Here is a 57,671-nt window from a genome sequence, read left to right as displayed (position 1 = left end):
TACAAGCCAGATAAAGTCATGAGGCTGCTTCTGCTTACTGCGTTGCGATTTGGCAGAACGTAGTTGCTCAAGCCTCCGCTTTTGTTGAGGCCATTGTGCTAAAATATGTTCTTCCTCACTTGTTAATGACTCACGCATTAGCTGTTGCTTCTGTTTGGCTATTGCATCTAATTCTAGGTGTACTTGCTCTAGTGAACGTAGATGAAATTTTAGCTCTTCCTCCGCCTCCTCTAATTTACTTAATTGAAGCTGAAATTGTTGCTCCTGTTGGAGTGAAACTGTTTCGTTCAAAAGATTTTCTTGTGCTTCTTTCTCTGTTACACCTAGTAAACGAAACTGTGCTTCAATTTCTTGTTCGAGCAAAAATAGATCATCCTGTAAATTTTGCTCTTTCACCATTAGCTGATGCCACGTTGCCTCTTTTTGCATAAGGTAAGCCATTTCATTGACCTTTTGCTCATCCACTGTTGCAAGTATTTTCTCCTGCAATATTTGATGCTGCTCCTTTAATTGCATCAGTTGCTGACTTTCATGTAACAGACGATCCTTTACCTGCTCATACCGTCTGATACCCTCTGATGGAAACTGAACATGTTGAAAATTGGTCATTGTCTGTTGCAATGTCTGTTGCTGCTTGAGGAGAGGGAGTGCTTGCTTTTGAATAGTTAATTGCTGCCATTGTTGCTGTTGCCGTTTTTGCGTACCAAATAGCTGTTCTAAATTTTGCTCAAGTAATTGTAATTGCTGTAATTTATCCTCAAAGGTTTGAATCTTCACCTGTTCCTGTTTAATTGTCCGCTCAAGCTGCTTTAGTTGTTCAATCTTTTGATTAATCAATGGCACTTTACCTGTCTTTTTAAACAGCTCACTAGCCTCTTTATCCATTTTCTTTTCAAGTGCGGATAAATACTGAATACCTGTTGTACCTGAGGCAAGTAGCAAATGGGTTAGCTCCTCTTCAGACATTTTTTCAATACCTTGTAGTTCATGCAGCGAAAAAGAAAAAATGGCTTCAAAGGATGCCCTAGAATATCCATATAAAAGCTTTACTAACAACTCCTCATGCCCCGTCGTTCCATCCTCTAGGTAGACAGTAACATCACCAGCAGCCTTTCCTTTCACACGTTCAACTGTACATTGACCATAAATAGGGTGTAAAAGTGTCAGCTGACCTCCATATTTCGTTGAAATTTTCGGCTCATATTTGCGCTGTATCTGCTGCCTTGTTGGGAAACCAAAAAGCATTTGTAGTATAAACTGCTGTATCGTCGTTTTTCCTGCTTCATTTAATCCATAAAAAATAGTGACACCATCATTTAACGAAATGGAGATATTTTCATGCTTACCAAAGCCATAAATTTGGATTTTCTGTATTGTCAGCATGTAATCACGCCCTTTGAATTTCTTCTGCTAATAATGTCTGTGCACGATGGGTTAAGTTCTCAATATCCTTTTCACTAAGTGGCTCTATCAGCCTCGCACCACCAGCATATTGGTACAAATCTTTTAGAATATCCTTCCATTCATTACTGTCCCATTGTTCCATTAAGCTCACAACGGATTGAGTTGTTGCTGTATGCTCATAAAATCTCGCTGCCTTTTGCAACACCATTTTTTGTACCCAACACATTGGGTCAATACCTTCCTCAGCCTCTCGAATAGTCTCTAACCACGCATCTACTGTTGCATGTTCAAATAAAGCTTCCGTTTGTTCGTCAATATTTTGCAAATGAAGCTCTACTACCGATGCGCCATACTTCTTCCTATTAGCTGTAATAGCTTCTGCACATCTCTTCAATAATTCATTGGCGTGTACCACATTCGTACAATCCACCTCAATGGTGCTATAAACAACAGCAGAGGTAGAGATAAAATCAAGCTCAGTCGATGTTTTGGATAGCGTCACATCATAAAAGCCTTTCATTCCTTGTTCTTTACGATGTCGACTTTGAATATTGCCTGGATAAACAATTGGAGGGTTTTGATGTAAAAGCTGTCGTTTATGAATATGGCCAAGCGCCCAATAATGATAGTTCTTTTCAAGTAACTGTTGTTTTGTAAAAGGGGCATACACATCATGTGTTGTATTGCCTGCCTCACTGCCATGAAGCATACCAATATGAATGGCATGCTGATCATGTGCAGTTGGATAGCTTTCAATAACAGATTCCTTTAAATGACGTTCAGGATAGCTAAAACCATATATATTCACTTGTTGACCCCGTATTTTTAATTGAACTACACTCGTTTCAGCTGGTAATTCATAGACATTACTTGGTAAAGAAAAGCGTGTCCATGTACCATTTAAATGATCATGATTTCCGTAGCTCACAATGACAGGGATATTGTGTTGAAAAAGCTTCTCCATTGCATCTTGAAATCTTCGTTGTGCTTGCAAGCTACGATTTTCACCATCATAAATATCCCCAACAATTAGTAAAAAATCAGGTTTTTCCTGAATCGCTTTAAGGATAATTTTATCAAACGCTTCAAAAGTGCTTGACCGTATTTTCTTTAAAATGGGTTCGGGTAGACCAAATAAGCCCTTAAATGGACTATCTAAATGTAAATCTGCCATATGGAAAAAACGAATTGCTGACATCCAATCACCTCAAATAGTAGATAATTCTCTCTTTAGTACAAAACCAAAGTAATAATATGTTGTTTATTCAAAACCGAATATTTGTTCTATTTTATCATAACTCATGTTTGATGAAAAATGCTATTACGGAAAAAAACAACATTGCCTTACTTTTTCCACAATTTTCGTAATTTATCAAAAAATTCACTAGTTTTACCGTGAAGTTTATAAATCTTCTATGTATAATAGAAATATATTCAAGTAAAAGGGTGGGGTCTGTATGGAGAATTATCGTTTTACAGCTTTTGAAAAAACAGGGGAAACATTGTTTGATGAAACTTGGACTTTTGAAAATGATGAGGCTGCTAAACTAAATGGACAACAACAAATTGAGGAAAAAGGTGTTGCCGATAAAACTCATCGTCTTGTAAACGCTTCAGGTAAATTAATTTTATTCCATGTTTAGTGGCTAATAAAAGGCACGTAGTCAATGGTTTGCTACGCGCCTTTTATTATTTTTATTTGCCTACAAAGACAGGCGTTCTTTTCTCTACAAATGCATGAATGCCCTCGACATGATCTGTTGTTTTACGCATTGCAGACTGGCCCTCAGCCTCTAATGCTAAGATATTTTCTAGCTGTGGCATATTTTGTGCATGTAGAATTTTTTTCGTTGTAATCATGGAAGAAATCGGGGATGCAAGCATTTTCCCCACCACTTGATCTGCCATTGCAAATACAGTGCCCTCTGGTGCAATATAATCAATTAACCCTGCATCTAATGCTTCTTTTGCTGTTAATACCTTTCCCTCCCATATCATTTGTTTCGCTTTAACAGTACCTACACGCTCCTTCATGAAGAAATGACCGCCCCCATCTGGAATCAGTCCAATTCCAATGAAATTCATAGCAAGTTTACTATTTTCACAGGCTACAATAATATCTGCCCCTAGTGTTAGACTAAATCCTAAACCTGCTGATGCACCATGAACCGCTGCAATCACAATCATTGGTAGCTGATAATATGCCTTCACGATACGTGTCAGATAAACCATTGCCTCATCAATATTCAGTGGTTTGCTTTCATCTAGCATTGCTTTTATATCACCACCCGCAGAAAAGACCTTTCCTTCTCCACGAATAACAAGCACCTGAATATCTTTTTCCTGCTGTAGAGCCTCAAAGCATTCTGCAAGTTCACGCATCATGACATCATCCATTGCATTCATCGCCTGTGGACGATTCAATGTTAAGGTTGCTCGACGCTCTAATTTTTCTAATGTAATCGTTGAAAATTCCATCTCTATAACCCCCAAATATGAATAGTCATTCACTATGTATAATTCGTGTTTTTTTTGAAAACTCCTTCTCTCTAAGCAAAATTGCTCCTGTTATGCTATATTAAAGGACGAATATCGAGATAAAGGTGGTAATGTATTTTGACACAAAAAGACTATCGTGTATTACTTTATTATAAATATATTACGATTGAAGATCCTGAAGCGTTCGCAGAAGAACATTTAGCATTGTGTAAAGAGATAGGGCTTCTTGGTCGTATTTTAGTAGGTTACGAAGGTATTAACGGAACTGTATCAGGTACCATTGAGCAAACAGATGCTTACATGAATCATATGAAGGCAGATGCTCGTTTTAGCGATATGATGTGGAAAATTGATGAGACTGAAGGGCATACCTTTAGAAAAATGCATGTACGTCCTCGTCGAGAAATTGTTCACCTCGGTTTAGAACAGGATATCAATCCGTTAGAAATCACAGGTGATTATTTAACACCTAAAGAATTTATGGAACAGATGCAAGATGACAACACCGTGGTTATCGATGCCCGTAATGACTATGAATATGATCTCGGTCATTTCCGAGGGGCTGTTCGACCAGATATTGAAAACTTCCGTGACCTACCTGCTTGGATGGAGGCGCATAAAGAAGATTTTGCAGATAAAAAAATCTTAACTTATTGTACAGGTGGTATTCGCTGCGAAAAATTCTCTGGTTGGCTAAAACGCGAGGGCTATGGTAAGAGCGTAGGTCAATTACACGGCGGTATTGCTACATATGCGAAGGATCCTGAGGTAAAAGGTCAATTATGGGATGGTCAAATGTTTGTTTTTGACCGCCGTCGAAGTGTACCGATTAATCAGGTGGAACATGTTATTGTTGGGAAGGATTATTTCACCGGGGAGCCTTCTGAACGATACACAAACTGTGCAAACCCAGCGTGTCATAAGTTAATGCTTTGTGAAGAAAAACATGAGGCATTTTACATGCGAAGCTGTTCAGATGATTGTCGCCGTGCAGAACGCAACTTTTTCGTGGAGGAAAACGGTTGGACAAAGGAACAGGTTGAAGAACAAATTGCTAAAATTGCAGAGGTCCAACAATCAAATTGTTAATCCATTCCATAATTTAATCAAGGTGCGCATTGCTGTTGGATTTCTGCTCAAAACTTCAGCATAGTGATCTTCTCCAACATTATCATTCCATTTAAAAAGAGCATCGTTCATCAAAACGATGCTCTTCATTCATTTATGCACTTTATCCTTGCCCTAAATAACGCCCTACCTGGCGTCCACTAAATAAACAACCTCCAACAAATGTCCCTTCTAAAGCGCGGTAGCCATGGACGCCACCGCCACCGAAACCACTTACTTCACCAGCAGCAAATAACCCAGGAATTGGCTGACCGTCCATGCCCAAAACAGCGCCATTTAAATTTGTTTGTAAGCCACCTAAAGTTTTCCTTGTTAGAATGTTTAAGCGAACAGCAATTAAAGGCCAATTTTTGGTATCTAAAATTTTATGTGGCTTGGCAACACGCACCCATTTATCCCCAATATAATTTCTTGCTCCATGAATAGCGTTTACTTGCAAATCCTTTGTAAACTTATTGTCCATTTCCCGATCTCTTGCCAAGATTTGCTCTTTAATCTTCATGAAATCAAGTAGCTCATTTCCAGCAAGTTTATTCATTCCATCTACAAGTTCCTTTAGATCATGTGCAATCACAAAATCCTCTCCGTGATTTTTAAAAGCTTGGATAGGAGCAGGTGGGCCTGGTAAAATGCGTTTTAGAACATCGCCAATGCTTTTGTTTGTTAAATCTGGGTTTTGCTCCGAGCCAGATAAAGCAAATTCTTTCTCAATAATTTTCTCCGTTAAAATAAACCAGGAATAGTCATAACCTGTTTTTTGAATCGCCTCTAACGTACTGAGTGTATCAAACCCTGGAAAGTTGGGTGCATGAAAACGATTCCCCTCTGCGTCAAACCACAGGGAGGAGGGACCAGGCAATATCCGAATTCCATGGTTGGGCCATATTGGATCCCAATTTCTTAAACCCTCTGTGTAATGCCACATGCGATCACGGTTTACAATGCGTCCCCCAGCATGTTCCGTGATCTCTAGCATTCTTCCGTCAACGTAAGCTGGTACACCACATACCATATTTTTGGGAGGGGTTCCTAATCGAGCAGGCCAATTTTTTCTCACTAAATCAAAATTTGCCCCAATACCACCACTTGCCACAATCACAGCTTTAGCTTCGTAGGAAAATTCACCGATTCCTAATCTCGAACTTTTTTCACCTCGATTAATAAAGGTTTCAGCTAGCACCGTTCCGCTAATTCCTATAATCTTCCCTTCTTGCTGCACAAATTCATCCACACGATGTCTTGGCTTGAAGTCAATGAATCCTTCTTTCATAGCCTGTTTTACTTTATCTACAAATGGCTTTACAATGCCAGGGCCTGTTCCCCAGACAATATGAAATCTAGGTACTGAATTGCCATGCCCTCCTGCCAATGAGCCTCCCCGCTCTGCCCATCCAACAACAGGGAAAAACTTTATACCTTTTGACTTTAACCAGTCGTATTTTTCACCTGCAGCAAAATCGACATATGCTCTTGCCCATTTATACGCCCAGGAATCCTCATCTTCTAAACGATCAAAGCCTGCAGTTCCTTGCCAATCCTGCCATGCAAGCTCCTTACTATCTTTAATTCCAAGCCTTCTTTGCTCTGGAGAATTTACTAAAAATATTCCTCCAAAAGACCAATATGCCTGTCCTCCGATTGAATTTTCAGGCTCTTGATCTACTAAAAGAACTTTTTTCTTTGCATCGATTAATTCACAAGCTGCGACTAATCCTGCAAGACCAGCACCGACTATTGCAACATCGTACTTCATTCTTACACCCCCAAATCAATCATCCTTAACTAACATTCTTCTCTCACAGTCTGTTTACCTTCTACTTTTTATATTTTTGTCTAAAATGTGACAAACAAAAACGTTCGCTTTCTTAGAACAAATCCATGGATAATTAGCATAAACCCTCTATTTTATTCCATTTAATTCCCATATAATTTTCAATGCTAAAACTACACAGAAACCTGATACTATCGGACTTTTCAAATATCGTTAGCGCTTTCATTGTATTCCCCAAAAAGACGAACAATAAAACAGTATTATATAAATAATATTCGTTTTTAGTTATTTTTCAGACTTTTGAAGTCAGTATTTTTAAAGTTTTTAAGAAATATCGTTGACAAAGGTGAACAATAGGGATTATGATGTTAACAAATTTAATCACAAAAAATATAACGACGGAGACACACTAGTCGCAAGAAAATCCAAAGAGAGCTGATGGTTGGTGCAAATCAGTGATTTCTACGATAATAGTTCCACTCCTGAATAGATAGGCTGAACAACTTAAAAGTAAGCTTATCCGTCTCATGCACGTTACGCATATAGCTAAGACTGCCAGAATAAATTTTCCAGCAGTGATTAAGGGTGGTACCGCGAACCAAAGTTTATACAGCCTTTCGCCCCTTACAACACACTAACTGTGTTTGTAAGGCGTGGAAGGCTTTTTATATTGTCTTCGATTTAGAAAGGAGATTGTTTGTATGCTGTAAGATGTTCGAATTTTACAAATTTCAGACTATCGTAGATAAAGCCATAGCCAATAATGATAAAAAAGGAGCTAATTATAATGACTACTGCAACAAAAACAAGAACTATTAACGTATTTATCGCTGATCCACTAAGTGAGGATGGTATTTTCCCATTACGCCAGGAACAAGATTTAGATTTAAACATTATTGTAGACACAGGTTTAGCACCAGAAGAATTAATCGCTAAAATTGCTGATGTAGATGTATTACTTGTTCGTTCTCAAACAACGGTAACACGTGAAGTAATTGAAGCAGCAAAAAGCTTAAAATTAATTGGTCGTGCTGGTGTTGGTGTCGATAATATTGACCTTGCTGCTGCTACAGAACACGGCATTATCGTGGTAAACGCACCAGATGGTAATACTAACTCAGCTGCCGAACATACAATTGCGATGATGACTTCACTTGCCCGTCATATTCCACAAGCTTTTAATACATTAAAAAATGGCAAATGGGATCGCAAATCTTTTGTTGGCGTGGAGCTAAAAAATAAAACTTTAGGCGTTGTAGGTTTTGGTCGAATTGGTGTTGAAGTAGCTTATCGTGCTAAGGGTCAACGTATGAATGTTATGGCATACGATCCTTTCCTAACAGATGAACGTGCCAAAGAATTAGGTGTAACAAAAGCAACGGTTGAAGAAATCTGTGTAGCTGCAGATTTCATTACAGTTCATACACCACTTCTACCTGAAACTCGCAACCTTATTAATAAAGATAAATTTGCGATGATGAAAGATGGCGTACGTATTATTAACTGTGCACGTGGCGGTATCATCAATGAAGACGATTTATATGATGCAATTGTAGCAGGTAAAGTGGCTGGAGCAGCTCTTGATGTATTTGTTTCTGAACCAGCAACAGATCATAAGCTACTGACTTTACCACAAGTTATCGCAACGCCTCACTTAGGAGCATCTACAATCGAGGCACAAGAATCTGTAGCGGTTGACGTATCAAATGACATCATTAAATTTTACAAAACAGGTACTGTAACAAATCCAGTAAACATGCCATCTATACCTAAAGAGCTTCTTGCACAAGTTGAGCCTTTCTTTGAATTAGCTGAAAAACTTGGTTCATTCCTATCACAAGTGACAACAGAGCCAGTCAAAGAAATCAATCTATCTTATGCTGGAGAAGTAGCAAACTATGATGTTCGTCCATTAACTTCAAATGCGTTAAAAGGTTTACTGTCTAAAAATCACGGTAATCATGTCAATGATGTGAATGCTCGTTACTTATCTGAACGTATCGGTATGAAAATTAATGAGCACAAAACAACAACAGCAAAAGGCTTTACAAGCTTAGTTACTATTGAAATTATTACTGCTAACGAAACACATACTGTAGCGGGTACACTATTAAACGGTTTAGGTGCACGTATTGTAAAAGTAGAGGACTATGTTGTTGACGTCATTCCACAAGGCCACCTTCTTTACATTAAAAATACTGACAAACCAGGTGCAATTGGCCGTGTAGCAACAAAGCTTGCAGAAAAAGAAATCAATATCGCAACAATGCAGGTTGGTCGTGCACAGGTTGGTGGTACAGCGGTTATGATGTTAACGGTTGATAATGTTGTAACAGAAGAAGATTTAGTTTTTGTGGCACAGCTTGAAAACATTGATGAGGTAAAAGCCATTAACCTATAATTAATAATAGCAAGAAGCAGGGAGTCTCTACTCTCTGCTTTTTATTTTGGGAAAATGATACTTTTCTATGAGTTCTTCGTCATTAAAGAAAAGGAGGTGTTCAGCTTGAACATAGAAGAAATATTTTACTTACATAATCACACCATTTTTAAATACTTATATTACTTACTAAATGATGAAAAATTAGCGGAGGATTATACACAGGAAACCTTTGTCCGTTATTTGAACCATCACCAAACAATAAAAGAAGGAGCCGATCTCGCTTGGTTGCGGTGCACTGCACGCAACCTTGCCTATGATCATTATCGTCGGAAAAGGATTATTCAGTTTGTCCCTTTTTTACAACAGCATGAAGAACAAGCGTCACCTTCTCCTCATCAATGGCTGATGCAACGAGAAGATGCCAAGATACTGTATCTTGCAATTCGAAAACTAAAAATTACCTATCGTGATGTGATCATTCTGCGCAAAATAGAGGGGCTTTCCATCGAAGAAACCTGCGCTATTCTTGGCTGGAATGAGGGGAAAGTAAAAAACACATTAAAACGAGCACTCATCGCATTAAAAAAACAGTTAGGAGGTGAGATGGATGAAGAATGATAAGAAGACATGGCAACACTTAGATGATTTAATGTTATCTGATCAGCAGCAAAAAAAATTATTACGCAATATGACAGAGCCCTCAGTAATTAGTAAACAAACTACTGGAAATGGATGGAAAATTCCTTCTGTGTCAGTGCTATTTATAGTAGTTCTTTCTTTATTAATTTTAACTTTTGTTCAACGTCCGACTGATTCTCCTATGACAATGGATTCCTCCAAAGCCATCCAACGTGTCTACTTAAAGGAGAATCTGAACAAGGATACCTTTATAGCAAAGGATTCTTGCCTTTATGTTCCTCAGCAATGCTATGCTCATTCAAAGGCTATCACACAGCTACAACAGAATTGGGACAACGCTTCTCCTATAACAATATCCGCTAGTCAATGGAAAAGTGGTACTATCTATGATATTTTGATTCTCTATAATGACCGTACACAAGAGAAATGGAAGGTACTCAATAACAAGATTTTCTTCAATGTTGAAACCCAGCAAGCCTTTCTGATTGAAGAATCAATTGACTCTCTACGCTATTTTTATGATGAGAAGCGGTCGACGAAACTTATTTTAGGGAACATTTTCATCCTACTTATGCATTTCATCCTATGGATTGCTAAAAAAAGAATGCCTTATACAGAACGTCGCTTTTTCGCTGCGACAGTTGAGCATGCTATTGCCAATGCCATCATGCTCGTGTTGTTTGGAGGTATTTCATTTGGTATCTATCTTGTCCACCATACAATTCATGCAACAATTATTTATGGCCTTTTCTCACTCTACTCCTTTATGCAAATCTATTATCGTAAAAAGGCTGGTGAACCTAAGGGTTACTTAATTGCTAGCGCTCTTGTTCAGCTTTGTATAGCGATAGCTTTTACATGTTTATACCTTGGACTGAATGTCTATTTTTAATAAAAAAATGTACTGACTCCATGAAGGGTCAGTACATTTTTATACTATAGCTTATTTACAAGCTCCAACAACGCTGTCAAAGAATCCACCTCATAGGTAGGTGTCACAGCCCCGTTGGCGATATTGCTTTCACGATTAATCCATACATTGCGCATTCCCACACGAGATGATCCTAAAATATCAGTATTAAGATTGTCGCCAACCATAATTGCCTCGTCCGCTGTAATACCTGCTTTCTCCATCACAAACTCAAAAATAGATGCGTCCGGCTTACCTTTACCAAAGTCACCTGAAATAATAATATGATCAAAATATGGGGCAATTTCTGGTGTGATTTCTAGCTTTAAATTTTGCAAACTTGGTGCGCCATTTGTAAGCAATACAAGCTGATATTTTCCTTTTAATTCATCTAACACTGCAAAAGTATCTTCGTATAAAAATGGCGCTACTTTACGCTCGGCTACAAAGCGCTCTCCTAGCTCCTCTCCAAACGCTGTATCTTCAATACCAAGAGCAGCTAACCCTTTTGTCCAAGCCGCTGCACGATAGCTAGGAACAATTTCCTTCATTTTTTGGAAGGAGTCTGTCGAGTCGTCAAACGTTCCCCAAAGTCCTTCAAATGGATTGATACCAATTAATACCGTATAATCATATGTTTCATAACCCTCATATAAAGCACGTGCCTCTCGGCGAACAGCTTCCTCTAGCTCAGTAGGATTCACATTATGTACTGTTGCTGCATAGTCACATGTTTTTTCAAATGCAGTTTTGACTGATTTTTTATCCCATAGTAGTGTATCATCTAAATCAAAAATAATTGTATTTATCGACATTTTTGTCCGCTCCTAGCTCCCGATTAATACTACTATTTTAGCATATTTTCAAAATATTTAGGATAACAATTTAAGTACAATTCCTGTATCTAAAAACAAGCTGTACGTCAAATCTTCACAGCTTGTCATGTATTAATTATTTTTATTTCGTAAACGATTCATTAAACTCTGAAGGTCTGCTCTTTTTTGCTGTGTTTCTTCTTTTAAAATTTCAATATGGTAAATACCATCTTTTTCTTCTATCTGAACACGATCACCTACTTGCACAGGCTTGTTCATGGCTGACTGTGAAATAATGAGTTGTTCCTCTTCTGCTGGAAACTTTAAGAAAACCGCATAGCCATCTTCAATACGGTCCAATGTGTATTTACTCAAGCTCACTTACAAGTTCCCCTTTCTCATTCCGTAATTGCGCAGCATCTCCAGCATTTAACCAAATTTGTTTAGTTGTCCATTTCAAATAATTTTGCCCTTCCCGTGCATTGGTTCCACTAGTAATATAAATCGTTTTCCCTGGCTGTAAAGAAAGATTAGGGAAGTTATAAACTTGATGCCCTTCAATTGAAATAAGCTGCCAATCTTTTAAAGATACTGCATGTTGTCCACTATTTTTAATTCCTACAATTTCAGTAACTAGATCCTTACTAACGATTTCAATAGCTGTTGTCGGTTCTTCTTTAGATAGTATATTACCAGTTTCTACACTAAAAGTTTCCTTACCGTTCACCGTATAGTTTACCCCATCTGTGGACACCGTAATCGTTCCTAAATCCGCGGTGGCATAGATTTTACTACCAATAGCCTGCAAACGGTCCACAATTTCTGCATGTGGATGTCCATACTTATTATCCTCTCCATAACTTAATATCGTGACCTCTGGTTTTACAGCCTGAATGAACTCCTCTGAGCTACTTGTGTTAGAGCCATGATGTCCAGCTTTTAAAACTGTTGCTTTCACATCATACTGCAACATTTCCTTTTCTAATGCCACTCCCGCATCTCCTGTCAATAAAAAAGAGACATTCCCATAAGTCATTTTTAAGACAATGGAGGCATCGTTATTGTCTGTAGCCTGATCATTGGCATTTAAAACTTCCACATTTACATTCTTATCCAATTCGATATCATCACCGATTTTTGGCACATGATAAGGAATATTTTTTTCATCGATACGTGTCAGCATCTCTTCAAAGGTTTGCGATGTATGTACTTTTCCCGAATCATAAAATTGCTCAATCGTCATGTTATCTAATACAGGAATAAGCCCTCCAATATGATCAGCATCTGGGTGTGTTGCTACTACAATATCAAGCTTATTTATCCCAAGTTCTTTTAAATAAGAGACAATCTGTTGCCCTGCGCCCTTCACTCCCCCATCTATAAGCATCGTTTTACCACTTGGTGATTCGATCAGTATAGAATCCCCCTGTCCTACATCAATAAAATGAACCTGCATTTCATGACCAGCTGTTACAGGAATTTTCTCTGTCTTGACTGCCTCGGTACAGCCGGCTAATAAAAAAAGACAAAGGAGTAATACCATTATTATTTTTTTCATCTACTAACTTCCTTTCTATTTTCCTATTATACAAAAAAGAGAGCTAGCCATGGGCTGCTCTCCTTTTACTTTAAACAAATATCCACCATAAAATCATCGTAATAATAATAGTCACAAGCCCTTGAAGTAATGTGGCCACCGTTTGGGCTTTATAGGCTTGTGTTACTTCCATACCACTATACTGCGTAATCACCCAAAAGAAGCTATCATTCACATGGCTAACTGTCATTGCTCCTGCACCTATTGCCATCACCACTAATGCTAATGGTACCGCTCCATCAATTCCCAATGTCACAAGCATTGGGGCTACTAAAGTAGATGTAATCACAAGAGCTGTTGTGGAAGAACCTTGAGCCGTTTTCAACGCTGCTGCTACTATAAACGGCACAAGAAGGAATAATGTACCTGAGGCAAACATACCTAAATCCATTTCTTGAAGCATTTCTCCAACACCAGCATTTTTTATAACAGTTCCAAACGAACCACCAGCCCCTGTTATAAGTAAAATTGGTGCGGCTTCTTTTAGACTTTCGCCAATCCAACCTGTTAATGTCGTTTCATTGATTTCAGGTAATAATAAAAAGGCTGCTGCTACACCTAAAAATAAGGCCACTGTTGGAGAACCTAAGAATTTAAAGAAGGTATTGAAAGTCGATTCCGTATCACCAACTAATGCTGCTATAGAACCCAAACCAATTAACACAATCGGCAGAACGATTGGTAAAAATGCTTTAAATGTTGAGGGCATTTTACCAAAGGATTTAATGACTTCCTCATAATCTAATGCCTCTACCTCATCTTCAGGAACGCGAATTTTTGTCGCAACTTTTACTGACCATAGATAACCTACGAATGTCGCTGGTATCGCGACTAATAAACCAATGACAATGACTGTTCCTAAATAATCTGCTGCGCCAATATTTCCTGCTGCTGCAATAGGACCTGGAGTTGGTGGTACTAATACATGCGTCGCAAATAAGCCAGTTGCTAAAGCTACTGCCATAGATGCAATCGTAACATTTGCTCGCTTTGCTAATGATTTTTGCAAGCTGGATAAAATAATAAAGCCAGAATCACAAAATACTGGTATGGATACGATATAGCCAATTAAAGACATCGCTAATTGTGGACGTTTAGGTCCTACAATTCTTAACACTACTTCTGCCATTCGATAAGCAGCACCTGATTTTTCTAATATTAAGCCTATAATAGTACCGGCAATAATGACTAAACCAATACTTGTCATTAAGCCTCCAAATCCAGTATTAATGCTTTCCACTACTGTCAACAATGGCATACCTGAAGCAATTCCAACGAAGAAAGCACTGATTAATAAAGCTAAAAACGGATGAAGCTTTAACTTAGCTGTTCCTAAGACAACAAATAATACCCCTATTAATATAATAATGAACAACATCTAGACATCCCCCTTTTGTAAGTAACGCTCTATCATTCTTTTAGTTTTTAACCGAATAAAGTGTGCAGGTTCTTGCATTGCCTGCTGCACATCAATCTCCTCATCTACCAATGACTCAACAACTGTAAAATACGCTTGTAATGCTGCATTTGCCTTGGTATCAATTCCTCCAGACAGCAGCATCGCCTCTACATTCGCTTGCTTTGCAGCTTTGGCTACACCTAATGGTGCCTTACCATGTAATGTTTGAAGATCAGATTTTCCTTCACCCGTTATCACTAACTGTGCTTCTGCTAAATGAGCCTGAAGTTGTACAGCGTCCAGCACAAGGTCAATTCCTGCATGGAAGGTTCCTTTTAAAAAAGCGATTAATGCGCCCCCCATTCCCCCAGCGGCTCCAGCACCTTTATAGTCATGTAATCGTATAGCAAATTGAGCTTCAACAATATCTGCAAAATGCTTTAAACAACGATCAAATTCAGCGACCTGGTGTTTTTGAACACCCTTTTGTGGACCAAAGATGGCAGTGGCTCCTCGTTCACCAATAAGCGGATTATCCACATCACAGGCAATCGTAAATGTTGATTCTGCTAATCTAGTGTCTAGTAGACTCATATCTATGACATCTAATTGCATAAGGTTAGAAACACCAGCCTCAAGTTCCACCCCTTCCGCTGATAATAACCGCACACCTAATGCTTGTAACATACCAGTACCCGCATCATTTGTAGCACTCCCACCAATGCCAATAATAAATTTTCTAAAACCTTGATCAAGTGCGGCTTTAATTAATTGTCCTGTGCCATAAGATGTAGCAAGTTCAGGATTTTTCTCACTTTCTTGTAACAGCATAATACCAGATGCTTGAGCCATCTCTATTACACAGGTTACTTGATCGCCCAGTACACCATATTGAGCCTGGATAGCTCTTCCCAATGGATCAAGCACAGTTGCTGAGCAATATCGGCCATCTGTAGAGGCAATAAGTGAGTGCAGTGTACCTTCACCACCATCTGCCACTGGTAGTATAATTGTTTCAATTGAATGATCCACATCTAAGATTCCTTTTTGCATTGCCTTTGCTACTTCAACTGCTGACAGAGTACCCTTGTAGGAATCTGGACTAATGATAACTTTCATGATATACCTCCACTTATGTCGTCCATTGACATTTACGTAAATTTTCATATCCCTAAGTTAAGCGCTTACAATTTATTATAATGACAATAAATTCAGAAAACATTATAATAGGTGTACAATTTATCTGTCATATAACAGGCTGTTTTTTATGCGAGGTGTATAAACATGTTGACAAAAAAGTTAGCAGAAGACATCGTCCATCAAACGATGTTGCGCTTGCGTCACAATATTAATGTTATCAGCCCAAGTGGAGTCATTTTAGCTTCTGGGGATAAAATGAGGGTGGAAAATATTCATGAAGGTGCACTATACGTAGCACAGTCAAAAGAGACTCTAATTATAAATGAGGAAAATATAGCACTTTATCCAAACACAAAACCAGGCATCAATATGCCAATTATGTATCAAGATGAGGTTGTAGGTGTTATAGGTATTACAGGAGATTCAGAGGATATGCTTGAAATTGCTAATCTCGTTCAACTCACAACAGAGATTATGGCCCATCAAGCGATTGTTGAATCTAAAAGCGAATGGCAACGAAAGAATAACGATTACATATTTGAAGCACTCGTTCATGGAAGTAAGCTAGACGGAACCTTAACTGAACGGATTCAGAAATTACCATTTGCTCTTTCGGGCCCTTTTCAGGTGATTTTAGTGAGCTTAAATGAAGCATCCTACGCAGAAAATACAATACCCTTCTTTTTTGAGGATCTATTTTACAAACAGCCTATTCTTGCTGGTCATAGCCAATTACAGGAATACTATATCCTACTAACAAGTTGTATGGAGCAAAATTGCCGTCCTATTATAAAAGCACTGCGTAAGCAGAAGCAGAAACTTCCCTCCCTTCAAATTGGGGTAGGGCCTGTGGTTCAGCATTTATCTCAGCTTCCCTATAGCTACCAAGGTGCCAGAACAGCTCTAAAATTTGCTGCAATCAATAATGAATTGACTTTTTTTGAAGATGTCGAGTTATATTCCCTTTTTAAACCTCTTGAATCGGAGGAGGTACAAGCATTTTACCGTCGTGTACTCAAAAATTTAGACGCTAAACAATTGGAAACATTACAATCGTTTTTTGATTGTAATTTACAGCTAAAGCATTGTGCTCAGCAATTGAATATTCATCGACATACACTTACTTATCGTTTAAATAAAATAAGGGAATTAACAGGCTATGATCCGCAATACTTTGAGGATGCTGTTCTGCTAAAAATGGCCTGTACATTACGAACACTACAAACAATGAAGGCAATCTGAACAGATCAGATTGCCTTTATCATTAAGCCTTATATAATTCATTTAAAAATTCTATTTTCTTCCCAATAGCCTCTTCAAAGGTCATAATATAGGCAGCAGGATCTTTAGGATTATGGAATTGTGTAATTCTCCCTGTTTCGGGATGAACAAATTTTGAGGATGCCCCACAGCCAATTCCTAAGATTGTCTGCACTTCTTCCATAATAACGATATTATAAATACTTTCTTCTCCCGCTTTACTATAGCCGACATTTTCTAAATTACCTAAAATATTTTTCTGACGATATAAATAGTATGGAACATAATCATTTTCTTTTGTCCAAATTTGTGCCATTGCCATCATTTCAGCTACCGTATCACGGTCGGCTACTTTGTATTTATCCTTATTACGCGTCATCTCTGAAGCACGTTTAAATGATAGCGTATGAACAGTTAAAGACTCTGGCTGCATTTTTGCCGATTCCTCTAATGAATGTTGGAATTCTTCAATCCCTTCATTCGGTAGCCCAATTATAAGATCCATATTGATATTGTTCATACCTGATTCTCTTGCAAGCCAAAACTTATCAATGGTTTCCTGGACTGTGTGATGACGACCAATTGCTTTTAATGTTTCATCAGTATAAGATTGTGGATTTACACTAATACGATCAATACCCCATTTTTTTAGTACTTCTAATTTTTCTGGTGTGATGGTATCAGGTCTTCCTGCTTCCACTGTCACCTCTCGAATTGTTTCAGGGTTAGGGAATGATTCATACATCGTTTGATATAAGGCATCCATTTCATCGGCCTCAATTGAAGTCGGGGTACCACCACCCCAATAAATGGAGGTGATTTTCATATCATTGTCCTTCAGCCATTTGCCCATTTCGCGCAATTCAATATGCAAGCCATCTAAAAAAGTCGTAACACGCCCTTGCTTACGATTACTACCAATCGCATAGGCTGGGAAAGTGCAATATGCACATTTGGTAGGGCAGAATGGAATACCAATATAAACACTGATTTCTTGTCCAATGGCATCAAGATCAGGAATGGTCACTAGTTGTCGGTCCACAATTTCCTTTAATAGTCCAACTTTTTCCTTTGATAAGCGGAAATCTCGAATTAATAGATCAGCAATTTCTTGCTCACTTTTACCTTCTTTTCTAAATTTATGATACAGCTTTGTTGGGCGTACACCCGTTAAAATCCCCCATTGCTGATGCACTCCAGTATGCTGTTCAAGAACATCTAAAAATACATGTGACAATGCACGTTTTATGCGAATATTTAGCTCACGATCTGTTGCTGGGGACTCATATTGAATACTGTACTCATTCGTGTATTGCTTACCATCTACAATCAAGTTTGCTTTTGTAGAAATGGAAAAATCTTTTCCAGTCTGATAGTCAAATGAAGCAGACATATCTGCTCCCATTGGTTCAACCTTCAGCTTGGAATCCTCAAAAAATAAATTCGCAATATGATTTAATACGCGAATCCAATCTTCAGGATATTTTTGATCTATATGAATAATTTTCATTTCGTTTCGCTCTCTTCTTTTATATATTGCAGATTTAAGTTTAACAAATTTCTATGACTATAAGCAAAATAACAATTAGAATCTATAAAATAACAGAATATTCTGTTTAAATATAGACAAACTATTTTTTTGTCATTATAATTTTCAGAAAAGGTGGTGTCGAGAATGTTTATTTTAAAAAATGACAATTATACATCTGTTTCGAGCTTTATTCATCAAGTAGAAGTAGCATTCCACCATTTTGATTTAGAGCGCTGTGACGAAAAAACATTATATGTCACGGTAAAACTTAAATACGGCACACATAAAGTACTTTGTGACTTTATTTATATTATTGATCAACAAGAAATCTATGGCGCTATTTCAATTAACAAGCATTATGAAAAGACAAGGGTATTTATTCAACAGCATTTTCAGCAATTTTTATTGTATTCAGATGAAATGGTATTAGCTAAAAACTTCATGAGTACAATATCCTTTAAACAATGTCTCCAACAATTCGCGAAAAAGTATCCAGCCTTTATTTCCTCAAAGAACCATTACGCTCTAGCAATGGCTGAGTAACCACAAATAAAAATAGTATGCCAAGCATTGTTGGCATACTATTTTCTTAATTATTTTAAATATTCATCCACAAATTCAACAGGTACATATGTCTTTGTATCTTTTAAGGTCGGTGCGACTGTTAGTGTACGTAATGCCTTATTATAGCCAAATGTTTTTTCACCGCGAGTAATTGTGTAAGACATATTCCCTTTTGAAAGGATTGCCCCCTTGCCTGTAGAATCCACTTTGAAGCCAAGCTTTTCAGCGATCACACGTAATGGCACCATTTTTGTACCAGCTACTTCATAAGAATCTGATGCGATAATATTATCAATTTCTTCATTTATTGGATTCTTAGTAGTTGAGGAATCATCGTCCAGTACAATTACTTTAGATGGTGTTGTTTGAGCTGGGATACTTTTAGTAGAGGCCGTATAGAAAACAATTAGATGCTTCTCTGCTAAATCTTTAGCGTCCACCTTTTCACCTTTTTCATTGAATAGCTCTGTTTCTTTCCCAATATTTAATTTTAAAATATCATACGTATTAGTTAAATCTTCAAAGAAATAATCCACTTCTACAAAACCAACTTCTTCTGTTTCAACGATGACAACCTCTGGATTGAATTGTGGTGGATAAATATATTTTTGCGGTTTGTTAGCAAAGGTATAAGCTAATACTTTATCACCCTTTTGTAGCTCCACTTTCTTCCCAGTATTGTCGAACACGAGAGTATCTTTAGTAATTTCTAATACATTTGTTTGCTCGCCTTCTTTTACTGTGTAATATGTAATATTTTCCCCAATACGAACATCTTCCACAGTACCACGAGTATCATTAAAAATGTGTACGGGATCAATTTGTATTTGTGGTACCTCCGCTTCTGTGGATTGCTGCTCATTTGCTGAAGCTACCGGTACAAGGGCACTTCCAAATAATAATGCAGACATAGCTGCAGGTGCTATTTTTTTCATGTTCATAAAATCTCTCCTTATTGTTTGGATTCATAGTAGTAGTAGTTTTAAAATGGAAAAAGTTTCAGTGCAAACCGAGGATTTTATGAGAAAGAGGTGGCAGTATCTACTGCCACCTCTTATTCCTATTCTTTAACAATCTCGCTCAAACCAGTAATATCGATGCCATTTAAAGCTTGAGTAGCAAGGCGATCTGCTTCCGAATTATCCTTACGTGAAACAAGCTGGTATTCGGCTTGAATGTGAAGTTGCTCCAGCTTAGCATCAATTTTATCTGCCCAGCTTGCTAGTTCTTTTTCCGATGCTGGCCATTCCCCATTCAGTTGATTGATGACCACTTGTGAATCTCCTATAATACGCACAGGCAAATGGTGGACATTTAAAAGTTCTAGTTCTACTAAGGCTAAATAAAGCGCTGCATACTCTGCCTCGTTATTTGATTTCAATTCAGACGAAAAGGCATTCCTTCTCAATCGTAAAGGTTTACCATTTTGTTCGTAATAAATGGCGCAGCCTAGTCCTGCTTGCCTTGTCCCACGATCAAAACCTCCATCAAAATAGAGCGTAATATTATGAGGCTCTGTATCAATTTCCTTTAAATATGCTTTTAGCTCTTTAAGTGACCAATTTGTATCTTGCCGATCAATACAATGTAGCGATTTTACCCTTCCCGTTCTTTCCATGTCCTCTGCAAGTAAAAGTGCTTGAGCTGCAGGCATTTCAGCTGAACGTAAAACTGTTGTTGCTCCTTTTGGTGTTTTATAGGTCCATTCAATGATGACATGCATATTCATAACCTCCCATACTCTTTAACTGGTACATAAAGCAAAAACGTGTACCGACCAATAGCGGATACACGTTTTCCTCTCACTTGTTATATGTGCAATTCCTAGAAAATTTATTCCTTTTTAAATTGCGATTATCACCTTTTATTGAATTCCTTCATATAAACCTTGGATAGGTTTTATTAAAATGCGATTTACTTCTTCGATTACTTTACTTACCTTCATTTCTGCCTCAAGCATCGTTGAAATTTTTTCATTTTGCTGTGCAAGCTGTGCCGCTTTTTGTGCATAGACAAGCTCATCCTCCAAAATATCCTCACCAGCTAATTGCTTTTTCTGTAATTCGATTTGAATTTTACGGAAGTTTTTAAAGACATTTAATGCCTCTTCATCATTTTTAACAACTTCAACAGCAGCTTTTAACGCTTCAAATTCTGGAATCTTACGGAAAGTTGCTTCTAGCGCATTAATGTCATTATAAATATTAATCATTCATACAATCCCCTTTTAAATAAAGTAAACAATCAAGCCTTGCACAATCCCAATCAATCCACCAAGCACTGCACCTAATACAGTAATCATTTTAAACTCACGTTTTGAAATACCTAATACAAGCTCCTCTAATTTCTCTACTGGGAATGAGTCAACCTGCTCTCGCACAACCTCTTGTAAGTTTAAACGTTTTAGTACATCCTCAAGTTTTTCCTCTGCCTTCACAAAAGCTTTTTCTATAGCTTGTGGAATCACGGTATACTTCGCCCAGTCATTTCCTTCTGGCCAATAATAAGAAATCGGTTGATTTAAACGTTCAGAGATTGCTAATTGTTCTTTCACGTACACTTGTAATTTCGATAAAATGGGGTCAAATTGAACATCTTGCAAAAAGTCCATAGCGGGTCGATCTTTAAGTTTTTCCCATTCCTGTGAAAATATTTTTGTTAGTAATGTTGTTGTTCCTGGTGCTTGTAAAAACTTCACAAGCTCACGTTGAACTTTCCCAACTAATGAAGAGGAATCACCTAAGAACATATTGATCATGCCGCCTAGAGACCCTTTTGATGATAAAAAGTCATCAATCATTGCCTTAATCGTCATTTCACCTTCTGGTGATAAAAAATAATCCTCGCCTTTTTCTAAAATGTGCTGAACTGCTACTGGAATTTTAGCATCAATTGTATTTTGGATATCATCTGATAGCAGCGTACGAATTGATTTTGTTGATAGTGTATTCTTTACCGACGAAAATTGTCCCTCAACAATTGCTTCAACCTTCTGTTCAATGGTAGTAGGTAGATGAGCAAACCCAGCTAAGTTTAGCCAATCCTGAATTGTTTTGTCGTTTGTAAAGATTGTTTCTTCAACTTTTGTTTGCACAAAGTGTTCTACTTTGTCTTGAATATCCTTAGAGAAAAACTTTTTTCTAAATGTTTCAGGCGTTAGTAAATAATTAACTACTGTAAGACCCAACTGTTTAGCTAATTCATCACGTCGTTTGGGTATAAGGCCTGGTGTAAACGGTACACGCCAATTTTTAATATATATCGCTTTATATGGACGAAAAAGCATTTTAATGGCTAAGTGATTTGTAACGCCCCCAATTGCAGCCCCAATGATAGCCATAAAAAGTAATGTCACTATAAAATTATCCATTAGTATCCTCTCATTTCAATTGTATTCAAGATTGGCGTATTTTGTCGCCTTCTGCACTCATTATAGCAGAGCAATGATTTTCAACGAAAGAAATACCCCTTTAGAATTTCAATCTCATCCTATTTACTTCTATGAAAAGTGAATAGTTGCAAAAATACCTTTATACTTGAATAATATGACTACATACTATAAGAAGCGAGGTTTGATGATGATTCAACATTTCAGTTTTAAACCACTATTTGAAAACACGCAACTACCTGGGTGGTCTATTTCGTTTTTTTATCAACGAGAACGATACCAAGCGGAATATTTAAAGGACGGTACGATTGAGTGGATAGGAGCCATTCCATCAGACGAGGAGGTTGTTAAAAAAATGATACATGAACTTATGCTGTTTCATGTATACGATTGAATTTGATAGTCAATTTTTCGTTGTGATCCCGTATAAAAATACCTATATTTACTATTAATAGCACGCCATTTAAGCTAATTATGTTGAATCCTGTTGAAATTTGTATATTTTTCTTATACATTTATGATATCAGCTTAATAGTAAATGTTTTTTATGCAGGGGGCCATTTCAATGAGTAAAGTCACACTTTCGGATGACTTAAATAGCTATAATTCAAAAGCGTTAATTCGTGTAAAAGTAAAAGAATTTTTTTCGGAATTTTCCGCCAAAATATTCGAATTAGTGGATGAAGCGGGTGCTGTTAATAGTAAGAAATTCGAGGAACTTTCTGGCTATAAAAGCGACTTTTACAATGAGTATTGCAGTCAACTAAAGGGCTTCTTTGATTCTTCTACTAGCTCTTTTGGCAAGAAATCGATTAAAACGTTCTATTTAACGTATAATAATAAGAACTATGTTTTAACACAGCAAGGCATAACGGAAAAAGCACCTGTATCTATCGCTCCGTTTACAGGTGAAATACCTTTAAAGGAAACGGTTCATGATGTTGAAAAAGCGTGTTTAAAATTACGCTTCCAGCAAGAATAAATAGGTCAAACATTTAGAAAGGGGGAGTCTCAAATGACGATTGAGACTCCCCCTTACTATAAAAAATAATTCATTTAAAAAAATCCGCAAGCTAAAGCACTCTTGAGATTTTTGACGTGTCGTATTATATGAGATGCAAAATGCTTCTTTCCCTAAACAAACTATCTTTGATCTTTCTAAAGTTAGCATATAGCCATGTTAATTACAATCTTTTGGTATTTGAATCTAGTTGCATTTTTTCAAAAGATCCATGAAAAACAAGTGAAAAAGTTGTTGTCAATATTTGTGTTTTTCTTTTAAATAATTTATGATTGAAACATCCAACAATTTTTTAAATCATAGGAGGTGTACACTTTGTTTACTTCCCTCATTCGGGCGGGAACAAAGGAATTATTTGGACGGAGACATATTGGAGATAACCATTAGGTTGGCGGCATTCGCCCTACTAATTATAATGACTGGATTTTTCGTTGCAACTGAATTTGCAATCGTAAAAGTGAGATCTACCCGCATTGATCAATTGCTCGCGGAAGGGCATAAAAAAGCGAAAAATGCAAAACGTGTTGTTTCAGATTTAGATGAGTACTTATCTGCATGCCAGTTAGGTATTACCATCACTGCACTTGGTTTAGGTTGGTTAGGTGAACCTACATTTGAAATCATTTTACACCCAGTGTTTGAATTTCTAAATTTGAATGGTAGTATTACATCTATCCTTTCATTCATACTTGCATTCTCAATCGTTACGTTTATGCATGTTGTTATTGGGGAATTGGCGCCAAAAACATTAGCCATCCAAAAAGCAGAATTTGTCACATTAAACTTTTCTGGCCCATTAATTATCTTCCACAATATTACCTATCCCATCATTAAGCTATTAAATGGCTCTGCCCGTGGTTTAACAGGTCTTTTCGGCTTAAAAATGATGTCAGAATCAGAAGTTGCTCATACAGAGGAAGAGCTGCGTATGATTTTGTCGGATAGTTTAAAAGGTGGAGAAATTAATAACTCAGAATATGAATATGTTAACAGTATTTTCGAGTTCTCTGATCGTCTTGCAAAAGAAATTATGGTTCCTCGAACTGAAATTGTCGGCATAGAAAAAGAGCTAACAATTAAAGAAGTGTTTGATTTAATGGGTGTTGAGCAATATACTCGTTATCCAATTCTGGATGGAGATAAAGATCATATTATTGGATTAGTTAACATGAAGCATTTATTAACCGCTTACATTAAAGATCCTAAAAATGGTGATAAGCCAGTCATTGATTATATGCAACCTATTATTCGAGTGATGGAAACAACGCAAATTAACGATCTATTACTAAAAATTCAACGTGAACGTATTCATATGGCCATTTTAATGGATGAATATGGCGGAACATCTGGTTTAGTGACGATTGAAGATATTATTGAGGAAATTGTCGGCGATATTCAAGATGAATTTGATGAAGACGAAATCCCGGAAGTACAAGAAATTGCAGAAAATCATTTTATTTTAGATGCTAAGATGCTTCTTGAAAATGTAAATGATATGCTTGGTACTGACATAGAAGATGATGATATTGATACTATCGGTGGTTGGTTCATGACGAAGCGTTTTGATGCAGTCGAAGGTGACAGTATTGAAGAGCAAGGTTTTGAATTTATCGCAAAAGAATTAGATGGTCACCATATTTTATACTTAGAAGTTCTGAAATTACCTAACAGTGATTTATCAAATGAATATGACGCAGTCATTGACTAAAATTGAATTGATTTGCCATACTTGTCGTGGTACTATTAGAAGCACGCTTGTATAATCTAGGCTATAAATATGGTCTTTTTTTCACACCTTATATAGGTGGGAGCAACGACTGTAATAAATAGATGAAACGACTCCCTTTTTAAAAGGGGGTCGTTTTCTAATGTCCGAAAGTTTTGCGAGGAGGAAACAAAATGGAGCTCTATACAAATTTACGTCAAGGGGAAAAAGGTGCATGGCTATCCATTGGTACATATCTAATCCTAAGCTCTGCTAAGCTTTCTATAGGCTACATTGGTACATCTGAGGCCCTAAAAGCAGATGGTTTAAATAACACAACTGATATCATTGCTTCCATCGCGGTACTGGTTGGTTTACGCATTGCCCAAAGACCACCTGATTCCAACCACCAATACGGACATTTACGAGCTGAGACTGTTGCCTCTTTAGTCGCATCGTTCATTATGCTTGTTGTCGGTCTCCAAGTATTAGTTAGTTCCCTAAAAAGCTTGTGGGAGCCCACTGGTACAACACCTTCACTGTTAACAGCCTATGTAGCAATAGGTAGTGCAGTTGTCATGTATGTGGTTTACCGCTATAATTTAGCACTATCTAAAAAAATAAAAAGTGCCGCTGTTAAAGCTGCTGCCTTTGACAATCGCTCTGATGCACTTGTCAGCATCGGTACAGCCATTGGTATTTTTGGAGCCATTTTCGGCTTTCCGATCATTGATTCACTTACAGCTCTCATTGTTGCCCTTTTAATTATTAAAACAGCAGTAGAAATTTTTTGGGAAGCTGTTCAAAGTCTTACAGATGCATTTGATATTGATGAAGTTGAAACGTTATCGGTCTTAATCCGTAACGTGGACGGGGTAATGGAGCTTTTAGACTTTAAAGGACGTGCCCATGGCAATATGTATTTCATCGACGTAACTGTCACAGTAGATCCTTATTTAAATGTCTTTGAAAGTCATCGCATAACCGAAGAAATCGAACATACCATTATGCGTGAAAATCGCTTTTGTCAGGTTCTTGTGCATATTGAGCCACATATCATTCCTCCGCAAAACGAAGAAAAGTCTCCTACCAATTGATTGGTAGGAGACTTTTCTTATTTAATAGCTATATAAATATCCACTTGTGATTCATGTGGATTAGCGCATCGTTCATCATACAGTTCAAAGTCGCCTGTATATGTTCGTTCAACTTTAGAATTTGCAAACCATGCCCAAATCTCTTGCCAAGTTTGAATGACAACTTCAGGCATCATGCCTTTATCAGATGTAAAAACTAGATACTTAGCTGCTGGAATCTTTTTTACTACTAAATTAGCTTGAATGTCATCATTATTTACTTCTACACCTAGTGTAAGAGTATAATTACCATTCACATCCGTCTCATAGTCTGAATACAAACCATAGACATGACCATTTTTTCGCTCGGCTATTTGGTCCGTAATATTTTGCTGATAAAAGTGATCCCATAATTGCGGAATTTTAGCTTGCTCTGTTATTTCATTGGCATTACTTGTTTGAGTTGAAATACCCACGATGTTAAATGAGTTTAATTCAACTACTTTTGGTTCTCGCCACTCACATTTTCTCCATCGCTTTAAATTTGGCAAAAAGGAAGTCAGCATATTACGTGCTTCATTTTCTGGCATACCACCTTCCATAAGATGCGGTACACAAATTTCAATCATTTCGTCTACTGTTAACTGGGGTTGTTTAAACTCGCCCCCCTCGTAACAATATGTACAATAATCCTGACTTTTTTCCCCTTCTTTTTCAGTACCCAATAATGCCTCTTCTACTAAAGGCATACCGCAGCTTTGACAATAGCTTTGCATCGTCATTCCACCTTTCGCTTTATTTGTACTTACTATAGCAAAGGAAACCTGACAACTGTCTGTCATCAATTATTTAGATTTTTATATAATTGAACAATTTCTAAAGCTCGTTTTTGAATAATATCTCTTATATAAAGTGGTTCCATAATTTTAATGCGATGCCCAAAGCTTAACAAGAAACCATAAAGCCATTCATCTTCGGGTATAGATATATGAATCATAGATTGTTCATGGTCTATATGTTCTGCACCAAAGGATTCCTCCACTAATGTTGTAATGTCTTTATCAAAAGAAATGACTAAATCGACTACGTTTTGTGGTCGATGCCATTCTTTACCCCAAGGGAGTTCACTTAAATTCACTTCCTTACGCTCAAAGGTAGAATCAGCTTGAAGCAAATGTTTCATTCTCGCAAGCTTAAATAAACGAAAGTCCTTTCTTAATGTACAATAGCCATACAAATACCATATCTTCCCTTTTTGAACAATTGTATGTGGTTCGACTATTCGGCTTGTTTGTTCACCATAAGCAGTAGAATAATGAAAGCTTATGCAACGATTATTCTCTATAGCTGTCTTGAGCGTCGTAATAAGCTCTTTAAAGAGAGCGTTTGGTCCCCATGGACTAAGATCAACAAATAGATGGTCCATCGATTGTTTTACATGATCATCAGCAATACTCGTTATTTTCTCGAGCACGGCTTCAGCGTGGGAATCTTCATAGGTAGTCAAAGCACTTTTAATCGCAATAGAAAGTGACGTGAGCTCATCCTTCGTCAACACTTGCCTATCAACACGATAACCATCGATTAAACTAATGCCACCATTTACACCTTGCTGACTAATAACAGGTACACCAGCACAGCTCAATGTTTCAATATCTCGATAAATGGTACGAATCGAAACATTAAATAACTCTGCTAATTCCTGTGCCTTAACCTTTTTACGGTTGATTAATATCATCGTCATGGTTAGAAGTCTTTCTAATTTCATGGTAAAATCTCCTTTCTTGCCATCCCATTATTCCTATATATACTTCTATTTTAATTAATAACCTATCTTTTTAAGTATTTTTTAAGTACTTTTTGAGTATTTTTTAAGACAAATGTACTATAATAACGCCTAATTATTGTTACAACAATTATACTATTTTAACAATAAAAGAAAAAACAAGGCTTATGCCCATATGCAACTTTCATTAACAATACTATGTTGTTTCATTTTTGTATAAGAATAGTTTGATTTTAACGCCTAAGCAATTATTTCAATTCTCTTAACACAAACTAAAAAACTTTTATCTTCTATATAATGAACGGCGAAATTTTCTTTGAATGGATTTGACGCGATGCGACAAACACATCGGGATTCATTGACTCTCACCCGTGAAAGAACTACACCATAAATTGCTTTTTTCTGGCATCAAATTTTTAATAGAAAAGTTGAGTGATTTTCACTTTTCTTGCCCTTCACTATATATAGGAAGCCTTTTCACCCAAAATGAACTAGAGTTTAATGTTTTTAATTTAATTGTATAAAGGAGAGTTTGATGTGATTCGAGCCGTTTTAATAGACAATGAACCGTTAGCTTTACACTATTTTCAAAATAAACTACATGCCTTTCAACAAATACAGGTGATGCAAACCTTTACAAGCGTAGAAGTATTTCTGAATGAACTACCAACTATGGAATTTGAGGCTATCTTTTTAGAAGTAAAACTTCAGGAATTATCAGGACTTGAAGTTGCTGATATTATCAAAACGGAACGCCCACAAGTCAGTGTAATTTTCATTACCGCCTATCATGAATTTGCATTACAAGCCTATGAAATTGGCAGTCTCGACTATGTATTAAAGCCTATCAGTCATGCCCGTTTAGAAAAAACTGTAGCCCGTATTGAGCATGAATTTTCCATTCAGCAAATGCTTCAACAGGCTACACAAACTGTCTTAAATGTACAATGCTTCGATCAATTTGCCGTCTATAGTAACAATAGTTTAGTGGCATTTAAAACAGAAAAGACAAAAGAATTGTTTGCTTATTTTATTTTGCATCCAAATATACCGATTCATCGAGATTATTTAATTGAAATTCTATGGCCTGATTTAGATTATGTACGAGCCAAATCAAATCTTCATACAGCTCTATCTTATTTAAGGAAAACTCTAAATACAATTGGCTACGAAAACTGTATTGTCTTTTCAAATAAATACTATATCTTCGAAAAGCCAAATATCGTATGTGATTTATACGATTTTCAAAAACTTCATGAGGATTTTTCAAGACTTGAATTTCCCTCTATTTCTTTGATTAATCAATGTCTTTCTATTTATAAGAATGGCTTATTTGTTTTTGATGATTATGAATGGTCAACTGCCTATAAAGATAAATTAATGAAATCATACATAGAGCTATTAGAAAAAGGGTTTCAAACAACGGTCTTTTCAGATACTGAAAGAGCTATGGAATTTTTACATGCATTAATAGAGTATGATCCCTATAATGAACAAAAACTTGAGCACTATTTATATACGTTAATACAGGCAGGGCTTCATGAACAGGCACTCAAAATTTTCCAAACATATACGCAAAAACTAGAGGAAGATTTAGCACTAACACCAAGTTCTACATTATTAGAGATATCTAAAAAATTAATTGTTCAACATAAATAATGTAAAAAACGGCGAGTGCTTCTATGTGAGTAGAAGCTCGCCGTTTATTTACATCCCACTACCTTCAGTTAGCCCGTGCTTAACAGCATACAGCGCTGCCTGTGTACGGTCTTGTACTTGTAGCTTTGTAAAAATATTTGAAATATGGGTTTTCACCGTTTTTTCTGTGACAAAGAGTGAGGATGCAATTTCCCGATTACTCTTTCCTTTTGTAAGCTCTGCTAGCACATCCTGTTCACGAGGTGTCAGCGGATTTAATAAATGGGGTGCATTCTGAGACTCCTGGCGATCCATTTCAAGCGTTGATGTTGCTTCAGGATGTAGAGTGTTTTCACCACGCATAATACGACGAATGGATAAGACCAATTCATCTGGCTCAATATCTTTTAACTGATAGCCTGCCGCTCCTGCCTCCATTGCTGGAACCACATGATCTCGATCAGAAAAGCTAGTAAGCATTAAAATTTCTATTTGTGGAAACTTCGCTTTGATGCGTTTAGTCGCCTGGATGCCATCCATTTCAGGCATGACTAAATCCATTAAGATAATATCTGGTTGAATGCTTTCTGCTAATGCAACAGCTTCGTGCCCATTTTTGGCCTCTCCAACAACCTCAATATCCTTTTGTGTCTTTAAGAAAAACAGTAGTCCTCTACGCACCACGTGATGATCGTCTGCAATTAATACACGTATCATGTCCTCTCCCCCTTAATATGGCAAGCGGATTAGCAGCTCCGTACCTTTGCCAATTTCACTTACCCAGTCGGCAGTTCCACCAACTGATTTTGCACGATCCTTGATAGATTGTAAGCCCATTGAAAGCAACTTTGTATTGTTGTCAATGACAAAGCCCCGTCCCTCATCACGAATAACCAACAAAATATCTGTTGACGTAACAGTAATATACAATGCTGCCTCTAATACACCTGCATGGCGACGTACATTATTTAACGCCTCTTGGGCTACGCGAAATAATGTTTCTTCAATACGTGAGGGAAATTGCAATACGCCTGAAACCGTAACATGTAGTTTTAAGCCAAGCATTTCAGCGTATACTTTCATGGCCTCAAGTAAACCATTTTCCAATCCTTTAGGTCGCAATTGCCAAATTAACGCACGCATCTCTGTAAGTGCATCTTGTGTTAAATGCTGAATCTCTTTAAATGTTTCTTTCACTTCGCAATCATCCGTCATTTCAATGCCAGCCCTAGCTGTTAACGTAACCGAGAATAGTAGTTGATTAACTGAATCGTGTAAATCACGAGCTAGGCGATTACGTTCCTTCACAAGCGCCATTTCCTGCTCCTGCTTTGTCAGTAAAATTCGCTTAATAGCTGAACCCATCTGAAAGGCAACTGATTCTAATAAAGCAAGCTCCTCCTCTGAAAAGCGTACTGTATCCTTAGATGCAACATTTAATACGCCAAAACGTTCTTGTCCAGATTGAAGAGGTACTGTCGCATGATGCGTGATTCCTTCATGATCCCCAACATTTGCAGCTATGGCACTTTCAATACGCTGACACTCGATAATATTGGAGGCTTTTTTTAGCTCTTCATTACGATAACGCGATACACACCAACAACCTCCCTTTTTTAAATAATGGCAATTGTTATATTCCAATGCCTCTGGTAGATTTTCATGGACAACAAGTTCTGAACGCCCCTTTGCATCAATAAAAAAAATCCAGCCTGTTTCAAAATTGGTGCCATTTAAAAATTTGATGAGCGCACCTTTTAGCATTGTGACAATTTCAGTTTCTTCATTTAATAGTTCAGCAATCTCTTTTAAAATACTGATATTGGAATGCTCATTCTCCCTCACGAAAACACCTCTTCTTTAGCATTACTATTGTTAATGATACCATTAAGCTATTGAAAGCGTCTGCTTCCACCGTTCATACTTTAGACTGAAATTCATCACATACCTTATTTTGTGTAAGTTGATTTACATATAAAACTAGAACCACTATAATCGAACAAGGACATGGTTTTATGAAGGGAAGATTGAATATGTCTAAAAAAGAAGAAAATGGCTTATTATTTATTTGGATTGTTTCTGCTATAGCAACACTAGGTTCGTTATATTTTTCTGAGATTCGTCATTATGAACCTTGTAAATTATGTTGGATTCAACGTATTTTTATGTACCCAATTGTTATAATGACGACAGTAGCATTTATACAAAAAAATGCACGTATTGCTGTCACAACAGCTGTATTTTCTGTGGTTGGCGGCTGTATTTCACTTTACCATTACGGAATTCAAAAGCTTAGCTTTTTAGCTGAAAATGCCCCCTCCTGTGGCGCAGTTTCTTGTACAGGACAATATATTAATTGGTTAGGCTTTATTACTATTCCGTTTTTAGCATTAACTGCATTTATTTTAATAGCAGGGGCAAGCTTTTATTTAATCAAAGCTTCTAAAGCTGCAAAATAATCGAAAGACCGTGTTCTACCTTTGGAATACGGTTTTTTCTACGGAGGAAGATCTATGTTTCATTATGAAATTGCTGAAGATAACTTAAGTGTGGAAGAATTGCTACGTAATCATTGGCGACTCGGTAAAAAACTCGTTCATGAATTGCGTATGGCCAAAGCCATCACATTGGTAAATGATGAGCTGATTCAATGGAATACACCATTACAAACTGGAACAATAATCAAATTTACGTTTCCTGTTCCAACTTCTAGCTACAAACCAACACCTGTATGTGCTATTGATGTAGTCTATGAGGATGACCATTGTTTAATCGTATCAAAGCCAAAAGGTATGGCAACACATCCTAATGATGCTCGTGATACACATACATGTATGAACCATGTCATGGCACATATCAAAGAACAGGGTGGCATTTATGCTGAACATGTTCATCGTCTTGATAAAGGGACACAGGGCTTATTACTAGTAGCAAAGCACCCTTTAGCAAAGTCCATTTTCGATCGAATGATTGAGGAAAAAACCATTATTCGTACGTATGCAGCAGAGGTGCAAGGTAACTTACGAACGTCTTCTGGAACGATTGCTGAACCAATTGGCAAAGACAGACACCATGCCACAAGACGTGTTGTGTCCAAAACTGGACAGCATGCTGTAACACACTATGAAGTGGTGGCGCGTTACAAAAATTCCTGTGTCGTTCATCTCATACTTGAGACTGGGCGAACACATCAGATCCGTGTGCATTTAGCCTATATTGGCCATCCAATTATTGGGGATACAATGTATGGTGCACGAGAAACAGTAAGTGATGACTACGAACTACATGCCATTCAATTAGAATTTGACCATCCTTTTTTAAATAAACGTATTATCGTCAAGGACGAGCAATAAGAAAAATCCCGCCTCTATAGGAGTGCGGGATTTATTCTTTTTTTAAAAATCAAATTTAAAATGATCAGGATCTTGTCCAAATCGTTGGTTACGATTTAATGTTGCCATTTTCTCCATTTGATCTTGGGTTAATTCAAAATCAAAAATCTGTGCGTTTTCCTCAATTCGGCTCGGTGTTACGGATTTGGGAATAACGAGTGTATCATTTTGTAAATGCCAACGCAGTACTACCTGAGCAGGGGTTTTATCGATTTCTTTCCCAATCTCAATAATGGTAGGATCAGCAAGTACACCACCACGTCCTAGTGGAGACCATGCAGTAACAGCAATTTGGTGTTCACTACAAAATGCCCTTAATGGCTGCTGTTGTAAATACGGATGTACCTCCACTTGATTAACCATCGGTGCAGTATTTGCCTTAGCCAATATTTTTTCTAAATGATGCTCATGATGATTCGATACACCTGTTGAGCGAATTAATTTTTCATCGTAAAGGCGCTCAATAGCTCGATATGTTTCTTCAAATGTTTCAGGGACAGCCCAATGTGTTAAATATAAATCTAGGTAATCCATATTTAAATTCTTTAGCGAAACCTCAAAAGCACGTAATGTTGCATCATATCCTTGGTCATTATTCCATACTTTTGTTGTAACAAAAATATCTTCACGACGAATGCCTGAATGACGAATAGCTTCTCCTACTTCTACCTCATTCCCATATAAGGATGCTGTATCAATAGCTCGATAACCGTATTGAAGTGCTTTATCAATAGCCTGTAATGTTTCCTCACGTTCTGTCATTTTGTAAACACCTAAGCCAAAACGAGGCATTTCTACACCATTTGATAATGTTTTCGTTGATTGTAAATTCAAAAAGCACAACCCCTTTCTTATCCTCGTTCCATTATACAAAAAATTGGATTTAAGAAAAATAAAGCGGCTGGTTTATATACTACTTTTTCTTCTGTTCAACATCTTCCAATTGAATTGGATCAGCGATTCGCTCATCCTCCGCAAGCTCTAGACCATCACGTAAATGCTCCATCTGCTTGCCCAAATCTTTTAATTCTTTCATATCTCTCACCATTGTCCCATTTTCAATATTTGGCACCTTTTTTTCCATACTAATCACCTCACTTTTAGTTTTCCCGATATCAAGCTGTTTGAACCATTTCTGACATATTTTATTCTGCTATGTCGTTTCATTTTTAAAGTAGATAGGCTATACTAAAAAGAGATTTCTTTATAACATGAGGAGGGTTACTTCCATGAAATTATTATTAATCATTGGTGTAACAGTTGCTTTCTTAACAGCTATTTTCACTGCTGGATACGAAGGCGACTACAAAGCTGACAAATAATATCTCAAGAAAATCACTAAGCTTTTCGAAAAGCTTAGTGATTTTCTTTTTTTGTGGAACAATAGAAATACTTGACTTTCCTTTATTTTTAAAATAAACTAACTTACATAAAGTAACTTAATGAAAAAAGATAACTATTTGGAGGTATTCAAAATGCATTTTCATGAAAAACCTAACACCTATGTAACGAATGTTGAAATAAAAGTGAGTGATTTACACCGCTCTTTAACCTTTTATCAAGAAATTATTGGCTTTAAGGTGTTACAACAAGATTCACATAAAGCTATGTTAACTGCCGATGGAGAAACAGCTCTATTAACTCTTGTTCAGCCTAAAACCGTAGAAGATAAGCTTAGCATGACGACAGGACTTTATCACTTCGCCCTATTATTACCTAGTCGACGTGACTTAGCTAATGTTATTTCTCATTTTCACGAAAAAGGTGTGTACCTTGGGGCTTCTGATCATGCTGTAAGTGAAGCACTCTATTTAAATGATTCTGATCATAATGGAATCGAGATTTATGCAGATCGTCCTGAAAGTGAATGGACATGGCATAACAATCAGGTGCATATGGTGACAGAACCACTCAATATTCGTTCTATTTTAGAAGAGGGCGATGGCAACTGGCTTGGTCTGCCTGCTGGCACAGTAATGGGCCATATTCATTTATCGGTCTCTAACTTGGCTGAAGCCGAGCAATTTTATACAAAGGGATTAGGTTATGATATTGTCACACGCTACGGGTCCCAAGCATTATTTATTTCTACAGGCCGTTACCATCATCATATCGGCTTAAATACTTGGCACTCAGAGAATGCACCAAAGCTTGGAAAAAATCAAGTTGGCTTAAAAACGTTCTCATTGCGTTTAGATAACGAAGAACAAGCGGCAACTATGAAAGATAATCTTCGTGGTATAGGTGCACCCGTTACGGAAATCGTCGGAGGGTTCCAAACAGAGGATCCAGCGGGGAATGTTGTGTTATTAAAGTTTTAATATTAAAAAGTAGTTCTCACAAGCGGAGAACTGCTTTTTAATGTAACCCTGGATATCCTTGTTGACGTAATGCCTCATAAATAACAATTGCAGCCGTATTGGACAAATTAAGTGATCGCACATGATCACTTTGTGGAATACGTAAACACATATCTCGGCGTTCATAAGCAAAGTCCTTCGGCAAACCTGTAGTTTCTTTTCCGAACATAAAATAAATATCTCGGTCTTGATCACTAAAATCATTTTTCGTAAACGGCTCATCACTGTATGTTTCGATTAAATAAACATCTCCATTTTTAGAGTACTCTATAAAATCCTCAAGTGAATCATGATAGACAATATTTACACTATGCCAATAATCTAAGCCCGCCCGTTTCAGCATTTTATCATCCGTTGAAAAACCTAGCGGACGAATTAAATGGAGCGATGTATTAGTACCCGCACAGGTACGTGCAATATTCCCCGTATTGGCTGGTATTTCTGGTTGATATAAAACGATATGCAATGGCATAACGACACACTTCCTTATTAAAAAATTCTTTAAGCTGACTCTTTAAAAAGTTAACGAAGCCTTCCTCTTTTGGAGCGGATCCGCTCTCAATCATAGGAACTCCAAGTAATTGATTTCATCCCTACATTAAACTGTAGTTAGTCAATTGCTTCTACATCCAATACTACTTAAAAAACTGCAACCCTTTATAAATTTCACTTCGCACTTCTTCGTCCTGCTCTGTAGCTTCTGCTTCATGTAAGGCAGTTTGTGCAGTATCCCCGCCAATCTTACCCAAAGCCCATGCGGCTGTGCCTCGAATGACAGGACGGTCATCTTTATGAAGTAGAGCAATCAAATCTGGTATGGCGGCTTCCTCTTTAAAATGAGCAAGTGCCAAGATGGCATTACGCTGGATAGGCTTTTTTCCACGCCATGAGCCTGAAACATGACCAAATCTCCCCTTAAATTCCCGATTAGTAATCGTTAAAAGCGGTGTCAATAATGGTTTGGCTAGCTCTGAATCTGGTATAAATTCTTCATGAATCCAATTAATTTTCCCTTTATTTTTAGGACATACTGTCTGGCATGTATCACAGCCATAGAGTCGATTACCGATATGACTACGAAACTCATCTGGTAATGTACCCTTCGTTTGAGTCAGAAAAGCAATACAACGCTGTGCATCCAATTGTCCACCTTGAATTAAGGCTCCCGTTGGACAAACATCCAAGCACAGTCGACAATCTCCGCATTCATCCTCCATTGGCTTATCTGGCGCAAATGGAATATTTGTAATGAGCTCTCCTAAATACACATAGGAACCAAATTCAGGCGTTATAATCGAGCAATTTTTTCCGCTCCACCCAATGCCTGCACGTTCAGCTACCGCCCGATCTACAAGGGCTCCTGTATCAACCATTGATTCAATACGTACACCTTTGACATGTTCCTCAAGCCAAGTGGATAATAGCTTTAAACGCTCACGTAATGCTGTATGATAATCGACACCCCATGAAGCACGGCAGAAAATTCCACGTCGCGCACCCCTTTTACCAATTGGTGCATTTTGCATACGTGAAGGGTAAGCCACAGCTATCGCTACAATACTCTCTGCTTCATCTAGTAATTGAAGGGGTTCTGTACGTTTTTGAATATCACTTTCTTCAAATCCAGACTGATAGCCAAGCTCCTGCTGGCGACGCAATCTGTTTTTTAATTCTGTAAAGGGAGCTGCTGTTGTAAAACCTATTTTATCAACACCAATGGACATCGCATATGCCACAAAATCACGTTGTAGGTCGTGTATGTTCATTTTATTTCCAACTCCTTACATGGTACAATATTAGAAATAGATAAAGTAGGTGATGTTCATTGGAAATTTCCATTAACCCAACTCTATTAACACAACATCCCGAGCTAAAAATCGGCATTATTCATTATACCAAAATTGTTGTAGCAGAATCCCCTCAAATGATTAAAGGGCGTATGCAATTGTATCAGGAAAATCTTTTTCTTGAAATGCAGGAACTTCCTGTAACACAGCGTGAGGGGATCGCAGAATGGCGACAGATTTGGAAAAAGCTTGGTGCTGATCCAAACCGCTATCGTCACTCAGCAGAAAGCCTTATGCGTCGAATTAGTAAGCAAAACTATTTAACGCCAATTCATTCAGGTGTTGATTTAAATAATTTCTTTTCACTTCAATATGAAATGCCAATTGGGCTATATGATGTTGCTCAAATCAAAGGGTTTGTAACAATTGATCTTGGTCATGACGAGATTGGTTATGAAGGTTTGAATGGGCGCTTTAACACATTAGAAAATATTCTGTATAGTCGTGATGAGGTAGGAGCATTTGGCTCACCTTTTGTTGATTCTAAACGCACAGCTGTCACAGAGGAAACAACTGATGCGTTACATATTTTTTATTTCCGCCCTTCCTTAACAAATGACGCAGCGAATGGACTGCTAGCGTCAGCTGGGAAAATGTTTAATCAAATTCATGGCGGACATTATCAAATCGCAATTATATCAAATGATGTACCATCTATAACACTATAAAAAGGACGTGTTTTCGTGATTAATCTTGCAGAAGCTGTTAAACTAAAAAGTATTTTAGGAAAGAAAACTCAAGAGCTAGTAAACGAACTACATCGCAGTGCCTTTGTAACAGTTGAAAAGGGACAAGCCCCTAAAACAAGTAATCGAGCACTCCCCCTTATTGAAGCTGACTTAGCCCAAGTTCGTCTAGATACTCGTACATTAGACCGCCTCGTTTACGAAGCAAACATCCAAAACACAGTAGACTTTAAAGGTCAAAAGCTAGCACTAGTAGAAGCCATCGAACTAGCAACACAACTTCGTGCCGAGGCTGATATGTGTAAAGATTTCAGTATGCGAGAAAAAGAGAGTGTAAGATTTGGCTATGGCGAAAATACAATGTTATATGAAATCGCTTTGTATGAGCCAGATGAATATAGAGAACGAGCTACAAAGCTTGAAAAAGATGCACATAAGCTATCTAATCTTATTAATTCAAAAAATTACAGTATTCAAATTAACTTTGACGATTCCCGTTATTTCTAGACTCGGGACGGTGAGACTCCAACCCGAGTTGGATGTGCTGTTTTCAAATCTAGCTTTTCAGCTAATTAGTTAAAAACCAATAACAAGTTACCTGTTACTGTATGACCGATGACTAATGACCAACTATAAGCAATGGCCATACTCAAAACAACTTGATTCCATTTGAAAACGCCATCCAGGGCTCTCCTACATTTATGTATGGAGAGCTTTTTTAAGTAGTTCAAAGGGATAATTTGGATGACTAGTTTGCCCCTTTCAAGGACAAAATGGAAGTATCTATAGGAAAGGGGTCATACTATGACACAGCAAGATGATGCAACACATGAGCAAGATATGACATTGACCAACAGACAGGGACATCCAATTACCAACAATCAAAATTTGCGAACAGTCGGTAATCGAGGTCCTGCAACATTGGAAAATTATGATTTTCTAGAGAAGATGAGTCATTTTGATAGAGAGCGAGTTCCAGAACGGGTTGTGCATGCTCGTGGAGCTGGAGCACATGGGTATTTTGAAACCTATGGTGTTCTTGGCAATGAACCTATCTCTAAGTATACACGTGCAAAAGTCTTTCAGGATAAAGGGAAAAAAACACCTGTCTTTGTGCGTTTTTCAACTGTTATACATGGTGGTCACTCCCCAGAAACATTGCGTGATCCCCGCGGTTTTGCAGTAAAGTTTTATACAGAGGATGGCAATTGGGATTTAGTGGGCAATAATTTAAAGATCTTCTTTATTCGTGATGCGCTCAAATTTCCAGATATGATTCATGCTTTTAAGCCTGATCCCATTACTAATATTCAAAACGTTGAACGTTTTTTTGATTTTTGTGCTAGCTCACCAGAAACCTTCCATATGGTAACATTCGTTTACTCTCCTTGGGGGATTCCAGCAAATTATCGTATGATGCAGGGCTCTGGGGTTAATACGTACAAGTGGGTGAATAGTGAAGGCAAGGCAGTCCTTGTCAAATATCATTGGGAACCGCTACAAGGTATTAAAAATTTAACACAAAAAGAAGCAGAAGAAATCCAACAGAAAAATTTCAATCATGCTACACAAGATTTATATGATGCTATCGAACGTGGAGACTTCCCCGAATGGGAGCTACATGTTCAAATTATGGAGGATGGTTCACACCCTGAGCTTGATTTTGATCCATTGGATGATACAAAGCTTTGGCCAAACGATCAATTTCCATGGTATCCAGTTGGCAAAATGGTGTTAAACAAAAACCCTGAAGACTATTTTGCTGAGGTGGAACAGGCTACTTTCGGGACAGGGGTGCTTGTTGATGGCTTAGACTTCTCTGATGATAAAATGTTGCAAGGTCGTACTTTCTCTTATTCTGATACACAACGCCATCGTGTAGGCGCCAACTACTTACAGCTTCCAATTAATGCACCAAAAAAACGTGTAGCGACCAATCAACATGGTGGGCAAATGATGTATAAGCGTGATTTGGCACCTGGACAAAATCCACATATTAATTATGAGCCATCCATGCTGAATGGATTAAAGGAAGCAACACAAGCTGGTAAAGAATATACACCATACATTGAAGGGAACCTTGTTCGTGAATCGATTGATCGTCAAAGTAATACGAAACAGGCTGGTGAAACCTATCGTAACTTTGAACAGTGGGAACGCGAAGAACTTCTTACAAATTTAATACGTGATCTATCGGTCTGTCATGAGGATATTCAAAATGCCATGATTGTTTTGGCACAAGAAGCCGACGAAGAATATGGTCGCTTACTCAAGGAAGGTTTGCACAACGCTAAAAAAGATTCCTCTGCATCAAAACCACTTGGCAATATCAATGGTGATCAAGCACCTCAAGATGCCATGAATAAAGGACACGATGCTGAGCCTTATTAACGAAGCTAAAAAAGACATTACATTTTTTGTAATGTCTTTTACTTTATTGTTCATATGCCTTATACCAATGATAAGGTTGAATTTCCTTTAATGATTTAAATACCAATTCTCCATCTGCATTCGTAATCGCTGCCTTTACATTTTCTCCCCAATAAAAAAGTCTTTCCTGACAGACTCCACAGGGTGTCAGCACTACAAATTTAGATGTTTCATCTTCCCTAGCAACACAAATCGAATGCGTAACTTTTGTATTCAATTTATGTGCCTCTAAAATAGCACCTGTTTCCATACATAATTCAGTAGCAGCATTCATTACCTCGGGTGCGACACTTGTTAAAATTTGCCCATCCGCGGTATATAAGGCTGCAGCTCCTCCCCATCCAGTGGGATATCTTTTTTCTGCTAGTGCAACCGCAGCTTCATACAGTACTTTTTCAATATCCATATTTCCTCTCCCTATCATACATGCACACCTGGTAATATTTTTAACACCTTTTCCTGTGCGTCTAAAATTGCCTCTGTTCCTAATGGAATGGCTATATTCGTTGTTTCATGTCCGAACTTAAAACCTGCCACGACTGGTATTCCTAAATCTGCAAAATACTCCTTCATTAACGAATGAAGTGCTTCTTCATCAGATCCTGTCTGTGTAAATGAACCAATGACGACTCCTGCTAATTGCTCAAATTTCCTTGCTTGTTTTAAATGCTGAAGCATTGAGTCAATAACTGGAATTGTTTCATTTACATCCTCTATTAATAAAATCCTACCATCAGTTCTTACTTCAAATTTGGTACCTAGTGTGCTGACAAGACGATAGAGATTTCCTCCGATCATTTCACCACGTGTGATGCCCCCAGCAATCGTTGTTAGCGGAGAAATTGCCTCTGTATACTGAATTTCCATAGGGGAAAATAGCTGTAAAAACATTTTTTTTGATAAATCATCCATCTTATTAGCTGACATCAGCATTGGCCCATGAAATGTCACCATATTGGCATACTCATTAATCGCACAATGTAAATATGTAACATCAGAAAAGCCCCAGAAAATCTTAGGATTTTCTTCTATTAAAGCATAATCAATTTTATCAGCAATTCTGGCAGAGCCATAGCCTCCCTTTACACAAAAGATTGCTTTCACTTCTGGGTTTTTTACCATCTCATGAAAATCAGCTAGTCTGATTTCATCACTTCCTGCCAAATATTCATGTTTTGCATGAATCGTATCACCCACAATATAGCGAAGACCCAATTCGTCCAAAAAAGCTACTGCTTCTCCTAGTTTTTCAGGCTCTACAAGACTTGAAAGTGCAACAACACCGACTAAATCTCCCTTTTGTAAACATGGTACGGTACTTTTCACAGTTATTCCTCCTCTTGTTGTCCTTATTTTAGCATAGCAAAACTTCAGAGGCATTGATTATTGCTATACTGACTGCCTATAATTAACTTTACTATTCAATTAATAAAGGGGTTAAAGCATCTTGAAAATTCCACCATATCTATTATTAGTACTCGCAACTCTTTTATGGGGTGGTAATTTTGTTATTGGACGTGCCGTTAGTGAAGATATCCCTCCCCTAACACTTGCCTTTTTACGCTGGTGCGTCGCATTTATTATCTTTTTTCCCATTGCATTTCACCAATTAAAACGTGAATGGCGGTTACTGAAAAGACATTGGTTTATTGTCATCATTCTTTCATTAACAGGTGTTACAGCATTTAACACACTTGTTTACATTGGATTACATTACACAACGTCCATTAATGCATCTTTAATGAACTCTTCTACGCCCATAATGATTTACATACTTTCCTTTATTTTTTTGAAGGAAAAACTATCAAAATATCAGTTAATAGGGACCGTTCTATCACTGAGTGGAGTTGCCTTTATTATAATGGGTGGCTCTTTTACAAGGATTGTCGATTTTACTTTCAACAAAGGGGATTTAATTGTAATCGCAGCAGTATTATGTTGGAGCATATATTCATTGCTCATTAAACAATATGCAACTCGCTTACCAGGGCAGTCTACCTTTCTAGTGAAGATTGGACTTGGGGCTATGATGTTATTTCCTTTTTCTCTCTATGAAACACTGTCTAGTGCAACAGCAATTCATTGGGAATGGTCAACCTTTGCTGCTATTTTATATGTTGGTATTTTTGCCTCTATCATTGCTTTTCTCTGCTGGAACAGTGGTGTTATACAGCTTGGAGCGAACAAGGCAAGTATTTATTTAAATTTCATTCCTGTTTTTGCCTCCATTTTTGCCGTCCTTTTTCTTGATGAGAAATTGCATTCATTTCAGCTTATAGGTGGACTAGCGGTTGTTGCAGGAGTTATTCTATCAGGAAAAACAAATAAGCAAAGACTTCAATCCTAAGAAGTCTTCGCTTATTTTTCCTAATTCGTACCGCCATAAATTATTGTAACATTAGGATGGTTTAATAATTGGCTAGCTGGAAATTCTTCTGTAATATGACCACTTTTCAATTTTTCAATCGCTGGGAGTTTTTTTTCACCAAAGGCAATGAGGATGATTTCCTTTGCCTTCATTATGGAGTGAATGCCCATTGTAATGGCATGTGTTGGTACTTCAGACGGATCATCAAAATAAATAGCATTTTCTGTTCTCGTTGACTCTGTTAGCTCCACAATATTCGTCTTGGCATCAAACGATGCGCCTGGTTCATTAAAAGCAATGTGTCCATTTACACCGATACCTAGAAGCTGTAAATCAATGCCTCCTGCTTCTTCAATGCTCTTATCATATGCAGCACATTCTTCAGCTAAATTGGCTGCCTGTCCATTTGGCAAATGGACATTTTTCGGCTGTATATCCACAAAATTAAATAAATTCTCATGCATAAATGTAAAGTAGCTTGCTGGACTTGATTGCTCAATGCCAACATACTCATCCAAGTTAAAAGTTTGTACTTCCTTAAAAGATAAATGGCCAGCTTGGTGTCGTGCCACTAATTCTTTATACATGCCTACAGGTGATCCACCAGTTGCTAAACCTAAAACACTATCAGGTTTCTCTTGTATTTGTTTTGAGAAAATAGTAGCTGCCACTTCACTCATTTCCTCATATGTATTCACTTCTATCCATTTCATTCTTTATACGATACCTACCTTACCATTAATATTATTAACTAATATGTAAAATATTTCACTTTATAGTAGCTAATATATTAATCTTACTAGTTATTTAGCTATTTTTCTATCATTTCCTACTTCAGTTTATGCGTGTAATCTAAGACTATTTCGGTTATGTTATTAATAAGGAAGTGAGGCGATTTTATGAATGAACAGATTCAGCACTATTTACAGTATATTCAATTTCAAGGAACGTTAGAGCCATCTATTCAACTACTTGGACAACTACAAACTAAACATCTATTAACCATTCCCTATGAAAATTTAGATGTTGCCTTGAATCGTGGTATCTCCTTCGCTATTCCTGATATATTTAAGAAAATAATTATTGATAAACGTGGTGGCAATTGTTTTGAATTAAATATCTTATTCAGCTGGCTTCTACGAGAGCTTGGCTTTTCTGTCACCAATCGTTATGCCCAGTTTTGGCGCAACGTAGCGGAAAATACCCCTCCAGAGGAAATTCCTATGCATCAATTATTACTAGTAAATATGAGTGGACAATACTATATCTCGGATGTAGGTGTCGGTGCATTAGCACCCTGTAAACCAGTGCCACTGATTGCTGGCTATCAACACCATGAAGGTAAAGAGTTATATAAAATAGATTATGATGAAGCGAATGGTTGGATGCTGTTGGAACAAGCTAAACATAGTTGGCGTTTGCTTTATAGTTTTCACGACGATGCCAATGATGCAAAATTTGCACCACGACTTTCCAAGCAAAACAATAAAATTGCTATGATTCGAACCATTGGTGGCCGTCATACCATGATGAACAACGAATTTAGAATTTATGAAGGACAATCCTTAACTACCTATACAACAAACACTGAGAAGGAATGGCTGCAAGCTCTACAGCGTTTTTTTCATATCTCTGTACAACAATAAGGAAAGCAAGTCCATCGGTTGGCTTGCTTTCCTTTCACATTATTTCATTGTCCTATTGAGCAATTCAAACACAACTATGTCATTGTGTAGCTCTTTAACTAAACCTATATCATCTACAAAGTAATAAGTTTTCACTACATCACTAAATTCTGACCTTTTCTCGACTATAACCACGCCCGTATATTGCACATCACCAGCTTGTACCGTACCATCAGTAGATTTTACAGTTACTCGTTCCCCTGCTGAAACCCCTGGATCATCTTCATGTAAAACAACACCTATTCTAAGTGGAAGTTCTATATATAAATCATAATGTGTGTTAGCTTCACTAGCAATTGCTTGTCCGTATGCACGATCATGACCATATAAAAGCTCATCAGAGATAGTTTGTCCTGTACTTACATTTTTGACTGTCCATACATCATTTTTACCGTCGTGTTGCTGATATTGATAGTTTAAAGTATAACGCTTATTGTCACTTAAAGAATAATAGGCATACGTATATTCAAATGCGGGGTCCCTTAGCAAGTTAGGTTTAGAAAGAGTCATTGCTCTCGCTAAAAACGCTGAGAAATGGGCGCGTGTAACAGGGTCATTAGGTTTAAACGAACCATTCTCATAGCTCCTTACTAAATGATTATGGGCCAGTGTTAAAATTTCTTTATAACCTGGTGTCTGCTTACTCACATCTGTAAAATAATAAGGATCTGAACCTTTTAATTGAAAGGCCCTATTTAGCACAATCGCCATTTCCCCCCTAGTAAGCGGTGCATCTGGATGAAATTTATGGGCAGTATCAAAAATACCTTTATTTTGCACAGCCGCAATTTCTTTATAAAATTTATGAGTAGTTGTGACATCTTGATAGTTTGGATTTTGCACATGGATCGTGTTTAATCCTAAAGCACGTGTTAGCATTACAGCTACCTGTGCTTTCGTAATAAAATCATTCGGCTTGAACAAGTTATTCGAATAGCCTTTCGCAATATCCTGTTCTACTAAATAATGAATTTCCGTCGTTAATGTATCATCCGTTAGATCGATAAAGCTGGCTGCCTGCACTTCCTTCGGTAATATACCAATCGTTATCAGGATCAAACATACTAGCTTCAATATGTTCTTCACATTATCCCTCCTCCTTCGATTCTATACCCATAAAGACGTACCCATATGCTTAAAATGAAAAAAGCCTCTATTAAAAGAGACTTTATTCGTTATTTTTATATTGAATTAATCCAATTCCTATTCCAGTCGGATCGACCAAATAAGCTAGATAGAAATCATCAAACGCCATTTTGTCACGCAAAATAGTAGCACCATTGTGTTTTGCCTGTGCAATGACTTCGTCAATTGCATCCACTTCAATTTGAATTCTTGTACCATGCGGAAAATCGCTTGGTCCTTTACCAATGCCACCATTAATTCCAGCTTTGTCTTCATTCCCAGTCATAACTGCCCAATAATCCCACTTTGGAGCTGCCACCTCCCAGCCAAACACTTTACTATAAAAAGCTGCCGCTTTCTCCGGTTCCTGACTATTTAATTCAAAGCCAATCACTTTTCCCATACATGTACCCCCTCATTTTTAGCATAACAAATAATTCAACAATTAATTGGAATTCCCTTCCTGCAACTTTAGAAATTTGACAATATTCCAAATAAAAAATTTATGTATTTAATTAGTTAGAAAATTATGTATAATTAAATTAGAACGATTGTTCAAATCATTAAAGGAGTACAACATTGAGTAAAAGACGCTATGACAGTGACAAGGCAAAGATTGAGATTATCAAACATGCCATCCAATTATTTTCTCAACATGGCTATAATCAGACATCTGTTGGTGATATTTCGAAAGCCTCTGGTTATAGTAAAGGACATATTTATTATCATTTCGAAAATAAAGAAAAGTTATTTGTGCTTTTGGCGCAGCAATCGATGAAAAATTGGCATGACAAATGGTTGCAACAAGAATCTTCATACACCACATCAACAGATAAATTGTATGGTATGGCCATGCATGTCCTCTATGAGTATCAAACACCCTTACTAAAGTCAGGTCAGGAACTGGCATCTAATCCTAAATCAAGTCCTGATTCTATACAACAGTTATTCAATTTAGCTATTACGCCAATGAATGCTTATCGAGCAATTCTTCAAGAGGGCATCGACCAAAACGAATTTGTTCATGGCAATGTAGATACATGGACCGTCTTACTTGGCACATGGCTAGGTGGATTATGTCAGCTGACCAATACTCATAACTTGAAATCATTAGAACCACTCTTTCAACAGGCAATAACGATTTTCTTAAAAGAAATTAAAAAAGGTGGGGTTTAAATGAAAGTAGGTTTAATAGGTGATAGCTTAACAGAAGGTCGTCCAGGCGTTTCATTTTATGATCTCTTGAAACATCAATATCCCCATATTTCATTCGATAATCTTGGAAATCCAGGCGAGACGATTAAAAGTTTATTTACTCGCTTGGAAAAAATGCCGCTCCAATCTTCCTATGATCTCCTTATTCTTTGGATAGGCGTCAATGACGTCTATTCAAAATTATTAAAGGTGCAAGCACAGCCTGTGGCGAAGGATCACATTGAATTCGAAGAATACTGCCTTAAGGTATTAGAGAAAGCACATGACGCTTCCAAAAATGTTGTATTAGTATCTCCAGCATTAGTAGGAGAAGATCTTCAAAATCCCTCTAACAAAGAAATAACACAATTAACGTCTGTTATGGAGTCTATTTCAATGAAATCTGGCAATGTTTATTTTGTAAATATGCAAAATCTCTTTAAAGAGCATTTAGAACATTTGGAGTGCTCAGGCTTTATTAATACGAATGTAATAAGAGTCCTACTGGATGTTTTATTTTACAAAAGTCCTTTACGTATCGATAAATTATCTCAAAAAAGAGGGCTACATGTAACTTTAGATGGTGTACATTTGAATAGTAAAGGTGCTGATTTAGTGGCACAGCAATATAGCTCTATCATTGAACTTTATAAAGTCGAAGGAGACAAAATCGGGAGGTCCTAAAGATGAGAAAGATTGCTGTTGTTACTGGCGGTGTTTCAGGGATAGGAAAGGCTATTTGCCAAGAATTAATTGCTCGACATATATTTGTCATTATTGCTGATATTCAAGATCATGAGGGTCGTGTGTTAGAAGCAGAGTTAAATAAGGATATCGCCCATGTAAAATTTGTACATTTAAATGTAACCGATTACAAAAATGTAGCTTCTGTCATTCATGATGTATTTGAAGAATTTCACCGTATAGATTATCTGTTTAATAATGCTGGTATCGCTATGTATGGGGAGATGGGTGAAATGACTATTGAGGATTGGAAGGAAATTATGGCCATTAATTTATGGGGTGTCATTTATGGGACTCAAATAGGCTACCCACTTATGAAAAAACAAGGTTTTGGTCATATCGTCAATACCTCCTCTGCTGCAGGGTTAGGACCTTCTCCTTTTTCTACTGCATACGCTACTACCAAACATGCTGTTATAGGACTAACAACCTCTCTACACTATGAGGCTGAGGAATTCGGGATTAAGGTGAGCACTCTATGTCCAACGTTTGTGGATACACCAATTTTCGATAATGCAAAGGCGATTCATATGGATAAATCCATTATCACCAAACAATTAAAGCAGCAAAAAATGATCTCACCTCAGCGAATTGCAAAAATGGCTATAGAGGGTGTTCATCAAAATAAGCCTATCATTTGTCCAATGCCAATGCGCAAAACACTGGATGTTGTTTTTACTATTTTTCCTTTTTTACACAAAGCGTTAGTGAGAATCGTTTGTAAAGTGAGTCGTAATGCACGTTTAACCTAATGTTTCACAAGGCTCCCTTCTAATGGGAGCCTTGCTTATTTTATAATACGACACCATCGCTCATTTTAATAATACGATCTGTATATGCCAACATTTCTTCGTCATGCGTCACTAATAATGTTGTTATATTTAAAGTTTTTGTTAATGTTCTTAATAACAACATAATCTCTTTAGAGCGCTGTGAATCTAAACTAGCCGTTGGTTCATCAGCAAACAATACTTTCGGTTGATGAATAATAGCACGTGCAATTGCTACACGTTGCTTCTCTCCCCCTGACAAGGAGGAAGGATAGGCAGTTTTACGGTGTTCCATTCCAACTAACTCCAATAGCCGATTGACTTCATATTTCTGTTCATTCTTTTTTAATGGAGATTCAGCTACATCTAGCATTAATAGCAATTGTTCCTCCACTGTCAAAAATGGAACAAGGTGAGCAAATTGAAAAACAAAACCGAATTTACTTGCACGTAATTTTCGTACCTGGTCGGTTTTCATCGTCGTAAGATTCTGCTCTTCAAATAACACTTGCCCATCTGTTGCGGGTTGTAGTCCTGCAGCGATCGTTAATAATGTACTTTTCCCAGAGCCAGAAGCACCTACCAATGCTGTAATCTCTCCTTCATTTAAAGAAAGATTGATGCCCTTTAAGATCTCTTCCTCGACTTCACCATTCTTAAACGTTTTTCGTACTTCATCAATTGTAAATAACGTCATGATTAAGCCTCCCCTTGCTGTATTGCTTGTAACGGTTCAATTTTTTTAATTTGCATTCCTGACAAGGTCGCACCAATAAAGCCTATGAGGAGGAATACAACTGATAACTGTGTTGTAGTGCCTATTGTTAAAGTGAATGGCATCCCCTTAGGAGCAACTATATTAAATAGCTGGCTAAGACTGACAGATACCACAAGTGAAAAGATTGTAATAATAGCCATCTGTGTCCAGATCATTTTAAATAGCTTACTTGTTTTTAATCCAATCGCTTTTAAAATGCCATACAAGCCAATTTTTTGCACATTCATCATATAGAAGAAAATAGCAAACAACATCCCACTAATGACAACTAAGAACCATATAATCATATTTAAAGATAATTGTTCCGCATTATAACTAGGGATAGTATTGAGAAACTCTTTATTGCTATATGCTTGCAATCCCTTAATATCATTTGGCTCACTATTTGGTACAAAAATTAATTGTTTATCAGCTACCCGATACATCTCCTGATAAGCCTCTTCACTAATATAAGCAACGGGAGCATGGCTATATTTTTTTTGCTCTACAAAACCTTTTACAATGAACTTTCCACTGTATTGATTATTCGTTAATATATCTCCAACTTGTATTCCTTTATCTTGTAGTGAGCTATCCAAAAGCACCTCGTCTTGATGCACATTGCTAAAAAGTGTAGATTCCGTTGATGTCACAAAGGCTACACTTTGTTGTTTATCATCCTGATCATTTAAAAAGCCCATCTGGATCGAAAAAGCTACTGCCTCTTTTTCTTTACTTATGACTTTCTGTTGCAGGTCGCTATCGATTCTTGAAAGATTAAACGTGCCATCCGCATCCTCAGCCATATAAAATTGACCCTTCGGTAAATCCTTAATTAAAGCTGCATTATCCTGTGACAGACCATTTGCTAAACCCGAGATAATAAACGTTAAAAAACTAACTAGGAAGATAATGGAGCCCAAGATTAAAAACCGTACTTTATTCTTCTTCATTTCTTTCCAGGCAAGATTCATCACTAACCCCTCCATTTCTTTGATTACTCCTAGCTTAAAATTGTTAAATGAACAGAGCATGAACTAATCGTAAAAATTTAGAGATTATATAAAAAGCCGCTCTATAAAGACATTTTTATCCCATAGAGTGGCTTCTTTTTTGAATCTTATTTATCTTTACTTGCTAAAATCCCTCGCCTTGAATGAATTGATATTTTTGACTTCTAATCACGGTCTTAATATTTTATACGAACTGTGAATTTCAATTGTAGTATGAATATAGGATCTAAAATAACTCTTAAAGAATTTCAATACCTTTTCATCTTCATTTCTTACATCAAAACAAGCATACGGTATATTTAGTTGAATTTGATTTTTAATAACCTCGCCCAGTAAAGGTCTTAAAATATAATGATTTCTTCTATCTTCTTTAATAAAGAGGGAAGTAATAAATAAATGTTCATTATTCACATTTGTACTTAATATCCACCCGATGATTTCCTCTTTGTAGTAAACCCAAAAACTCGTTTGTGGACTAGCTTCACCAAATTGAAAATCCTCTAAGGGTGATAAATGCTTAGGATACCAATCAACATTGCGTAACGACTCCAGTTCCGCTTCATGAATTTGATTCAACGCTTTAACAGAGATGTCTTCTGGAAATGTGTTTTTTTCGATCCATTTTTCTTTGCTCATATCTTTCACATTAATCATAAAGTGAGTTTTGTCTAAAATTGGTGGAGTCCACGATTGCTTTCTTAATGTGTATTTTACATTCGGACTAGTTTCAGGAAAAACATTTGTATATAAAACATTTGCGCCTTTTGCTTTTAGTTCTTTTTCGGCAAATTTTAGTAGTTTTTCTTCTATGTTTTTATTTTTAAACTTATCTCTAACATTTACTGAGTAGACGACGCCCATTCTGTCTAACTCTTTGTATTCCGCCAATATTGCTCCGAGAACTTCACTATTTTTATCAACTGAAACGCCTAGGACAAACGAGTCATTGTTTAGGTCATTAAATAAAAAGTCACCTTTAATATTTTTAAAATGCAGTAATACTTCATTAACTTGGGTTTCATTTATTCTTTGGATTAGCATGATTTTTACCTTCTTAATGAAAATAGTCTATTATTTGAGGTTTAGTAAAAAAGGGAAATGGATCACCTCGATAAGTGATCCATTCCAACTAAGGATTTACTTAAGGTCCCTCATTTCCAGTACCTTTAACACTTTTTATATAAGACGCTGGCTTTTCTGCGGTGGCTTTTATACGAATATGAATATATTGCGAAGTATTAGCTGGAATCTCAATATAAGTAACACCAGTTTTAGTTGTAGCAGTTGACCATTCTGCTGCATTATCTGCTGCAGTGTCGTTGTTATCAACAAAGTATTCATATGTCATCTCAGAAGTTAAGCCGGTTAATTTTGTATAACCTGCTGCGTTAGATGGTATTGGAGTCGCATTTGGAGCAGCAGCAGGCTTTATATCGCTTAATTCAATTTGTAAATCCTGTACATCATTTGCTGCTTGCCCTCCTGCTGAAGCTATACGAATATGAACAAATTGACCCGCATTTATCGAAATATTATCAATTTCTGTTGTTCCTGATAGGGGTATTAATGTTGCGCCTGCCCAGTCTGTGCTAATAGATGTCGTAGCATTACTATCTATTATATATTCATACGTAACACCATCTGTTAATCCTGTCAGTTTCATTGTTCCTGCATTCGTTCCTTGTGCTTTCATTGCATTAGGTGCAGTAATTGGATTTACAATTGTTAATGGTATATTCGTTATATTTATTGTTTTTGCATCAGAATAGACTGTTTCATTCACAAATTCTTTTTGAGGCTTCGCTTTATTTAAAGCAGCGTCTTTTAAAGAAATATCGTTACCATTTGCACTCATCGTGATGGTTGTATTTTGTTCAATTTTTGATACGGTTGTTGCACCTAACGTGACAGTTACGGTATTTCCTAAAAGTTCAAAGGTATCATCATTAGCAAAAGCAAACGTAGAATTTGTTTGATTACTTAAAGTAAAATCATTCGCTAAATCAATTAGATTAGCCAAACCAAGATTTACATCCTCTGAGAAGATAATCGTTAACTGATCCCCTACATCTACACCGTTAGAACCCTTATCTATGAAGCCTGAACTAATAATAACTGGTGCAGCCTGATCAACTGCTGTCACATGAATCCCAGCTATATTCACTCCATTGATATCTATGATAGATTCATTTGGATTTTGAATAACCTCTGGTGTGAAGTGAGTACCAACCATTGGTTCCACTCTAATTGTAATATATTTGTTTTCACCTTGTGTATATAATGGATTAGGATTACCATTGCTAAGCAGTGGCGTTCTTCCATTTTTGTCTGTTACTTTTATAGATTCTACAGTAAAGCCAGGGACTGTAAATGAATCCTTAGTTACTGTCGTTGGATCAATATTTTCTGAAAATTTTAGGCGAATGGTTTCCATTTTTCCATCTTGTGAGCTGACCCCATCTTTACCATCTATCGTAACCGTTTCTAGCAATGGGTTATTTACTATTGTATTAGCAACTACTTGTCCAATCTTTTTAGCGAGTTTACCTGCTGACGTTCTTTCTACTACAACAACTACCTTACCAGCAGCTGATGAAATTTTACCATCAGGCGGAAGTGTTTCCCAAGAAGATACATCAGCATTTAATGATGGCTTTCCAGCGTCTGCTGCATTCGCATCATCAAAAACTTTAAAAGCAAACTCATTACCTAAATCTACAGGTTCACCAACTGTAATATTTATTTTATCGTTACTGAATGGATCATCCACTGCCGTAACAGCTAATGGGCTTAAAGATCCGATGCTAACTCGTGTTCTTAAACTCTCTGCATATTGAGTACCATTGTCTGTTACTTTTATAATCGCTACATCAATTTCAGACATCCCATTATCAAAACCAGAGGAAATCGCAATTGATTTTTCACCATTTCCGTCAGGAAGTATACCCCATTCTAATTGATTGCCTGAAACATCGTATACAGAAATCATATAATCACCTATTGGGGAAGGTAGTTTAACTGTCACTTTGTCTGCCCCAGTAGCATTGTCAGTAACAGTAATATCACTAACTACTGGCGCATTCGGGAAAGTCGTTGGTACTCCTTTTTCGACTCTTGTGCTTTCTGTTTTTCCGTTTTCTGTAACTGTTACATAGACTTTATCAAGTCCTAGAGGAAATCCTCCTAGAATCTCTACTATACTAAGTGCAGTTGACGTTGTTACTGAAAAGCTTCCAAGGATATTTCCATTTGTACTTGCATCATACACTTTAATTAATGAGCCTACTGGTAATGAAGGTAAAGCAATCATATCCTTGCCTGCTGTCGCGTAATTAACCAATTGTATGTGTGAAGGAGCTTGTGATTGATTTGAACTTTGAACATATACCGTCGTTGAAAAACTTGCTGGTATGTTCCCACTTGCTGCATACCGTACTTCATAGTTTCCTGCACCTAAGCCAATAATTTCTGTTGCTAATAAAGGTACATTCGTCCAACTTGTGTCTGTAACTAGTTTATATTGATATTTCTTACTTGCATTTAAACCTGTAATCTTACCATCATTTCCTACTAAAGTTGGAGACACCCCTTGTAAACCCTTTGGTGCTGATGGTGCTACGGGAACTGTTGTATCAATAGACCCGCTACCTGAGTTATCAGATGACGTATCGGATAAATCTGGGTTTTTTGTTCCAGCAATTCGTTCGACATTGCCTTTTACAGAATTATAATTTTGAATTATATCAGCAGGTTTTGAACCTGTTGGAATAACAAGGTTGCCAATTTTGGTTTCTGTTCCTATTGTAACTTTTGTTTCTCTATTAAGTGTTTCAAGATTACTTACTCGACCGATTGTTTGCAGATTTACATTTGCACTTGTCATAAGAGATAGATTAACAATGTCACTTTTACCAGATAATTTAACCTCACCTGTAGTTGTTACTTGTAAAGCAGTTACATTTGAGTTAATGACAACGTCAGTAGCTCCCTGGACAATCAATACTTTAGGAAGCACCACTGAACTTCCAGCAGTTAATATTGCATTGCTATTAACAACAATCTCTCCTACTGTAGATGCTCCAGATGTTTTCGATAGGAAAATAACATCAGCATTTTTATCGACACCCACATCACCCAATTGAAATTCACTGAAAACTACTCTTCCTCTTACTTTAGTTTCATTCGCAGCTATAGGTAAGTTATTCATAGATGCAACCTTTGCTCCAAAAGATTTATATGCATTAGTTTGATTTGCTAGTTGCAAAGAATCATCAATCGTCGTTTTACCTTCCACTCTCAAGAATTCAGAGTAGAAAGAATTCTCAACGCCTTTACCCACATGTAAATCGCCTTTAATGGTGATATTCTTCATTGTGATGTAATCGCTATTTACAATGACAGTAGAATCGATAGTTGCACCTTTTCCATCAAACACAGCATGATTTACATAGGGGTTATTAGTATCAGTACTTGGTGTACCTTTTGCAGTTAATTCAATAGATTGTATTTGTTCAATTTTATTCTCTTTTATAGTTAGTTTTAAGTTGGCACCTTTTAATGTCGCTAGATTACTCGGATTAATCCATTTCTTTTGATCATCTGAAAGTGTGTATGTACCTTCAGAAGTCACCAATGTCTCATCTGTAATATTGGAGATCGTCTCATTCAAATGAACAGGAACAGGTGTTATTTTGTTTTCACTACGGTAAATGAACGCTGCTAGTTGTCCACGAGTCACACTTTTATTAGGCGAAAATGTTGTTGGGGTTGTTCCGGATGTGATTTCATTTTCAATCAATGTCCCAACATAATTATTAAACCAATCATCTTGACTCACATCTGTAAAGTTTATTTTTTGTTGAGAATTTTCTGATTTTAAATCGTAGGCTAATGAGATAATTTTTGCCATCTGTGCACGAGTCACAGGATCATTCGGTCTGTATTCACCTTCAGATCCCACAATAATTCCTGTATCGGCTAATGCAGCAATATATTTATAGAAACTATGCTTTTCAGAGACATCTTTAAATCCTGGGTTCTTAATATTAGTTGTATCTAAATCTAATGCAAGTGCGATGATTTTTGCAGCATGGGCGCGAGTTAAAGGTTCGTTTGGACGGAAAGTACCATCTTCATAGCCACTTATAATATTACGTGCATGTAAACTATTTACTGCTTCATAAAAGTATGCATTTGACTGTACATCTTTGAATTTAGTTGCAGCTGCGTTAGCATTTGGTACCACTGTCATTAAACTACTTACCACAACAGATGCTGTAACTGTAGATGCTATTATCTTGTTAAAATTTTTATTCTTTTTTTTCATAATCTCACATTCTTTCCTCATTATTGATAGTGACTTATTTACTAATAAATAGTAATTTGCGATATATCTTTTTGTATATTTTTTAAATCGGAATATCTCCCTTTCTTATTATAATTCCACAATGGTTTTTGGGTAGTTATTACCAAATATTTTAGATATATCCTTTTTTACTTTCCATTTTAGAGAAATTAGTCTACCTATCATACAAATGTGGTAAAAATATTTTATAATAAATAGTAAAATTAATATATATAAATTTTCAATTAATAGAACAAAAATTTTAGTTCAACTTCATGCATGACCCATACATTGTGATTGATGTTTTCATGTTTCATCGATACAAAACATTTCTTAATGCCACTTGTTTCTAAGTGAAGGAAGCAACTAAACTCTGTCTTGTCATTTTTTGCTTTTAAGAGGGAAGTACACATTAATTTATCAGTTAACGTTACCATAATGAACCTAGATTATATTAAATAACTTAAGTTTGCTAATACAGCGCAAAATATAGCTGCTGTAAAGGCAAAAATATGACCCATTCAGTCCCCCGCTCCTTTATCTATGTTTATATACTTTCTATAATTTTTTACAACAAAAAAAGAACCCCTGATATATCAAGGATTCTTCGTTGTAATTGATACCGGTGGTCGGGGTCGAACCGACACTCCAAAGGAACACGATTTTGAGTCGTGCGCGTCTGCCAATTCCGCCACACCGGCATAATGGAGATAAAAAAAATCGGATAAACCGATTAACAGTTAAAATATGGAGGCGGCAACCGGATTTGAACCGGTGATAAGGGTGTTGCAGACCCGTGCCTTACCACTTGGCTATGCCGCCGTCATACATGGAGCGGAAGACGAGGTTCGAACTCGCGACCCCCACCTTGGCAAGGTGGTGTTCTACCACTGAACTACTTCCGCAAAAATGGCTGGGGTACTAGGATTCGAACCTAGGCATGACGGAATCAAAATCCGTTGCCTTACCGCTTGGCTATACCCCAACAATGGGGCGACTGATGGGAATCGAACCCACGAATGCCGGAACCACAATCCGGTGCGTTAACCACTTCGCCACAATCGCCATTGTATTATGATGTTTATTAATTTTATATGAGATGGGGCGACTGATGGGAATCGAACCCACGAATGCCGGAACCACAATCCGGTGCGTTAACCACTTCGCCACAATCGCCATAAAATTAATTGGCAGGGGCAGTAGGAATCGAACCCACACCAAAGGTTTTGGAGACCTCTATTCTACCGTTGAACTATGCCCCTAAAATAATAAAACTGGTGGAGGGGGACGGATTCGAACCGCCGAACCCTAAGGAGCGGATTTACAGTCCGCCGCGTTTAGCCACTTCGCTACCCCTCCGGGAAAATCTGGTGCCGGCTATAGGAATCGAACCCACGACCTACTGATTACAAGTCAGTTGCTCTACCTGCTGAGCTAAACCGGCAAAAAAATAAGATGGGTCAGGACGGAATCGAACCGCCGACACTTAGAGCTTCAATCTAATGCTCTACCAACTGAGCTACTGACCCATATTTTAAAATAAATGGCGGTCCCGACCGGGATCGAACCGGCGATCTCCTGCGTGACAGGCAGGCATGTTAACCGCTACACCACGGGACCATTTGGTTGCGGGGGCTGGATTTGAACCAACGACCTTCGGGTTATGAGCCCGACGAGCTACCACTGCTCCACCCCGCGATAATACTATAATATTGTTAAAATAATGGTGGAGGATGACGGGCTCGAACCGCCGACCCTCTGCTTGTAAGGCAGATGCTCTCCCAGCTGAGCTAATCCTCCATCTGGGTATTGAATTGGTGACCCCTACGGGATTCGAACCCGTGTTACCGCCGTGAAAGGGCGGTGTCTTAACCACTTGACCAAGGGGCCATCGTTTGGAACACATCAAAGTGCTGGCGGAGAGTAAGGGATTTGAACCCTTGAGACAGTGTTAACCGCCTACACGATTTCCAATCGTGCTCCTTCGGCCACTCGGACAACTCTCCAAGAATGGCTCCGAAGGCAGGACTCGAACCTGCGACAACCTGATTAACAGTCAGGTGCTACTACCAACTGAGCTACTTCGGAATAATTTTAGTATATAGCCTAGCGACGTCCTACTCTCACAGGGGGAAGCCCCCAACTACCATCGGCGCTAAAGAGCTTAACTTCCGTGTTCGGTATGGGAACGGGTGTGACCTCTTTGCCATCATCACTAGACTATTTGAAAGACAATACTTATTATAACATATCTTATAAAAATTACAAGTATATTCTAATATTTTATTCTTTCAAAACTGGA

55 protein-coding genes, 16 tRNA genes, 1 rRNA gene and 1 other annotated feature (1 of these 73 running past the window's edge) are annotated in these 57,671 nt (G+C 37.3%); of the genes, 23 read left to right on the top strand and 49 right to left on the bottom strand.

Annotated elements, in window-relative coordinates; translation table 11 throughout:
• Positions 1 to 1,383: the 5' end (the start) of an ATP-binding protein gene (locus tag C7B89_RS15220; RefSeq protein WP_115674060.1), read on the bottom strand. Its footprint begins 1,506 nt before the window's first position; only the first 1,383 of its 2,889 coding nucleotides appear in the window; it begins with the start codon at positions 1,381 to 1,383; the stop codon falls past the left edge of the window.
• 4 nt (positions 1,384 to 1,387) lie between these two features.
• Positions 1,388 to 2,602: a metallophosphoesterase family protein gene (locus C7B89_RS15215; protein ID WP_066037075.1), complete on the bottom strand. Its 1,215-nt coding sequence runs from the start codon at positions 2,600 to 2,602 to the stop codon at positions 1,388 to 1,390.
• 259 nt (positions 2,603 to 2,861) lie between these two features.
• Here C7B89_RS15215 and C7B89_RS15210 point away from each other — a divergent pair, with 259 nt between their 5' ends.
• The gene (locus tag C7B89_RS15210; RefSeq protein WP_036075853.1) at positions 2,862 to 3,047 is read left to right on the top strand and encodes a YhzD family protein; all 186 of its coding nucleotides are present in this window, start codon (positions 2,862 to 2,864) and stop codon (positions 3,045 to 3,047) included.
• Between the two features lie 52 nt (positions 3,048 to 3,099).
• On the opposite strand, the gene C7B89_RS15205 is transcribed toward C7B89_RS15210, so the two are convergent.
• Entirely contained in the window at positions 3,100 to 3,882 is a 783-nt protein-coding gene (locus tag C7B89_RS15205) for an enoyl-CoA hydratase (RefSeq protein ID WP_048391764.1), read from the bottom strand.
• Between the two features lie 138 nt (positions 3,883 to 4,020).
• Here C7B89_RS15205 and trhO point away from each other — a divergent pair, with 138 nt between their 5' ends.
• Positions 4,021 to 4,992 carry an oxygen-dependent tRNA uridine(34) hydroxylase TrhO gene (gene trhO, locus C7B89_RS15200; RefSeq protein WP_066037074.1) on the top strand — a complete coding sequence of 324 codons (972 nt, stop codon included), beginning with the start codon at positions 4,021 to 4,023 and terminating at the stop codon, positions 4,990 to 4,992.
• Here trhO and C7B89_RS22935 read toward each other — a convergent pair.
• Positions 4,981 to 5,121, bottom strand: a complete 141-nt coding sequence (locus C7B89_RS22935; protein ID WP_158539193.1) for a hypothetical protein — start codon at positions 5,119 to 5,121, stop codon at positions 4,981 to 4,983. The two genes, trhO and C7B89_RS22935, sit on opposite strands and share 12 nt — an antisense overlap.
• A gap of 13 nt (positions 5,122 to 5,134) precedes the next feature.
• Complete coding sequence (locus tag C7B89_RS15195) at positions 5,135 to 6,784, bottom strand: FAD-binding dehydrogenase (RefSeq protein WP_048391767.1); 1,650 nt, start codon at positions 6,782 to 6,784, stop codon at positions 5,135 to 5,137.
• A gap of 404 nt (positions 6,785 to 7,188) precedes the next feature.
• Positions 7,189 to 7,430 (top strand) — a binding site (T-box leader).
• 159 nt (positions 7,431 to 7,589) lie between these two features.
• Between C7B89_RS15195 and serA the strand changes: the two genes are divergently transcribed.
• The 3 genes from serA (at position 7,590) to C7B89_RS15180 (ending at position 10,716) form a co-directional block, all read left to right on the top strand.
• Entirely contained in the window at positions 7,590 to 9,203 is a 1,614-nt protein-coding gene (serA, locus tag C7B89_RS15190; RefSeq protein ID WP_115674059.1) for a phosphoglycerate dehydrogenase, read from the top strand.
• A 105-nt stretch (positions 9,204 to 9,308) separates the two neighbouring features.
• Positions 9,309 to 9,803 (top strand): RNA polymerase sigma factor, encoded by a 495-nt coding sequence (locus tag C7B89_RS15185; RefSeq protein ID WP_066037072.1) that lies wholly within the window; start codon positions 9,309 to 9,311, stop codon positions 9,801 to 9,803.
• On the top strand, positions 9,793 to 10,716 hold the full coding sequence (locus C7B89_RS15180; protein WP_115674058.1) for a hypothetical protein: 924 nt from the start codon (positions 9,793 to 9,795) through the stop codon (positions 10,714 to 10,716). The genes C7B89_RS15185 and C7B89_RS15180 overlap by 11 nt, the downstream gene beginning before the upstream one ends.
• Positions 10,717 to 10,760: 44 nt before the next feature.
• On the opposite strand, the gene C7B89_RS15175 is transcribed toward C7B89_RS15180, so the two are convergent.
• From C7B89_RS15175 to C7B89_RS15155, 5 genes are all read right to left on the bottom strand, one after another.
• Positions 10,761 to 11,549, bottom strand: coding sequence for an HAD family hydrolase (locus C7B89_RS15175; RefSeq protein ID WP_048391774.1), 789 nt, complete (start codon positions 11,547 to 11,549; stop codon positions 10,761 to 10,763).
• 132 nt (positions 11,550 to 11,681) lie between these two features.
• Positions 11,682 to 11,930 (bottom strand): DUF3006 domain-containing protein, encoded by a 249-nt coding sequence (locus C7B89_RS15170; protein ID WP_048391776.1) that lies wholly within the window; start codon positions 11,928 to 11,930, stop codon positions 11,682 to 11,684.
• Entirely contained in the window at positions 11,917 to 13,107 is a 1,191-nt protein-coding gene (locus C7B89_RS15165) for an MBL fold metallo-hydrolase (protein ID WP_115674057.1), read from the bottom strand. The genes C7B89_RS15170 and C7B89_RS15165 overlap by 14 nt, the downstream gene beginning before the upstream one ends.
• Before the next feature lie 70 nt (positions 13,108 to 13,177).
• Positions 13,178 to 14,524, bottom strand: coding sequence for a GntP family permease (locus C7B89_RS15160; RefSeq protein ID WP_115674056.1), 1,347 nt, complete (start codon positions 14,522 to 14,524; stop codon positions 13,178 to 13,180).
• Complete coding sequence (locus C7B89_RS15155; protein ID WP_103118804.1) at positions 14,525 to 15,664, bottom strand: glycerate kinase; 1,140 nt, start codon at positions 15,662 to 15,664, stop codon at positions 14,525 to 14,527. It lies immediately after the preceding gene.
• A 165-nt stretch (positions 15,665 to 15,829) separates the two neighbouring features.
• On the opposite strand from C7B89_RS15155, the gene C7B89_RS15150 reads away from it, so the two are divergent.
• Positions 15,830 to 16,927, top strand: a complete 1,098-nt coding sequence (locus tag C7B89_RS15150) for a CdaR family transcriptional regulator (protein WP_115674055.1) — start codon at positions 15,830 to 15,832, stop codon at positions 16,925 to 16,927.
• A 22-nt stretch (positions 16,928 to 16,949) separates the two neighbouring features.
• Here the strand turns inward: C7B89_RS15150 and C7B89_RS15145 are convergent, their stop codons facing one another.
• The gene (locus tag C7B89_RS15145; protein ID WP_115674054.1) at positions 16,950 to 18,455 is read right to left on the bottom strand and encodes a coproporphyrinogen III oxidase; all 1,506 of its coding nucleotides are present in this window, start codon (positions 18,453 to 18,455) and stop codon (positions 16,950 to 16,952) included.
• A gap of 165 nt (positions 18,456 to 18,620) precedes the next feature.
• Here C7B89_RS15145 and C7B89_RS15140 point away from each other — a divergent pair, with 165 nt between their 5' ends.
• Entirely contained in the window at positions 18,621 to 19,019 is a 399-nt protein-coding gene (locus C7B89_RS15140) for a hypothetical protein (RefSeq protein WP_103118807.1), read from the top strand.
• A gap of 50 nt (positions 19,020 to 19,069) precedes the next feature.
• Here C7B89_RS15140 and C7B89_RS15135 read toward each other — a convergent pair whose 3' ends face one another.
• From C7B89_RS15135 to C7B89_RS15120, 4 genes are all read right to left on the bottom strand, one after another.
• A complete protein-coding gene (locus C7B89_RS15135; RefSeq protein WP_083225318.1) occupies positions 19,070 to 19,981 on the bottom strand; it encodes a copper amine oxidase N-terminal domain-containing protein in 912 nt (303 codons plus the stop codon).
• Between the two features lie 119 nt (positions 19,982 to 20,100).
• A complete protein-coding gene (locus C7B89_RS15130) occupies positions 20,101 to 20,763 on the bottom strand; it encodes a ribonuclease H family protein (RefSeq protein WP_066038283.1) in 663 nt (220 codons plus the stop codon).
• A 141-nt stretch (positions 20,764 to 20,904) separates the two neighbouring features.
• Positions 20,905 to 21,252 carry a YlbF family regulator gene (locus C7B89_RS15125; protein ID WP_004230811.1) on the bottom strand — a complete coding sequence of 116 codons (348 nt, stop codon included), beginning with the start codon at positions 21,250 to 21,252 and terminating at the stop codon, positions 20,905 to 20,907.
• Between the two features lie 15 nt (positions 21,253 to 21,267).
• Positions 21,268 to 22,410, bottom strand: coding sequence for a DUF445 domain-containing protein (locus C7B89_RS15120; RefSeq protein WP_048391791.1), 1,143 nt, complete (start codon positions 22,408 to 22,410; stop codon positions 21,268 to 21,270).
• A 208-nt stretch (positions 22,411 to 22,618) separates the two neighbouring features.
• On the opposite strand from C7B89_RS15120, the gene C7B89_RS15115 reads away from it, so the two are divergent.
• From C7B89_RS15115 to C7B89_RS15100, 4 genes are all read left to right on the top strand, one after another.
• On the top strand, positions 22,619 to 22,822 hold the full coding sequence (locus C7B89_RS15115; RefSeq protein ID WP_048391848.1) for a YheE family protein: 204 nt from the start codon (positions 22,619 to 22,621) through the stop codon (positions 22,820 to 22,822).
• Between the two features lie 171 nt (positions 22,823 to 22,993).
• The gene (locus C7B89_RS15110) at positions 22,994 to 23,410 is read left to right on the top strand and encodes a hypothetical protein (RefSeq protein WP_048391793.1); all 417 of its coding nucleotides are present in this window, start codon (positions 22,994 to 22,996) and stop codon (positions 23,408 to 23,410) included.
• A 427-nt stretch (positions 23,411 to 23,837) separates the two neighbouring features.
• Complete coding sequence (locus C7B89_RS15105) at positions 23,838 to 25,157, top strand: hemolysin family protein (protein ID WP_004230815.1); 1,320 nt, start codon at positions 23,838 to 23,840, stop codon at positions 25,155 to 25,157.
• A 191-nt stretch (positions 25,158 to 25,348) separates the two neighbouring features.
• Positions 25,349 to 26,251 (top strand): cation diffusion facilitator family transporter, encoded by a 903-nt coding sequence (locus C7B89_RS15100; RefSeq protein WP_115674053.1) that lies wholly within the window; start codon positions 25,349 to 25,351, stop codon positions 26,249 to 26,251.
• 17 nt (positions 26,252 to 26,268) lie between these two features.
• Here the strand turns inward: C7B89_RS15100 and C7B89_RS15095 are convergent, their stop codons facing one another.
• Together C7B89_RS15095 and C7B89_RS15090 are read right to left on the bottom strand one after the other, a co-directional pair.
• Positions 26,269 to 27,006 (bottom strand): effector binding domain-containing protein, encoded by a 738-nt coding sequence (locus tag C7B89_RS15095; RefSeq protein ID WP_054548658.1) that lies wholly within the window; start codon positions 27,004 to 27,006, stop codon positions 26,269 to 26,271.
• A gap of 65 nt (positions 27,007 to 27,071) precedes the next feature.
• Positions 27,072 to 27,998 carry a helix-turn-helix transcriptional regulator gene (locus C7B89_RS15090; protein WP_115674052.1) on the bottom strand — a complete coding sequence of 309 codons (927 nt, stop codon included), beginning with the start codon at positions 27,996 to 27,998 and terminating at the stop codon, positions 27,072 to 27,074.
• A 555-nt stretch (positions 27,999 to 28,553) separates the two neighbouring features.
• On the opposite strand from C7B89_RS15090, the gene C7B89_RS15085 reads away from it, so the two are divergent.
• Positions 28,554 to 29,675 (top strand): response regulator, encoded by a 1,122-nt coding sequence (locus C7B89_RS15085; RefSeq protein ID WP_115674051.1) that lies wholly within the window; start codon positions 28,554 to 28,556, stop codon positions 29,673 to 29,675.
• A 48-nt stretch (positions 29,676 to 29,723) separates the two neighbouring features.
• Here C7B89_RS15085 and C7B89_RS15080 read toward each other — a convergent pair whose 3' ends face one another.
• Both C7B89_RS15080 and C7B89_RS15075 read right to left on the bottom strand, forming a co-directional pair.
• Complete coding sequence (locus tag C7B89_RS15080; protein WP_115674050.1) at positions 29,724 to 30,371, bottom strand: response regulator; 648 nt, start codon at positions 30,369 to 30,371, stop codon at positions 29,724 to 29,726.
• Between the two features lie 12 nt (positions 30,372 to 30,383).
• A complete protein-coding gene (locus tag C7B89_RS15075; RefSeq protein WP_054548662.1) occupies positions 30,384 to 31,499 on the bottom strand; it encodes a GAF domain-containing sensor histidine kinase in 1,116 nt (371 codons plus the stop codon).
• A 188-nt stretch (positions 31,500 to 31,687) separates the two neighbouring features.
• Between C7B89_RS15075 and C7B89_RS15070 the strand changes: the two genes are divergently transcribed.
• Together C7B89_RS15070 and C7B89_RS15065 are read left to right on the top strand one after the other, a co-directional pair.
• Positions 31,688 to 32,113, top strand: coding sequence for a disulfide formation protein C (locus C7B89_RS15070; RefSeq protein WP_048391807.1), 426 nt, complete (start codon positions 31,688 to 31,690; stop codon positions 32,111 to 32,113).
• A gap of 54 nt (positions 32,114 to 32,167) precedes the next feature.
• Entirely contained in the window at positions 32,168 to 33,007 is an 840-nt protein-coding gene (locus C7B89_RS15065) for an RluA family pseudouridine synthase (protein ID WP_054548663.1), read from the top strand.
• Positions 33,008 to 33,049: 42 nt separating this feature from the next.
• On the opposite strand, the gene C7B89_RS15060 is transcribed toward C7B89_RS15065, so the two are convergent.
• Together C7B89_RS15060 and C7B89_RS23105 are read right to left on the bottom strand one after the other, a co-directional pair.
• On the bottom strand, positions 33,050 to 33,880 hold the full coding sequence (locus C7B89_RS15060) for an aldo/keto reductase (protein WP_048391812.1): 831 nt from the start codon (positions 33,878 to 33,880) through the stop codon (positions 33,050 to 33,052).
• A 79-nt stretch (positions 33,881 to 33,959) separates the two neighbouring features.
• The gene (locus tag C7B89_RS23105) at positions 33,960 to 34,130 is read right to left on the bottom strand and encodes a hypothetical protein (RefSeq protein ID WP_004230831.1); all 171 of its coding nucleotides are present in this window, start codon (positions 34,128 to 34,130) and stop codon (positions 33,960 to 33,962) included.
• Positions 34,131 to 34,521: 391 nt separating this feature from the next.
• Between C7B89_RS23105 and C7B89_RS15055 the strand changes: the two genes are divergently transcribed.
• Positions 34,522 to 35,367, top strand: a complete 846-nt coding sequence (locus C7B89_RS15055) for a VOC family protein (protein WP_115674049.1) — start codon at positions 34,522 to 34,524, stop codon at positions 35,365 to 35,367.
• 37 nt (positions 35,368 to 35,404) lie between these two features.
• Here C7B89_RS15055 and trmL read toward each other — a convergent pair whose 3' ends face one another.
• Both trmL and queG read right to left on the bottom strand, forming a co-directional pair.
• Positions 35,405 to 35,878, bottom strand: a complete 474-nt coding sequence (trmL, locus tag C7B89_RS15050) for a tRNA (uridine(34)/cytosine(34)/5-carboxymethylaminomethyluridine(34)-2'-O)-methyltransferase TrmL (RefSeq protein ID WP_004230835.1) — start codon at positions 35,876 to 35,878, stop codon at positions 35,405 to 35,407.
• 163 nt (positions 35,879 to 36,041) lie between these two features.
• Positions 36,042 to 37,172: a tRNA epoxyqueuosine(34) reductase QueG gene (queG, locus tag C7B89_RS15045; RefSeq protein ID WP_115674048.1), complete on the bottom strand. Its 1,131-nt coding sequence runs from the start codon at positions 37,170 to 37,172 to the stop codon at positions 36,042 to 36,044.
• 59 nt (positions 37,173 to 37,231) lie between these two features.
• On the opposite strand from queG, the gene C7B89_RS15040 reads away from it, so the two are divergent.
• The 3 genes from C7B89_RS15040 to C7B89_RS15030 all read left to right on the top strand — a co-directional run bounded on the left by C7B89_RS15040 (position 37,232) and on the right by C7B89_RS15030 (position 40,330).
• The gene (locus tag C7B89_RS15040; protein ID WP_115674047.1) at positions 37,232 to 37,921 is read left to right on the top strand and encodes a B3/B4 domain-containing protein; all 690 of its coding nucleotides are present in this window, start codon (positions 37,232 to 37,234) and stop codon (positions 37,919 to 37,921) included.
• Positions 37,922 to 37,936: 15 nt separating this feature from the next.
• Positions 37,937 to 38,446 (top strand): hypothetical protein, encoded by a 510-nt coding sequence (locus C7B89_RS15035; protein ID WP_048391820.1) that lies wholly within the window; start codon positions 37,937 to 37,939, stop codon positions 38,444 to 38,446.
• A gap of 297 nt (positions 38,447 to 38,743) precedes the next feature.
• Positions 38,744 to 40,330: a catalase gene (locus C7B89_RS15030; RefSeq protein WP_115674046.1), complete on the top strand. Its 1,587-nt coding sequence runs from the start codon at positions 38,744 to 38,746 to the stop codon at positions 40,328 to 40,330.
• Between the two features lie 43 nt (positions 40,331 to 40,373).
• On the opposite strand, the gene C7B89_RS15025 is transcribed toward C7B89_RS15030, so the two are convergent.
• Positions 40,374 to 40,775 carry a cytidine deaminase gene (locus C7B89_RS15025; RefSeq protein WP_048391850.1) on the bottom strand — a complete coding sequence of 134 codons (402 nt, stop codon included), beginning with the start codon at positions 40,773 to 40,775 and terminating at the stop codon, positions 40,374 to 40,376.
• A gap of 14 nt (positions 40,776 to 40,789) precedes the next feature.
• Positions 40,790 to 41,695, bottom strand: coding sequence for a S66 peptidase family protein (locus C7B89_RS15020; protein ID WP_115674045.1), 906 nt, complete (start codon positions 41,693 to 41,695; stop codon positions 40,790 to 40,792).
• A 121-nt stretch (positions 41,696 to 41,816) separates the two neighbouring features.
• Here C7B89_RS15020 and C7B89_RS15015 point away from each other — a divergent pair, with 121 nt between their 5' ends.
• Positions 41,817 to 42,716, top strand: a complete 900-nt coding sequence (locus tag C7B89_RS15015) for a DMT family transporter (protein ID WP_115674044.1) — start codon at positions 41,817 to 41,819, stop codon at positions 42,714 to 42,716.
• A gap of 20 nt (positions 42,717 to 42,736) precedes the next feature.
• Here the strand turns inward: C7B89_RS15015 and nagB are convergent, their stop codons facing one another.
• Positions 42,737 to 43,450, bottom strand: a complete 714-nt coding sequence (gene nagB, locus C7B89_RS15010; protein WP_054548669.1) for a glucosamine-6-phosphate deaminase — start codon at positions 43,448 to 43,450, stop codon at positions 42,737 to 42,739.
• A 186-nt stretch (positions 43,451 to 43,636) separates the two neighbouring features.
• Here nagB and C7B89_RS15005 point away from each other — a divergent pair, with 186 nt between their 5' ends.
• A complete protein-coding gene (locus tag C7B89_RS15005; RefSeq protein WP_115674043.1) occupies positions 43,637 to 44,383 on the top strand; it encodes an arylamine N-acetyltransferase family protein in 747 nt (248 codons plus the stop codon).
• 39 nt (positions 44,384 to 44,422) lie between these two features.
• Here the strand turns inward: C7B89_RS15005 and C7B89_RS15000 are convergent, their stop codons facing one another.
• Both C7B89_RS15000 and C7B89_RS14995 read right to left on the bottom strand, forming a co-directional pair.
• Positions 44,423 to 45,508, bottom strand: a complete 1,086-nt coding sequence (locus C7B89_RS15000; RefSeq protein ID WP_115674042.1) for an S-layer homology domain-containing protein — start codon at positions 45,506 to 45,508, stop codon at positions 44,423 to 44,425.
• Positions 45,509 to 45,590: 82 nt separating this feature from the next.
• On the bottom strand, positions 45,591 to 45,950 hold the full coding sequence (locus C7B89_RS14995) for a VOC family protein (RefSeq protein ID WP_066038295.1): 360 nt from the start codon (positions 45,948 to 45,950) through the stop codon (positions 45,591 to 45,593).
• A gap of 176 nt (positions 45,951 to 46,126) precedes the next feature.
• Between C7B89_RS14995 and C7B89_RS14990 the strand changes: the two genes are divergently transcribed.
• The 3 genes from C7B89_RS14990 to C7B89_RS14980 are packed head-to-tail and all read left to right on the top strand — an operon-like array spanning position 46,127 to position 48,237.
• A complete protein-coding gene (locus tag C7B89_RS14990; RefSeq protein ID WP_066038296.1) occupies positions 46,127 to 46,723 on the top strand; it encodes a TetR/AcrR family transcriptional regulator in 597 nt (198 codons plus the stop codon).
• The gene (locus C7B89_RS14985) at positions 46,724 to 47,425 is read left to right on the top strand and encodes an SGNH/GDSL hydrolase family protein (protein WP_066038297.1); all 702 of its coding nucleotides are present in this window, start codon (positions 46,724 to 46,726) and stop codon (positions 47,423 to 47,425) included.
• A gap of 2 nt (positions 47,426 to 47,427) precedes the next feature.
• Positions 47,428 to 48,237 carry an SDR family NAD(P)-dependent oxidoreductase gene (locus tag C7B89_RS14980; RefSeq protein ID WP_115674041.1) on the top strand — a complete coding sequence of 270 codons (810 nt, stop codon included), beginning with the start codon at positions 47,428 to 47,430 and terminating at the stop codon, positions 48,235 to 48,237.
• A gap of 40 nt (positions 48,238 to 48,277) precedes the next feature.
• Here the strand turns inward: C7B89_RS14980 and C7B89_RS14975 are convergent, their stop codons facing one another.
• The 21 genes from C7B89_RS14975 to rrf all read right to left on the bottom strand — a co-directional run bounded on the left by C7B89_RS14975 (position 48,278) and on the right by rrf (position 57,589).
• Positions 48,278 to 48,952 carry an ABC transporter ATP-binding protein gene (locus tag C7B89_RS14975; protein ID WP_048391842.1) on the bottom strand — a complete coding sequence of 225 codons (675 nt, stop codon included), beginning with the start codon at positions 48,950 to 48,952 and terminating at the stop codon, positions 48,278 to 48,280.
• A 2-nt stretch (positions 48,953 to 48,954) separates the two neighbouring features.
• Positions 48,955 to 49,986 carry an ABC transporter permease gene (locus tag C7B89_RS14970; protein ID WP_048391852.1) on the bottom strand — a complete coding sequence of 344 codons (1,032 nt, stop codon included), beginning with the start codon at positions 49,984 to 49,986 and terminating at the stop codon, positions 48,955 to 48,957.
• 207 nt (positions 49,987 to 50,193) lie between these two features.
• Positions 50,194 to 51,066, bottom strand: coding sequence for a GNAT family N-acetyltransferase (locus C7B89_RS14965; RefSeq protein ID WP_115674040.1), 873 nt, complete (start codon positions 51,064 to 51,066; stop codon positions 50,194 to 50,196).
• A gap of 100 nt (positions 51,067 to 51,166) precedes the next feature.
• On the bottom strand, positions 51,167 to 55,351 hold the full coding sequence (locus C7B89_RS14960) for an S-layer homology domain-containing protein (RefSeq protein ID WP_158539192.1): 4,185 nt from the start codon (positions 55,349 to 55,351) through the stop codon (positions 51,167 to 51,169).
• A gap of 638 nt (positions 55,352 to 55,989) precedes the next feature.
• Positions 55,990 to 56,070: transfer RNA gene (locus tag C7B89_RS14955), tRNA-Leu, on the bottom strand.
• A 47-nt stretch (positions 56,071 to 56,117) separates the two neighbouring features.
• A tRNA-Cys gene (locus C7B89_RS14950) sits at positions 56,118 to 56,191 on the bottom strand.
• 8 nt (positions 56,192 to 56,199) lie between these two features.
• Positions 56,200 to 56,274 (bottom strand) — tRNA-Gly (locus tag C7B89_RS14945).
• Between the two features lie 5 nt (positions 56,275 to 56,279).
• Positions 56,280 to 56,354, bottom strand: a tRNA-Gln gene (locus tag C7B89_RS14940).
• Between the two features lie 4 nt (positions 56,355 to 56,358).
• Positions 56,359 to 56,434: transfer RNA gene (locus C7B89_RS14935), tRNA-His, on the bottom strand.
• Positions 56,435 to 56,469: 35 nt separating this feature from the next.
• Positions 56,470 to 56,545: transfer RNA gene (locus C7B89_RS14930), tRNA-His, on the bottom strand.
• Positions 56,546 to 56,557: 12 nt separating this feature from the next.
• Positions 56,558 to 56,631: transfer RNA gene (locus C7B89_RS14925), tRNA-Trp, on the bottom strand.
• Positions 56,632 to 56,644: 13 nt separating this feature from the next.
• A tRNA-Tyr gene (locus tag C7B89_RS14920) sits at positions 56,645 to 56,728 on the bottom strand.
• A gap of 9 nt (positions 56,729 to 56,737) precedes the next feature.
• Positions 56,738 to 56,813: transfer RNA gene (locus tag C7B89_RS14915), tRNA-Thr, on the bottom strand.
• 12 nt (positions 56,814 to 56,825) lie between these two features.
• Positions 56,826 to 56,898: transfer RNA gene (locus tag C7B89_RS14910), tRNA-Phe, on the bottom strand.
• Positions 56,899 to 56,913: 15 nt separating this feature from the next.
• Positions 56,914 to 56,989, bottom strand: a tRNA-Asp gene (locus tag C7B89_RS14905).
• Positions 56,990 to 56,992: 3 nt separating this feature from the next.
• Positions 56,993 to 57,067: transfer RNA gene (locus tag C7B89_RS14900), tRNA-Met, on the bottom strand.
• 26 nt (positions 57,068 to 57,093) lie between these two features.
• Positions 57,094 to 57,169, bottom strand: a tRNA-Val gene (locus C7B89_RS14895).
• Positions 57,170 to 57,184: 15 nt separating this feature from the next.
• A tRNA-Glu gene (locus tag C7B89_RS14890) sits at positions 57,185 to 57,259 on the bottom strand.
• A gap of 24 nt (positions 57,260 to 57,283) precedes the next feature.
• A tRNA-Ser gene (locus C7B89_RS14885) sits at positions 57,284 to 57,375 on the bottom strand.
• Positions 57,376 to 57,380: 5 nt separating this feature from the next.
• Positions 57,381 to 57,457 (bottom strand) — tRNA-Asn (locus C7B89_RS14880).
• A gap of 16 nt (positions 57,458 to 57,473) precedes the next feature.
• A 5S ribosomal RNA gene (rrf, locus tag C7B89_RS14875) occupies positions 57,474 to 57,589 on the bottom strand.
• Positions 57,590 to 57,671: the final 82 nt, after the last annotated feature.

This window comes from Lysinibacillus capsici (assembly GCF_003367505.1).
Taxonomy (GTDB): domain Bacteria; phylum Bacillota; class Bacilli; order Bacillales_A; family Planococcaceae; genus Lysinibacillus; species Lysinibacillus capsici.
The sequence above is the reverse complement of the archived record's forward strand: the minus strand, read 5'-3'. Positions and strand labels throughout refer to the sequence as shown.

Coding starts and splice junctions, on each gene's coding strand:
- C7B89_RS15055 (WP_115674049.1), top strand. CDS start 34,522: ATGCATTTTCATGAAAAACCTAACACCTATGTAACGAATGTTGAAATA.
- C7B89_RS15130 (WP_066038283.1), bottom strand. CDS start 20,763: ATGCATGTCATCATTGAATGGACCTATAAAACACCAAAAGGAGCAACA.
- C7B89_RS15095 (WP_054548658.1), bottom strand. CDS start 27,006: ATGCAAAGCTATTGTCAAAGCTGCGGTATGCCTTTAGTAGAAGAGGCA.
- C7B89_RS15080 (WP_115674050.1), bottom strand. CDS start 30,371: ATGATACGTGTATTAATTGCAGACGATCATCACGTGGTGCGTAGAGGA.
- C7B89_RS15215 (WP_066037075.1), bottom strand. CDS start 2,602: ATGTCAGCAATTCGTTTTTTCCATATGGCAGATTTACATTTAGATAGT.
- C7B89_RS15030 (WP_115674046.1), top strand. CDS start 38,744: ATGACACAGCAAGATGATGCAACACATGAGCAAGATATGACATTGACC.
- C7B89_RS15110 (WP_048391793.1), top strand. CDS start 22,994: ATGAGTAAAGTCACACTTTCGGATGACTTAAATAGCTATAATTCAAAA.
- C7B89_RS23105 (WP_004230831.1), bottom strand. CDS start 34,130: ATGGAAAAAAAGGTGCCAAATATTGAAAATGGGACAATGGTGAGAGAT.
- trmL (WP_004230835.1), bottom strand. CDS start 35,878: ATGCCATTGCATATCGTTTTATATCAACCAGAAATACCAGCCAATACG.
- C7B89_RS15155 (WP_103118804.1), bottom strand. CDS start 15,664: ATGAAAGTTATCATTAGTCCAGATTCCTACAAGGGTACTCTGTCAGCA.
- C7B89_RS14975 (WP_048391842.1), bottom strand. CDS start 48,952: ATGACGTTATTTACAATTGATGAAGTACGAAAAACGTTTAAGAATGGT.
- C7B89_RS15205 (WP_048391764.1), bottom strand. CDS start 3,882: ATGGAATTTTCAACGATTACATTAGAAAAATTAGAGCGTCGAGCAACC.
- C7B89_RS14960 (WP_158539192.1), bottom strand. CDS start 55,351: ATGAAAAAAAAGAATAAAAATTTTAACAAGATAATAGCATCTACAGTT.
- C7B89_RS15115 (WP_048391848.1), top strand. CDS start 22,619: ATGATTCAACATTTCAGTTTTAAACCACTATTTGAAAACACGCAACTA.
- C7B89_RS15090 (WP_115674052.1), bottom strand. CDS start 27,998: ATGAAATTAGAAAGACTTCTAACCATGACGATGATATTAATCAACCGT.
- C7B89_RS15180 (WP_115674058.1), top strand. CDS start 9,793: ATGAAGAATGATAAGAAGACATGGCAACACTTAGATGATTTAATGTTA.
- C7B89_RS22935 (WP_158539193.1), bottom strand. CDS start 5,121: ATGAAGAGCATCGTTTTGATGAACGATGCTCTTTTTAAATGGAATGAT.
- C7B89_RS15145 (WP_115674054.1), bottom strand. CDS start 18,455: ATGAAAATTATTCATATAGATCAAAAATATCCTGAAGATTGGATTCGC.
- C7B89_RS15160 (WP_115674056.1), bottom strand. CDS start 14,524: ATGTTGTTCATTATTATATTAATAGGGGTATTATTTGTTGTCTTAGGA.
- C7B89_RS15175 (WP_048391774.1), bottom strand. CDS start 11,549: ATGTCGATAAATACAATTATTTTTGATTTAGATGATACACTACTATGG.
- C7B89_RS15025 (WP_048391850.1), bottom strand. CDS start 40,775: ATGGATATTGAAAAAGTACTGTATGAAGCTGCGGTTGCACTAGCAGAA.
- C7B89_RS15125 (WP_004230811.1), bottom strand. CDS start 21,252: ATGATTAATATTTATAATGACATTAATGCGCTAGAAGCAACTTTCCGT.
- serA (WP_115674059.1), top strand. CDS start 7,590: ATGACTACTGCAACAAAAACAAGAACTATTAACGTATTTATCGCTGAT.
- C7B89_RS15210 (WP_036075853.1), top strand. CDS start 2,862: ATGGAGAATTATCGTTTTACAGCTTTTGAAAAAACAGGGGAAACATTG.
- C7B89_RS15005 (WP_115674043.1), top strand. CDS start 43,637: ATGAATGAACAGATTCAGCACTATTTACAGTATATTCAATTTCAAGGA.
- C7B89_RS14970 (WP_048391852.1), bottom strand. CDS start 49,986: ATGAATCTTGCCTGGAAAGAAATGAAGAAGAATAAAGTACGGTTTTTA.
- C7B89_RS14965 (WP_115674040.1), bottom strand. CDS start 51,066: ATGCTAATCCAAAGAATAAATGAAACCCAAGTTAATGAAGTATTACTG.
- C7B89_RS15100 (WP_115674053.1), top strand. CDS start 25,349: ATGGAGCTCTATACAAATTTACGTCAAGGGGAAAAAGGTGCATGGCTA.
- queG (WP_115674048.1), bottom strand. CDS start 37,172: ATGAACATACACGACCTACAACGTGATTTTGTGGCATATGCGATGTCC.
- C7B89_RS14980 (WP_115674041.1), top strand. CDS start 47,428: ATGAGAAAGATTGCTGTTGTTACTGGCGGTGTTTCAGGGATAGGAAAG.
- C7B89_RS15195 (WP_048391767.1), bottom strand. CDS start 6,784: ATGAAGTACGATGTTGCAATAGTCGGTGCTGGTCTTGCAGGATTAGTC.
- C7B89_RS15065 (WP_054548663.1), top strand. CDS start 32,168: ATGTTTCATTATGAAATTGCTGAAGATAACTTAAGTGTGGAAGAATTG.
- C7B89_RS15140 (WP_103118807.1), top strand. CDS start 18,621: ATGTTTATTTTAAAAAATGACAATTATACATCTGTTTCGAGCTTTATT.
- C7B89_RS14985 (WP_066038297.1), top strand. CDS start 46,724: ATGAAAGTAGGTTTAATAGGTGATAGCTTAACAGAAGGTCGTCCAGGC.
- C7B89_RS14995 (WP_066038295.1), bottom strand. CDS start 45,950: ATGGGAAAAGTGATTGGCTTTGAATTAAATAGTCAGGAACCGGAGAAA.
- C7B89_RS15120 (WP_048391791.1), bottom strand. CDS start 22,410: ATGGATAATTTTATAGTGACATTACTTTTTATGGCTATCATTGGGGCT.
- C7B89_RS15165 (WP_115674057.1), bottom strand. CDS start 13,107: ATGAAAAAAATAATAATGGTATTACTCCTTTGTCTTTTTTTATTAGCC.
- C7B89_RS15070 (WP_048391807.1), top strand. CDS start 31,688: ATGTCTAAAAAAGAAGAAAATGGCTTATTATTTATTTGGATTGTTTCT.
- C7B89_RS15150 (WP_115674055.1), top strand. CDS start 15,830: ATGTTGACAAAAAAGTTAGCAGAAGACATCGTCCATCAAACGATGTTG.
- nagB (WP_054548669.1), bottom strand. CDS start 43,450: ATGAAATGGATAGAAGTGAATACATATGAGGAAATGAGTGAAGTGGCA.
- C7B89_RS15135 (WP_083225318.1), bottom strand. CDS start 19,981: ATGAACATGAAAAAAATAGCACCTGCAGCTATGTCTGCATTATTATTT.